We start from the raw sequence: 53,459 nt of genomic DNA on the forward strand, positions 1-53,459 counted from the left end.
TGCTTTTTCTGCTTTTTCTGTTTGGTATTCGTGCATTGCTAGCTGTTCAATAGCTACAGCTATCCAGCCACTGATCAGCATGTCATACCATTGTTGTACGCCACTGCAGGCAACAACCACGTTTCCGTAAACAAACGAACCATAAAACAGTAAGTCTTCGTCACGTAATGAAGATGGGTGTTGGGAATGAAGTGTTAGATTGCTTGTTGATTCTCGCCATGCTTGCTGAGCTTTCTTACGAGCAAGGTGATCAAACTTGATAGTCCAGTTAACAGGGGTTCCTAAAGACTCTTCATAAAGAATGGCGTCTTCAAAAGAGGCTTCCCAAGGCTTGAGGTGTGGATTCATAACGACAATATGCAGTTCTTTTCTATTGGTTCTTTCAAACAGTTTGTCGATAGAGGGTTTAACGATATCGATAGCGTCTTGAGTGATATCTTTCATTGAGCGCATGCCACATGTCCTTATGTCTGGTTAGATATATAGAATATTGTATGACAATAATTCTTCAATTAACGAAAGCTTGGAAGCGGGGAACGATCACAAGTGAAAGTCTTCTAACAAGACGTCGGTCTTGTTTTGACCATGTTATGTCGGAAATAGTGTGATTCTGGTCTTTTATTGAGCTGGATATACATGCACTCAGATCCAGTTATTTTGGCGTGATAACAGAGCACCCTATAAAACAATGGGATACATACGAATATGCTAGCGAGCTAATCGGTTTGTTTTTAGGAAGTGTGTTGCACTGTTTTGGTTCAATCATTTTCCCATATTTCTTAAGCTATTCGGGTTGCTCACTACCCCTAATCTTTGCACGTTCTCTTTATCACTAACAGAAACAGCATCTTAAATCTCCTCTCTTAACTCATCGGAAATGGTCAAAAGAATCATTCGATTTAGGCGGTTTTTCATCCATTTGTATTTAGATCTAAAGATAAGAGCACTACACAAATTTGAATTGAATTCTAACTAGAACAACTTATCAATCTGTCAAAAAACACTGGTTTATTGTGTGATAAATGAGGGTGGTTCAGATCTGATTTGGCTTTTATTATTTTTGAGAATTTTATATTTATATGTGTTTGGTTGTATTTGTTAATAAGTGTGCAAAGTCTCACTTTTTTGTAAGTCTTTGATTTTAATGGGTGTGATGTTCTTTGGTCTTGGTTTTTTGAGTTTCCACCTCAAACACCAATAATTTCCTTAATGGATTGGCCATATTCCATCCTATGTCATATATATAATTAACTTAATCAATCAAAATAAGATCGCCATCACTTATTTGGATTATTGTACTACAAATAAAGTTTGAGATTTCCTATAGTCCTCGTAACAAAATACAACGGACAAAGGATACACGATGGAACTCAACACGATTATTGTCGGCATTTATTTCCTATTCTTGATTGCGATAGGTTGGATGTTTAGAACATTTACAAGTACCACCAGTGACTACTTCCGCGGGGGCGGTAACATGTTGTGGTGGATGGTTGGTGCAACCGCCTTTATGACCCAGTTTAGTGCATGGACATTCACCGGTGCGGCAGGTAAAGCGTATAATGATGGTTTTGCAGTAGCGGTCATCTTCGTAGCCAACGCATTTGGTTACTTCATGAACTTCGCATATTTTGCTCCAAAGTTCCGTCAACTACGTGTAGTAACGGTAATCGAAGCAATTCGTATGCGTTTCGGTGCGACTAACGAACAAGTATTCACTTGGTCTTCAATGCCAAACAGTGTTGTTTCTGCCGGTGTATGGTTAAACGCACTAGCAATCATCGCTTCTGGTATCTTCGGTTTCGACATGACAGCAACTATCTGGATTACCGGTTTGGTTGTATTGGCAATGTCTGTAACAGGTGGCTCATGGGCGGTAATCGCATCTGACTTTATGCAGATGGTTATCATCATGGCAGTAACCGTGACATGTGCTGTTGTTGCTGTTGTTCAAGGTGGCGGTGTTGGTGAAATCGTGAATAACTTCCCAGTAGCGGAAGGCGGTTCTTTCCTTTCTGGTAATAACATTAACTACTTAAGCATCTTCAGCATTTGGGCATTCTTCATCTTCGTGAAGCAGTTCTCTATTACTAACAACATGCTTAACTCTTACCGTTACCTAGCGGCTAAAGACTCAAAGAACGCGAAGAAAGCGGCGCTACTAGCGTGTGTGCTAATGCTTTGTGGTGTATTTATCTGGTTCATGCCTTCTTGGTACATTGCAGGTCAAGGTGTCGACCTAGCAGCAGCTTACCCAGATGCAGGTAAGAAAGCGGGTGACTTTGCCTACCTATACTTCGTACAAGAGTACATGCCAGCAGGTATGGTTGGCCTTCTAGTTGCGGCGATGTTTGCAGCGACAATGTCTTCAATGGATTCTGGTCTAAACCGTAACTCGGGTATCTTTGTTAAGAACTTCTATGAACCAATCGTTCGTAAAGGTGCGGCTAGCGAAAAAGAGCTAGTAACGGTTTCTAAGATTACTTCTGCCGTGTTTGGTATTGCTATCATCCTTATTGCACAGTTCATCAACTCGCTTAAAGGTTTGAGCCTGTTCGATACCATGATGTATGTAGGCGCACTTATCGGCTTCCCAATGACAATTCCTGCATTCCTTGGCTTCTTTATTAAGAAGACTCCGGACTGGGCTGGTTGGGGTACGCTAGTGGTTGGTGGTTTTGTTTCTTACTACGTAGGTTTCGTTGTTAACGCTGAAATGGTGTCTTCAATCTTCGGTCTAGAAGAGCTAACAAGCCGTGAATGGTCTGATGTTAAGGTTGCTATCGGTCTGATTGCTCACATTACGCTGACTGGTGGTTTCTTCATCCTATCAACTCTGTTCTACAAGCCATTAACTGAGAAGCGTCAAGCAGACGTTGATAAGTTCTTCGGCAACCTGTCTACTCCATTAGTTGCGGAGTCAGCAGAACAGAAAGTACTGGATAACAAACAGCGTGAAATGCTTGGTAAACTGATTGCGGTAGCGGGTGTCGGTATCATGCTAATGGCTCTACTTACTAACCCAATGTGGGGGCGCCTAGTCTTCATCCTTTGTGGTGTGATTGTTGGTGGTGTTGGTGTGCTTCTGGTTAAAGCGGTCGATGACGGCGGCAAGCAAGCGAAAGCAGTAACCGAAAGCTAATACATAGAAAACGATTGTAATAGAATGCGACGACTCGAAAGGGCGTCGCATTTTTTTTGCTCTGCGAAACGGAAAAACTGTCAGGTGGAAGATATCTGACCTAAATCACGAAAACTGTACAAAATGGTTCAATCGAACCGAAATAGATTCAATTGTCCTACAATAAGACGTATATTATTGCTAATTCCTTTCAATCAACTTGAAAAATAAGTGAGTTAGAATGAGCGACCAAAAATCTCTTGATGCAATCAGGAAGATGAAGCTGGAGAATGATACTTCAGCAGGTAATCTTGTAGACCTACTCCCTATCGAAGTACAGAAACGTGACTTCGACCTATCATTCCTAGACAACTTGAGCGAAGCACGTCCACGTCTTCTTGTTCAAGCAGATCAGTTAGAAGAATTCAAAGCGAAAGTGAAAGCTGATGAAGCTCACTGCATGTTTGATGATTTCTACAATAACTCGACAGTTAAGTTCCTTGAGACTGCTCCTTTCGAAGAGCCTCAAGCGTACCCAGCTGAGACGGTAGGCAAAGCTTCTCTATGGCGTCCTTACTGGCGTCAAATGTACGTTGATTGCCAAATGGCATTGAACGCGACACGTAACCTAGCAATTGCTGGTGTTGTGAAAGAAGACGAAGCGCTAATTGCTAAAGCAAAAGCTTGGACTCTAAAACTGTCTACGTACGATCCAGAAGGCGTGACTTCTCGTGGCTATAACGATGAAGCGGCTTTCCGTGTTATCGCGGCTATGGCTTGGGGTTACGACTGGCTACACGGCTACTTCACAGATGAAGAACGTCAGCAAGTTCAAGATGCTTTGATTGAGCGTCTAGACGAAATCATGCACCACCTGAAAGTGACGGTTGATCTATTGAACAACCCACTGAACAGCCACGGTGTTCGTTCTATCTCTTCTGCTATCATCCCAACGTGTATCGCGCTTTACCACGATCACCCGAAAGCAGGCGAGTACATTGCATACGCTCTAGAATACTACGCAGTACATTACCCACCATGGGGCGGTGTAGACGGCGGTTGGGCTGAAGGTCCTGACTACTGGAACACTCAAACTGCATTCCTAGGCGAAGCATTCGACCTATTGAAAGCATACTGTGGCGTAGACATGTTTAACAAAACATTCTACGAAAACACAGGTGATTTCCCGCTTTACTGCATGCCTGTTCACTCTAAGCGCGCGAGCTTCTGTGACCAGTCTTCAATCGGTGATTTCCCAGGTCTAAAACTGGCTTACAACATCAAGCATTACGCAGGTGTTAACCAGAAGCCTGAGTATGTTTGGTACTACAACCAACTGAAAGGCCGTGATACTGAAGCACACACCAAATTCTACAACTTCGGTTGGTGGGACTTCGGTTACGATGATCTTCGCTTTAACTTCCTTTGGGATGCACCTGAAGAGAAAGCACCATCGAATGATCCACTGTTGAAAGTATTCCCAATCACGGGTTGGGCTGCATTCCACAACAAGATGACTGAGCGTGATAACCATATTCACATGGTATTCAAATGTTCTCCGTTTGGCTCAATCAGCCACTCTCACGGTGACCAAAACGCATTCACCTTGCATGCATTCGGTGAAACGTTAGCGTCAATCACTGGCTACTACGGTGGTTTCGGTGTTGATATGCACACGAAATGGCGTCGTCAAACGTTCTCTAAGAACCTTCCACTATTTGGCGGTAAAGGTCAGTACGGCGAGAACAAGAACACAGGCTACGAAAACCACCAAGATCGCTTCTGTATCGAAGCGGGCGGCAACATCTCTGATTTCGACACTGAATCTGATGTGAAGATGGTTGAAGGTGATGCGACAGCGTCTTACAAGTACTTCGTTCCTGAAATTGAATCTTACAAGCGTAAGGTCTGGTTTGTTCAAGGTAAAGTCTTCGTAATGCAAGACAAGGCAACGCTTTCTGAAGAGAAAGACATGACTTGGCTAATGCACACAACTTTCGCAAACGAAGTGGCAGACAAGTCTTTCACTATCCGTGGCGAAGTTGCACACCTAGACGTAAACTTCATCAACGAATCAGCTGACAACATCACTTCAGTTAAGAATGTTGAAGGTTTTGGCGAAGTTGACCCATACGAGTTCAAAGATCTTGAAATCCACCGTCACGTTGAAGTGGAATTCAAGCCATCGAAAGAGCACAACATCCTGACGCTTCTTGTTCCTAATAAGAACGAAGGCGAGCAAGTTGAAGTGTCTCACAAGCTTGAAGGCAACACGCTAATGCTCAATGTTGACGGTGAAACGGTTTCAATCGAACTGTAATTCGCTGAAGTAACAGAAGCTAGATATTAAAAACTCCGAGTGAAAGCTCGGAGTTTTTTTGTTTGGCTAGCCAGTTAAATTGGATAAGTCAGTTAAGTTGTATTAGCTGGCAACGTCGGGAACCCCATCAAGTTGAAAGAAAACTAAATGGCCAAGAGACCAATCGCTTCTCGATGCCAAGTCAGTCGCTCGAGGGTTAAACCTGGAAGCTGATAAACACAAAGGCTGGGTATGTACTTAGCCACTATGCTCAATGAAATGTGCAGGAGTCGTATACGAGACCCGCATGTCTCGCTTTGTTAAAAGAATAGGGCACCAACCCCTTTTTCGTAAAAACTGATATGACTTACTTCTGCGTGAACGGTCTAATCACAGGCTGAGTAGGGGAGTCGTGAACTATACATAGGTAATGGCGTAGCTTGTGCTTACTAATCGTATGACATTTAACGTATGTTATTTCATCAATAGACGGTTTTTAAACTGGCAAATAGTTCCTGTAAGTACAAAGCGTGACCCATATTTTCTCGTAAAGTGAACCCCCGTCACAACTTACGTCTAACCATTAAATCAATGCTCTAAAACTATTGCGTAACGAGAAAGACGTAGTTATTATAATGAACATATAATCATACAATACTATATTTGGAGTTTGAACATGACTAAACCTGTAATCGGTTTCATTGGCCTAGGTCTTATGGGCGGCAACATGGTTGAAAACCTGCAAAAGCGCGGCTACCACGTAAACGTAATGGATCTAAGCGCTGAAGCTGTTGCTCGCGTTACAGATCGCGGCAACGCAACTGCATTCACTTCTGCTAAAGAACTAGCTGCTGCAAGTGACATCGTTCAGTTTTGTCTTACAACTTCTGCTGTTGTTGAAAAAATCGTTTACGGCGAAGATGGCGTTCTAGCGGGCATCAAAGAAGGCGCAGTACTAGTAGACTTCGGTACTTCTATCCCTGCTTCTACTAAGCAAATCGGCGCAGCTCTTGCTGAAAAAGGCGCGGGCATGATCGACGCACCTCTAGGTCGTACTCCTGCACACGCTAAAGATGGTCTTCTGAACATCATGGCTGCTGGCGACATGGAAACTTTCAACAAAGTTAAACCTGTTCTTGAAGAGCAAGGCGAAAACGTATTCCACCTAGGCGCTCTAGGTTCTGGTCACGTGACTAAGCTTGTAAACAACTTCATGGGTATGACGACTGTTGCGACTATGTCTCAAGCTTTCGCTGTTGCTCAACGCGCTGGTGTTGATGGCCAACAACTGTTTGACATCATGTCTGCAGGTCCATCTAACTCTCCGTTCATGCAATTCTGTAAGTTCTACGCAGTAGACGGCGAAGAGAAGCTAGGTTTCTCTGTTGCTAACGCAAACAAAGACCTTGGTTACTTCCTTGCTCTTTGTGAAGAGCTAGGTACTGAGTCTCTAATCGCTCAAGGTACTGCAACAAGCCTACAAGCTGCTGTTGATGCAGGCATGGGTAACAACGACGTACCAGTAATCTTCGACTACTTCGCTAAACTAGAGAAGTAATCGACGTACGACCTCGCTAGGGTATTGCCTGTCCTTTTAGGCGGCGATACCTCTGCGAGGTTCGTTTTTATCAGCCATACCCAACCCTTTGTTCCCTCGTTAAAATCTTCTACTTCTACTTCTACTTCCTTAGCTACACCTAATCAAAACGCTATTTAACTGCCCCAATTCCTATTTTTTCTATATCTATTTGTAAATTTAAAGCCTTCTAGCACCCACTCGTTCACTTACTTTTCCTCGCAGCTCAAATCCAACGTAAAACCAGCGCACTTACAGGATTGTTGGTGATGACTTAACACCGCTCGTGTAGCGGGCCTGAAAAGAAAGTAAAAAAAAGCCCACACAGCTGGTGACTGTATGGGCATGTTCGGACGAGCCGTCTGGAAAAACAAATGATCAATAGCAAGTGAAAAAACGAATAACGAGATCCCCCGACAGTTTCTACGTTAAACGCGTTCAATGACCTTAAAACGGCTGCTTCAATTATCACTTTGAATTGAACAAAAGTATCCAGAAAGAACTTAAGTTATGATTCAAATACATCATAACTTAAGGCTTATTGTATTACAAATAAATTTTAAGATTGAATGCCTTTAGTGAATGATTAGTTGGTGGAAGTGTGAGTTAAGACTCATTTTTTTACTCGACTGGACGAGGTGAAGAAGAAGAGTTTCCGAAAAGGTGTTATCGAAGAAATGATGAGCTAATTATCTAAAAATCGATCTATTTAAATGCGTTATGCGTCAATGTTTAACTTCGAACAAAATCCAAACTCATAAATGATACCTATGTCACAGGGCGATTTTAGCCAGTTTTAATATATCAAGATCGCTCACAGAATGGTTGGTTAATTAAACATACAATATTAATTAAATTGATGGTTGTGACGATGGATCGGCATGAACAGGTTTCGCTTCCCGTATCTTCGAAAATGCAAAAAATAACCATTTCATTCGGATAAAAATAATAGACATAGGTTGATGTGGATGATGAGTTTTATGAATTCAAAATTGTCTCTAGGGTTTAAAGGAAAATTGATTTTAATGGTAGCGATCGTCAGCTCTAGTGCTTTGGCATTTACGAACTGGTTTACGCTTAACTTGGCCACTGAACAGGTAAACCAAACGATTTATAACGAGATTGATCACTCGCTTACGATAGAAATCAATCAAATAGAAAATACCGTTCAACGCACCATTGATACCGTTAACTCTGTTGCACAAGAGTTCATGAAGTCCCCATACCAAGTGCCGAATGAAGCACTCATGCATTATGCTGCAAAGCTCGGTGGCATTGACAAGATTGTAGTGGGTTTTGACGACGGCCGTTCTTATACCTCTCGCCCTTCAGAGTCTTTCCCTAACGGTGTTGGAATAAAAGAAAAGTACAATCCAACCACTCGACCTTGGTATCAACAAGCCAAATTGAAATCAGGCTTATCTTTTAGTGATCTGTTTTTCACTAAGAGTACTCAAGTGCCTATGATTGGTGTGACGTACTCATACCAAGATCGTGTCATCATGGCCGACATACGTTTTGACGATTTGGAAACTCAGCTTGAACAGCTGGACAGCATCTACGAAGCCAAAGGCATTATCATCGACGAGAAGGGGATGGTGGTCGCTTCAACAATCGAAAACGTACTTCCGCAAACCAATATATCTTCTGCAGATACTCAAATGAAACTCAACAGTGCCATTGAACAGCCTGATCAATTCATTGAGGGGGTGATTGATGGTAACCAGAGAATCTTGATGGCCAAGAAAGTGGATATTGGCAGCCAGAAAGAGTGGTTCATGATCTCCAGTATTGACCCTGAACTAGCGCTCAATCATTTGAATGGCGTGATGTCGAGTGCGCGCATCCTTATCGTGGCTTGTGTACTTGGCTCGGTGATATTGATGATTTTACTTCTGAATCGTTTCTACCGCCCAATCGTGTCACTGCGCAAAATCGTCCACGATCTATCTCAAGGTAACGGAGACCTGACTCAAAGGCTTGCTGAGAAGGGGAATGATGACTTAGGACATATCGCCAAAGACATCAACTTGTTCATCATTGGCCTTCAAGAGATGGTTAAGGAAGTCAAATTTAAGAACTCGGATCTCGATACTAAGGTACTGAGTATTCGTGAAGGTTGTAAAGAAACCAGCGATGTACTGAAAGTTCACACTGATGAAACGGTTCAAGTGGTCTCTGCAATTAACGGCTTGTCTGAAGCATCAAACGAAGTCGAGAAGAGTTCTCAGTCGGCGGCAGAAGCAGCAAGAGAGGCGGCTGTATTCAGTGATGAGACGAAACAAATTAACACAGTGACGGAAACCTATATCAGTGATCTTGAGAAGCAAGTCTGCACCACCTCTGATGATATTCGCTCAATGGCCAATGAAACGCAGAGCATCCAGTCTATCGTGTCTGTGATTGGCGGCATTGCGGAACAAACTAATTTGTTGGCATTGAATGCGTCAATTGAAGCGGCGAGAGCGGGTGAGCATGGTCGAGGTTTCGCGGTGGTTGCTGATGAAGTCCGTGCGTTAGCCAACCGAACTCAAATCAGTACTTCTGAAATTGATGAAGCGCTGTCTGGCTTGCAGTCTAAATCAGATGGTTTGGTTAAATCGATTGAGTTGACCAAAAGCAACTGTGAAATGACGCGCGCTCAAGTGGTTCAAGCGGTAAATATGTTAGCGAAGCTAACGGAACAGATGGAAACGGTGAGTCGTTTTAACAATGACATTTCGGGTTCGTCTGTTGAGCAAAACGCTTTAATTCAAAGCATCGCTAAGAACATGCATAAGATTGAAAGCTTTGTTGAGGAGCTTAATAAGCTAAGCCAAGATCAGTTGACTGAATCAGCAGAAATCAAAACACTTAATGGCAGCGTTAGTGAGTTGATGGGCAGCTTTAAGGTTTAATTTTTCTAATATTTATATAAAAATCAACACACTAAGTTTAGTTGTTGATCTGAGAGCCACTCAATAACTTGCGAGTTTAGAGTGGCCTTTCTGCGTTGTCCTTGAGTCTAACTCTACGTAATATCCGTTCATTCCTCTTCATTTGCCGCATCTCACATTCTGATAAATAGATAATTGACATAAAATAGTACAAATATACATTATCACTCTACTCTTATGGATAAGTGAGATAAATGTGAATAAGCCAATCTTCGTCGTAGTACTCGCTTCGTTTACGTACGGCTGCGGTGGAAGCAGCTCCAGTGACTCAAGTGACAGTAGTGACCCTTCTGATAGCAATAACCCTGGAACGTCTTATGGTGTTGTTGCTCCCTATGATATTGCCAAATATCAAAACATTCTTTCCAGCTCAGATCTTCAGGTCTCTGATCCTAATGGAGAAGAGGGCAATAAAACCTCTGAAGTCAAAGATGGTAACTTCGATGGTTATGTCAGTGATTATTTTTATGCTGATGAAGAGACGGAAAATCTTATCTTCAAAATGGCAAACTACAAGATGCGATCTGAAGTTCGTGAGGGAGAAAACTTCGATATCAATGAAGCTGGCGTAAGACGCAGTCTACATGCGGAAATAAGCCTACCTGATATTGAGCATGCCATGGCGAGTTCTCCCGCTGATCATGATGAAGTGACCGTACTACAGATCCACAACAAAGGCACAGACGAGAGTGGTACGGGTTATATCCCTCATCCGCTATTGCGTGTGGTTTGGGAGCAAGAACGAGATGGCCTCACAGGTCACTACTGGGCAGTCATGAAAAATAATGCCATTGACTGTAGCAGTGCCGCTGACTCTTCAGATTGTTATGCCACTTCATATAATCGCTACGATTTGGGAGAGGCGGATCTCGATAGCTTCACCAAGTTTGATCTTTCTGTTTATGAAAACACCCTTTCGATCAAAGTGAACGATGAAGTTAAAGTCGACGAAGACATTACCTACTGGCAGCACCTACTGAGTTACTTTAAAGCGGGTATCTATAATCAATTTGAAAATGGTGAAGCCACGGCTCACTTTCAGGCACTGCGATACACCACCACACAGGCCAACGGCTCAAACGATTGGGATATTAGCGATTGGAAGTTGACTATTCCTGCGAGCAAAGACACTTGGTATGGAAGTGGCGGTGACAGTGCTGCTGAACTAGAACCTGAGCGATGCGAATCGAGCAAAGACCTTCTTGCCAATGACAGTGATGTCTACGACAGCGATATTGGTCTATCTTATTTCAATACCGATGAAGGAAGAATGCACTTTAGAGCTGATATGGGTTATGGCACTAGTACACAAAACTCTAACTATATTCGTTCTGAGTTAAGGGAATTGTATCAAAGCAGTACTCAACCGGACTGCAGCACCGGCGATGAAGATACAAGTTGGTATTTGAACGACACACGAACCAATAAAACTAACCATCAGCTCACCGCCACCTTGCGAGTTGAAGATTACCCGAACATCAACAATCAAGATCCAAAAGTGGTACTTGGACAAATCCATGGTTGGAAGATCAATCAAGCATTGGTGAAACTGTTATGGGAAGGCGAGAGTAAGCCAGTAAGAGTGATACTGAACTCTGATTTTGAGCGCAACAACCAAGACTGTAATCATTGTGACCCGTTCAGTGTCGAGTTAGGTACTTATTCGGCAAGCGAAGAGTGGCGATATACGATTCGTGCCAATCAAAACGGTATCTACTTGGCGACTCATGATTTAGATGGAACCAACACCGTTTCTCATTTAATCCCTTGGGGACAAGATTACACAGATAAAGATGGGGACACGGTTTCGTTAACATCAGATTGGACATCGACAGACATCGCTTTCTATTTCAAAGCGGGCATCTATCCACAGTTTAAGCCTGATAGCGACTATGCGGGTGAAGTGTTTGATGTGAGCTTTAGTTCTCTTAGAGCTGAACATTATTGAATTAGCTAACGTTTGAGTAACAACAATGACTGCTTTAAAGACCATATTGATTCCTAACAATGTGGTCTTTTTTTTAACTGCTGCGACACTTTTGAATGATGTGTTCTGAACGACAAATGCTCTGCTCGAGTGATGCAAATTCTCACCATTACCGCTCGGTTTTTTCGCCCTTGATAGCCCATTTCGCATTCTAAATTTTTATATATTGTCTTTTATCAATAGGAAGTGTGATCCAGTTAAAGTATGGAAAAAGCGGAAAGTGTTCCCAGTCTCATTTATTCAACGAAGTGTTTTATTTGTATTATAAGATTACGTAATATTTTTATGTTGTCGCAAATACTGAGAGAGGAATTGCCTTATAGCTCGTGTTTGCCAATTTTGTTTTCACTTACAAACGCTGCCTTTGTAATATAATAATGGATTAAATATGAAACAAATCACTCTAAAAACCTTACTCGCTTCTTCTATTCTACTTGCGGTTGGTTGTGCGAGCACGAGCACGCCTACTGCTGATTTTCCAAATAATAAAGAAACTGGTGAAGCGCTTCTAACGCCAGTTGCTGTTACCGCTAGTAGCCATGATGGCAACGGCCCTGATCGTCTCGTTGACCAAGACCTAACAACACGTTGGTCATCTGCGGGTGACGGTGAGTGGGCAACGCTAGACTATGGTTCAGTGCAAGAATTTGATGCCGTTCAAGCATCTTTCAGCAAAGGTAACGAGCGCCAATCTAAATTTGATATTCAAGTGAGTGTCGATGGCGAAAACTGGACAACCGTGCTTGAAAACCAACTGAGCTCAGGTAAAGCGATTGGACTAGAGCGTTTCCAATTCGAGCCAGCAGTGCAAGCGCGCTACGTAAGATACGTTGGTCACGGTAACACCAAAAACGGTTGGAACAGTGTAACGGGATTAGCTGCGGTTAACTGTAGCATTAATGCTTGTCCCGCTAGCCATATCATTACTTCAGATGTAGTAGCTGCAGAAGCGGCAATGATCGCTGAAATGAAAGCAGTGGAAAAAGCACGTAAAGATGCGCGCAAAGATCTTCGTTCTGGTAACTTTGGTGTAGCAGCGGTTTACCCTTGTGAGACCTCAGTTGAATGTGACACGCGCAGTGCATTACCAGTTCCGACAGGCCTGCCAGCGACACCAGTTGCAGGTAACGCGCCAAGCGAAAACTTTGACATGACGCATTGGTACTTATCTCAACCGTTCGACCATGACAAAAATGGTAAGCCTGATGACGTTTCTGAATGGAACCTTGCTAACGGTTACCAACACCCAGAGATCTTTTACACAGCTGACGATGGCGGTCTAGTCTTCAAGTCTTACGTGAAAGGTGTTCGTACCTCTAAAAACACTAAGTACGCACGTACAGAGCTTCGTGAAATGATGCGTCGTGGTGACCAATCTATTAGCACTAAAGGTGTTAACAAGAACAACTGGGTATTCTCAAGCGCACCTGAATCTGACTTAGAAGCAGCTGCTGGTATTGATGGCGTTTTAGAAGCAACGTTGAAAATCGATCACGCAACAACGACAGGTAATGCGAACGAAGTAGGCCGCTTTATCATTGGTCAGATTCACGATCAAAACGATGAACCAATTCGTTTGTACTACCGTAAACTGCCAAACCAAGCAACGGGTGCGGTTTACTTCGCACACGAAAGCCAAGATGCAACTAAAGAGGACTTCTACCCTCTAGTGGGCGACATGACTGCTGAAGTGGGTGACGATGGTATCGCACTTGGCGAAGTGTTCAGCTACCGTATTGACGTTAAAGGCAACACGATGACTGTAACGCTAATGCGTGAAGGCAAAGACGACGTTGTACAAGTGGTTGATATGAGCAACAGCGGTTACGACGTAGGCGGCAAGTACATGTACTTCAAAGCAGGTGTTTACAACCAAAACATCAGCGGCGACCTAGACGATTACTCACAAGCGACTTTCTACCAACTAGACGTATCGCACGATCAATACAAAAAGTAATCTGGTCGAATAACACTTAATATTAAAGCTATCGCAATAGCCTCCAGCTTCAGGGTTTGGAGGCTTTTTTGTGCTTGTTATTTGGATCTCTCAATCAGTTAACGGGACGAAAGATATAAGGAAAGGACAGATGGGTGAGTTTATTTGTGTTTCTAATATCTGGTTTGCAAATCTTAACCAAATGTAAGACGCAATAATGTATTAGGAGTTATTGTTGTCTCCAGTTACTTTCGTTACAGAGGCTACATAAATGTTTCTTAATTTATGAATAGTGTTGGCATCAAAAGTTACTACCTTAGCGATGTTCATCACTAAGAAAATATCTACTATTCTTAGCTTTGTGGACTTTGAGGAACCAAATGACAAATAGACTCTCAGTGACTTTAACTCTTGATTATAAGTGAATGGGGATTTGGGTTATCAAATGCTACTACGCTTTAACTGACTGTTAATGATTATTCAGCTTTGTGTGTGGTCAACTGAGAGTGTGTAGAATATACATCAGTTGACGCCTTGGGCTTGCTGCCTCTAGATAGTGGTATATTTTTATTGAAGAAAAAAAAGACCGGCAAGCCGGTCTTTTAAATTTTATTTCATAATGTTAGCTTAATTTGGGTTGAATAAACTAGAAGTAACATTATCGAAATAAGCCTTATTAGCGTTTCCGCTGTTATCCCCAGTATATAGATTCAATTGCGATGGTATTACCGTATTGTCTAAACCTGTACTAGATTGAGCTATATCTTCTGCGATAAGTAGGCCATTAATGTAAACGTTTACTAATGCGTCGTTGCCATCAACACCAGTAGCGCCTTCCCATTTAACCATTATGGTATGCCATGTATCGTTGGCATAACTTCCTAATGAAAAATCAGATGAACCGTTCTCATAATAGATCTTTCCGTTGGACTCACGGATCTCAAAAAAACGGTTCGCGTTATCTTTTCCATTACCAATTGAGATATAGGTTGATTTTGTGTTTGCATCAAATATATATGCGTCAACAGTTATAGAACCAGATTCTGCACCTGCAGTAAACTCTCTAATAGCAAATGGTTTGGAACCTGTATTTAAATCTTCTAGATATAAAGACTGCGAGTTAGCATCAGTTGGGTTTAAACTAACGATAGCCGAAGTGGTACCTTTCTCGTCATCTTTTATATTTGCAGTAGTCCATTGGCTTGATTCATCGCTAATAGTATTACTAACAGTATAACTTTCAAAATCATCAGTGACTTCGCCTGGATTTGGCTCAGGATCCGGGTCAGGTTCTGGCTCTGGCTCGGTACTACCTCCGTCAACAACAACAGTCGCTTCCGCAGTATTGTTGTTATACGGATTGCCTGACAAAAGTTGCCCATTCGGATAGTTATTAAAGTTATCTTCAAATACTAACTCGTCAGTAGTCGTGTCATTTGAATAAACTTTAAAGTTATCAGCGTTCAATTCGTAATGTGTTGTATTGGAAGTATCACCAAGCTTTAATGATACGATAGTCACGGCAGTTTTGTCGAAAGCTTCAAAGCCGTTGCCGCTATTGTCGTATACGGTGTCATTGACCTTGAATGTGTAGTAGCCGCTGGCCCAACTGACTTCAACCGCGAGATCCTCGCCTAACGTGTAAGTGCCTACAGGTTCCTCAGCAATTTGAGGCTTACCACTACTATCGGTAACTGTAGAACGGTAGAAAATTTCTCCAGCGTTAAAAATAACCTCGCCGTGTAGGTTCGTATTAGATGTACCTGAAGCGTAGAGGCTAATATAAGCGTTGTTACCTGAGCCGTTTTCTGGTTGTACCGTGTCTTCATCGACTTGATAGATCAAATCAACGGTCACTTTTCCTGATTCAATACTGTCTACGGTTGCACCAGTGCTGCTGTCGGACAGCTTTAAACGCAACTCACCGACATCATCTTTTACACCGCCATTGTTTGTATCTAAAATCTGAACATATCCGTTGATACCACTCGCTTCATTGGCCTGACTGATCGCATCTTGTACGCTGTCGGTAGAGGCTTGATCAGAACCTGAGTAATTGATACCGGTAGATTCATCAGAAATACTCAGTACACCTGAGTCATCAAATGAAAAAACACCATCTAATATTTCAAGAGTCGATGATCCTGTTTCATAATAAGTAAAAGAAACAGTGCCAGCTTCTTCATCATAATTATTGGTAGAAGCACTTGCATCTTTAATGGTGTATGTACCTAAGTCGTCGTCGTCGTCATAGTACTTATGATTACCGTCTTCTTGGAAAACATACACATTTGGAAGATCTGCGTTTGATGACGCGGATATTGAAGCGGAGTTACCATCACTGATTTGCCAGTAACCCGTAGTTAATGCTGAAGGTTGGCTACCTGGATCAGTAGAACCATCGGTCGGAATAGGTAAACCATCACTGTTACAACCGAATAATAAACCTGTTGAAAGAGCGACAGCTGTGGCGACTTTAGAAATCTGCATAAAATATTCTCTTTATGATATTAAATCCATATGTAAATCACATAAGAAATAGATAATAAATAGTCGTTAAATATTTATTAGGATGAAGCTAATTCTGATTAGAACATCCTATTATTTAAAATAAAGTAATTAAAATATGCCCAAATAAATTACAAGAGGAGAGGGCTATTTTATATTCTGACTATTTTATTATTAGAATGAGTAAGCAATACCAACACGGTATTTAGCTTCACGATCTTTTGAAGATGAACTGATATCAGAAGACCAGATTTCAGCAAAAGGTTTCCAAGAACCGAACTTGTAGTTTACTTTTAAGCCAGCATCCCATTCCCAGTCATCACTATTATAAAGAAGTACGTTATCCAAAGATTTTACATAGTTTGCTTCGTAAGAAAGGCCAAGCTTAGGTAGAGATTCAATTTTGTAAGAACCCGTCAGTGTAACTTTAGACTTTTGAGCTGATTCTAAACGTTCGCCAGTTTCAGAATCTTTGTCACCAAATTGTGTGTGGTTACGGAAGTCAGCATATTCATGACGGTAACGAATAGCAGTTGTTAAACCCATGTCTGCTTTATAGCCAACGCGAAACTGAGGTTTAAACGTAACCTTTTTCATCTTCCAGTCGCCATCGTTAGCATTAGGCTCATCCCAATCCCAAGCAATAGGCATACCCATTTGTAGATACCAATTATTGTCTATTTTGTATGTCGCAGTGTTATCGATCTCCATACCATAGATGTACCAATTGCCATCGTAAAAACTCTGGCTGTTTGCTGATTTAACAGAACCTGAATCTTCATCATAGTAAGAGTCATCACCGTGGAACTTAAGTTCTAGACCAGTAGAGTGCTTCCACTTGTCTGACAGCTTAAAGCTTTCACCTAGCTTAACTCGGTGTTGATGGCGAGCGTCTACGTGAGCCGTATCACCATTAGTCTTTGTATAATCCGTCGCAGCACGATACTCGTAACGATAATCAAGAGATGCACCAGCAGCTGTGCCCGCTAAAAGAGTACATGCAACAGCTGCAGCAATTTTTGTAACAGAATTCATACCTTTGTCTCACTATTATTTTTTTATTTTGGATACATCCAATGTACCCCTGACTCACAAACCAATACCTTACATGGTATTAAATTAATGTATGACAAATATGGTATTTATTCCTAGGGTAGATTTCTGTGAGATCTATCAAAAGTTCCGACTAATGGCCTATTTATATAGCTAAATGTTATGAATATCTCAATTTAAGGCTTACCAATCAAATCAATCATGACTCAGTTCTCATATTAACAAACCTTGTAAGCTCAGTTGGTTGTATGTGTTAAAATAATACAAATATAAGAATATTCCCACGCTTTCATATCGATGTTCTAGTTGTTGTGGTTTAAACATAACGGGGCATGTTGAGGGATATAGATATAAACCACCGTCAAATGTTTAGTAAACGTTAAAAGATGGCGAAATGTAAATTCTATTTATTGGTTGGTTTATTTAAGTCGAAGAGAAAATATTTAGTACTAATTCGTGTTCAAAAGTAGTTTCTGTGCTGAGAGTGTACTCAGTATCTGTTAACAATAAAGGATGAGTCATGTTTAAGAAAAACATATTAGCAGTGGCGTTATTAGCGACTGTGCCAATGGTTACTTTCGCAAATAACGGTGTTTCTTACCCCGTACCTGCCGATAAATTCGATATGCATAATTGGAAAATAACCATACCTTCAGATATTAATGAAGATGGTCGCGTTGATGAAATCGAAGGGGTCGCTATGATGAGCTACTCACATAGTGATTTCTTCCATCTTGATAAAGACGGCAACCTTGTATTTGAAGTGCAGAACCAAGCGATTACGACGAAAAACTCGAAAAACGCGCGTTCTGAGTTACGCCAGATGCCACGTGGTGCTGACTTCTCTATCGATACTGCTGACAAAGGTAATCAATGGGCATTGTCGAGTCACCCAGCGGCTAGTGAATACAGTGCTGTTGGCGGAACATTAGAAGCGACATTAAAAGTTAATCACGTCTCAGTTAACGCTAAGTTCCCAGAAAAATACCCAGCTCATTCTGTTGTTGTTGGTCAGATTCACGCTAAAAAACATAATGAGCTAATCAAAGCTGGAACTGGTTACGGGCATGGTAATGAACCACTAAAGATCTTCTATAAGAAGTTTCCTGACCAAGAAATGGGTTCAGTATTTTGGAACTATGAGCGTAACCTAGAGAAAAAAGATCCTAACCGTGCCGACATCGCTTACCCTGTTTGGGGTAACACTTGGGAAAACGCAGCGGAACCGGGTGAAGCAGGCATTGCTCTTGGTGAAGAGTTTAGCTACAAAGTGGAAGTGAAAGGCACCATGATGTACCTAACGTTTGAAACAGAACGTCACGATACGGTTAAGTATGAAATCGATCTGAGCAAGGGTATTGATGAGCTTGATTCACCAACGGGTTATGCTGAAGATGATTTCTATTACAAAGCGGGCGCATACGGCCAATGTAGTGTGAGCGATTCTCACCCTGTATGGGGGCCAGGTTGTGGCGGTACTGGCGATTTCGCTGTCGATAAAAAGAATGGCGACTACAACAGTGTGACTTTCTCGGCACTTAAGTTGAACGGCAAATAGTATATAGCTAGTAGTCTAGCTAGACACAGTCCTTAAGGAATGTTTTCGAAGACCACTTAACCGAATGTTGAGTGGTCTTTTTGTTTTCTATGAGATTTAAGATGAGCCGGGTATCAGCGAGAGTACAATGAAGCTTACCAATGAACGGTACAGCTGAAACATTACAACCTTGTCAAAAGACAAGGTTGTAATCAGAAAGCGTAGAAAGATTTTAGGACGGCAACTCGATATCGAGTTTAGTCATACATCAACTCTTTAGCTTTGTCGGCATCAAACTCCTTTAGAGACTTTCGAGCTAAGTGACGGAATGGGAAAGCTTTAACGACTTCTTCGAATGGTTGGATAGCAAAGGCCCAAAAGATAGAGCCATCGAAACCAAAGATGATCAATGCACACAATGGAATTGAAATTACCCATTGACCAGTAAAGTTGATTTTGAAGACTGCGGTCGTTTTTCCTAGTGCTCTTAGTACATTCCCATGAACCGTGTTGTAGCCACGAACAATTGGCAAGAAAATGTAGAGTGGGGCGATAACGGCCAATGCTTGATAGGTAGACTCATCCAAGTTCGGGTAAATGTCACCAATGACCAGACTTAATCCTGCGAACAAGAGTGCACAAACGAAAGAAATGACGACTGCAATATCGATACTGGTATCGACGTTTTTGACTAGGTCATCCATCTTTTTGGAGCCAATCGCTTGGCTGATAGTAATCGCGGAAGAGTGAGCCCAAGCGGTAATAAATTGAGAGACAGCCCTGATCCAAGGCATCACCAAAGTAATCGCTACGTAAGCGTTGATGTTAAGTTGCGAATACAACAATTGATATATCGTTGCGCCAATCAAAAGCATGGTCACGTTCGCTGCTACGGGGAATATTTCGATAAAGTGACGGCGAACGTTAGTAAAGAATTCAGATCGCTGAGCATCTAATTTGAGTGAAATCGCTGAGCTTAAATACACGCACAAAACCAGATACAACAAGCGGATCGTTATTGCAATGATGCTGCCTAATGCAGCGCCTTGTACACCAATGCCTTCAAAATTCGAGAAGCCATGAATCAGCACATACGAGAGTACAGCATTGATAGGCAGTTCAATTAAGTAACCTTTGAATGGGACTTTAGTTCTGCCTAGTGCATTAAATAAAGCAATGATCACTTGCGTCAGTGCTGTGAAAATGACGATGTATTTCGAGATATCTAGATAGCGGCTGATTTCTAAGTGAAGGGAAGCGTCGTCTGTTAATGCTTGAATCAAGGGTTGTTCGAAAAAAGTAAGTAGAAGCCAAAACAGTGTTGCTACGCCAAGGTTGATAAATAACCCTGCCCAAAATGCTTTAGATAATGACGCGGCGATGCCAGAGCCCACTGCGCGGCTTAATACTAACTGAGTACCGTTTGCCAACGCCATTTGAATTCCCAGTACAAAGGCAACGATAGTCGTCGCAATCCCCATTGCAGCTAAAGGGATTTCACCAAGAGGAGATACAAGCAGTGTGTCGATCATCAACATCGACTGCATTAAGATACCGTTTAAGGCGAGGGGCCAGGCGAGAGAGAAATTTTTCCTTACGTACGATTGTGAAGACACAAACAACACCTTATGTGTATAACCGTAAGCTTTCTCTGAGGTGACGGAGTAGAGCGTTTAAAGAAAACACTACGGTATTTGATGGTTAAAAAATGGGTGCTAAAACAAGACTGACTTGTGTCTTTGAAACACAAGTCAGTTTGGTTAATCTCAGTTATGCGATGGCTAATTCAACCCTAGAGAGTTTTTGGTTCTCATCGTCTAGCAGGACTTGAGAAGCAATTCGAGCTTGCTTGGCATCGCCTGACATTATCGAGTCGTAAATCGCTTTGTGTTCTTCTAAACAGAAGCGACCGCCTTCAGCGGAGTGGTCGATAAACTGCTTGAAGATAGTCGACAGAATATTGGCGAATGGAATGTAAAACTGATTACCTGTCGATAAGAAAATCGTTTGGTGAAACAGGTGATCGTTGGTCGTCCACTCTTCATAATCGAAGTTATTTGCCGCGATAGTCATCTTCTGGAAAAGAATCGAAAGCTCTTTGCGTTGCTCAACGGTTGCATTAGTTGCAGCGAGTGCACACGCTTCCGGGTCAATCGCTTTTCTTAAGCCTAAAAATTGAGACAAGAAGGGTTTGGTATCTTCTAAATCTTGGATCCAGTACAGCAATTGCGGGTCCAAGAAGTGCCACTGTGTTCTCGGCTTGATACGAGTGCCCACTTTTGGCTTCGACTCGATTAAACCTTTTGCCGAAAGTAGCTTGGTTGATTCTCGAAGGGCAGTTCTGCTCACTCCAAAGATATCGCACAGCTCCATTTCGCTGGGTAACTTTTGATTTTCTTCTAACTCGCCTGACAAGATCTTGCGAGCAATTTGTCTCGCCACTTGAACATGAATTCGGCGGCTTGAATCTTCCACCAATGTAAATATTGACATTTAAACCACCTGAAATTGAAACTTTGAAAACACTAAAAGCCAGACGAATCTGGCGTTTAGTGTCAGTGTATACGTCGAATTTAGTGTGAGGTTTTCCCTCATCTACTCGGGTCTGTTGACCTTATATAGTGTGGCGAACTTAAATCGCTGAGCGAGCTTATATAAATCAGCTAACTAGGGCGTTATTTGTCCGCCATTAACATCTAGGATTTGACCTGTGATGTAACCGCTGCAAGCGTGCGATGCAAAGAAAGCAAATGAAGGAGCAACTTCATCAATATTGCCAAAGCGTCCCATTGGAATGTTGTTAGCAATGGTCGCTTTCAAATTGTCGCTTTTACCATCGTGAAATGCGGTGTCGATAGTGCCCGGTGAAACAATGTTGAAACGGATATTGTCTTGCGCGAACTCTTTCACCCAATTACGGTGAATGTCGTGTAACCAAGCTTTAGATGCGGCATAGATGCCTGCACCAACACCGCCGCCTTCGCGAGCGGCAATAGATCCTGTGCTAATCACACAAGATGTTTGCCCGGACTCAGCAGCAGAGGCGCGTAAGTGCGGGATAGAGAACTTAGTTGTCATCAGCGCAGAGCGAACATTAAGGTTCATTACGCGCTCATAAAACTCATCATCGATATTTTCTAGATTGGCGCGACCACCAAGGCCACCGGCGTTGTTAATCAACACGTCCATGCCACCAAAATGATCAGTAAACTCTTTGACTAACCTTTCGCACTCTAATGTGTCCATTAGGTTTGCAGGGAAAAAAGCAACATCGCCACCCAATGCGGTAAGTTCAGATAGAACGTCATCGACTTTTGGGCTGAAAGCACGACTATTGATGCCGATTTTTGCGCCGTATTTTGCAAAGACACGTGCGGTAGCTAAACCCATACCGGTAGTAGAGCCAGTAATTAGAATGCGTTTGCCTTTTAAATCGTTAAACATCAGAGCCGCCTATATTGTAGATTATTTACACCAATAAATCATACAATAACACTTGCTATATTCAAGGGTGTTCATCTAAAAACGGGTTATTACCGACATAAATAGTGAGAGTAAGGGTGGTTTTGTGAGTTCACGCATACATTGAAATTGTAAATGAGAACTATTTGTATGAATTAATGGGTTGAATTGGTTTTATAAACCTAAAGATGAGCAGGTTTGTGAAATATTGCTCCAGCCTTTATTGGTAGTGACCTCACGTTATTCTGATGCTGTGTTGGTGAAGATATAAATCAGTGCTATAGTCCGGGTTAAATAATACATATCTAATAAGTAAGTAGACACATGGCTGGCTCTTTCAATTCTATTTCAGGCTCTAAGCGAAGCCTTCATGTGCAAGTTGCACGTGAAATCGCTCGTGGTATTTTGTCGGGCAATTTGCCTCAAGGTTCTATTATCCCTGGTGAAATGGCTCTGTGTGAGCAATTTGGTATCAGTAGAACAGCATTAAGAGAAGCGGTTAAGCTTCTGACTTCAAAAGGTCTATTAGAATCTCGTCCTAAGATTGGTACTCGCGTTGTTAACCGCGCGTTCTGGAACTTCTTAGATCCACAATTGATCGAATGGATGGACGGTTTGGCCGATACAGACCAATTCTGTCATCAGTTTTTGGGTTTACGCCGCGCGATTGAACCAGAAGCGTGTGCTTTAGCTGCTCAGTTCGCGAGTGCAGAACAACGCATTGAGCTGTCTGGTATTTTCCAACAAATGGTAGAAATCTCTAGCGAAGAAACGCTTGATCAAGAGCGTTGGCTAGATATTGATATGAAATTCCATAGCCTGATCTTCAATGCAACAGGTAACGACTTCTACCTACCGTTCGGTAATATTTTGACGACCATGTTTGTTAACTTTATTTCTCACTCTTCTGAAGAGGGAAGTACTTGTATTAACGAACACCGCCAGATTTATGAAGCAATCATGGCAGGTAATAGTGACAAAGCACGCCACGCGTCAGCAAGTCACCTGTTAGAAACAAACCATAGATTACCAGCCGCTAGTTAATTGTTTTCACTGTTATTTTAGCTTTGATCGTTTTGCATTATCGACGAGAGGTCATTCTCGTAAAACTAGGGTAGTCAAAGTTAAAATTACGGTTGTTCAAAAGCTAATTTCAGCAGTGACCTCTAAAAAGCACGTTTGATACGTGCTTTTTTTGCATCCAAATTTGATGAAAACCTGACTGGTGTCCAATATTTAATCTATTATTTGCTGTTTCGTTAAAAGCACTAGTAACCAGTATTTTAAGTTATATAATAATACTAATTAAATTATTGTGAGTGTGATTATGCCCCAGTCTCTACTGCCAAATATTCTTCAATTCATAGGTCAAATCGACCCATTCGATAAGATCCCTAAAGAAGCACTTCGCGAACTTGCCTCTAACGTTCAAATTACTTATCTCGGTAAGGGAGATGTGGTCGATTTGTGTGAGTCGGGGAAGGAAAAATCGCTCTATATCATTCGAACGGGCTCTATGGAGCAACGAAAATCGGATGGTGTGCTTCGTGCCCGTCTAGGCAGTGAAGATTTGTTTGGCTTTACGTTCTTAGATTCTGAAGTCAACGACGAAAAAGGCTATAGAGCTGTCGCAATCGAAAACACCTTACTTTATGTGATTCCACACTCGGCACTTCAAACGCTTTTCAAAGCCTTTCCAAGTTGCGCAGAACACTTTGCTTCACAGGCGCAGGTTCGCTTGAAGTCAGCACTGGATGTGGTCTGGTCGAATAAAGAGAAAGGCCTGTTTATTCGTAAAGTCGAAGAAGTGGCAAGCGGGCAGGTGGCGATTGTTAAGTCTGAGCAAACCATCCAGTCGGTTGCGGTTGAAATGCTTCATCAACGCTCACCGTGTGCCGTGATCTATGAAGGTGAAACCATTGTTGGTTTGATCACCGACCGAGACATGACTAAGCGAGTGATCGCCCACGGCGTGAGTACTGATAGCCTGATCTCAGAGGTCATGACACACTCTCCACTTACGGTAAAATCGGATGATTTAGTGCTGCATGCGGCGTCAATCATGATGCAATTCAATATCCGTAACTTGCCCGTTGTGAAAGAGAATAAGGTTGTAGGTCTTCTTACTACATCTCATTTGGTTCAAAACCACCGTGTTCAAGCGATATTCTTGATCGAGAAAATCAAATACGCAGGCAGCGTGAAAACCATGTCTTCGTTCACCTCAGAGCGCCAAGCTATTTTTGAAGCGCTGGTGGAAGGTAAAGTAGCGCCTGAAACCGTCGGCAAGGTAATGACCATGATTATGGATGCCTACACCCGCCGATTGATTCAAATAGCGATTGATAAGTTAGGCCCACCACCGTGTGATTTCTCTTGGATCGTAGCCGGATCGCACGCGCGTAATGAAGTGCACATGCTATCAGACCAAGACAGTGCGATTGTACTAGCTGACGATGCAACAGACAGTGACCGTATTTACTTCAAACACTTAGCGATGATGGTGACCAATGGGCTAGCAAGCTGCCACTACCCATTATGTCCAGGTAAATTCATGGCCGCGACGCCAAAATGGTGTCAGCCACTCAGTGTTTGGAAGCACTACTACAAGAAGTGGGTGGCTAACCCAGAGTATGAACGCTTGCTTAACATCAGTGTGTTCCTAGAAATTCGTACTATCTACGGCAATAGTGAGTTCGAAGGCATTCTTCGCGATGAGCTGCATAGCAATATTCGCGGTAACCGTGAGTTTTTAAGCACGCTAGTGAAAGACGCGGTCAATACTAATCCACCACTTGGCATCTTTAATAGCTTAGTGCTAGAGAAGTCAGGTGAGAATAAGAAAACGTTGAACGTGAAGAAGTACGCGATCAACTTGATTATCGACTTAGCGCGTATTTATGGACTCGCTGTAGAGTGCGATTTGTCGGCGACTGACGAACGTTTCGCTGCTGCCAATGAAAAAGGCATGCTGAGCGACGACGCATTCAAGAACATTCTGGGCGCTTACCAGTTCATTCTCTCTTTCCGATTTGGTCATCAACTTGAAGCACTGAAGAACGGGGATGTGCCTGACAACAACATCAACCCAGATAGCTTTGGTAGCTTTGAGCGTAAACACTTGAAAGATGCCTTTAGGATCATTGCTGACCTTCAAGAAGCGGCGAAAATTCGTTTCGGAGCACGTTAATGAAGCTATGTTCAACAAATAAATGTTTAAAACGAATGCTAAACTATTTTCACCCGCTTGAGCGAATCAAACGTAAACGTAAGCAATATCTTGGAACGGTTAAGTTGCCAGAGGCGTTACATGATCTCGTAGAGCAGCCATGCCCTGAAATGACGGACTTGGCCAAAGACAGCGAATACATCATTTTAGATCTTGAAACCACAGGCTTAGACAGCGAGCAAGACCTTATCTTATCTATGGGGTGGGTCGATGTGGTTAAAGGGAGAATCGATTTAGCGTCAGCCAAGCATATTTATCTGAATAACGATTCGCAGATCAACGCTGAAACCGCTGTTATTAACCATATTACGCCGCAAATGTTGGAAGAGGGCGCGTCTATTCATGATGCGATGCTGACGTTTTTCGAAGCAGCGAAAGGCAAGATCATTGTCGCTCACGCTTGTGTGGTCGAAGAGAAGTTCATTAGCCAATACCTTCTTCGCTGCTACGGCTTAAGAACGATTCCTCTGCTTTGGCTTGATACCTTGTGTATCGAGAAAAACATGGAGAAAGCGATCAGCAATCATGAAGAAGTCGATTTAACTCTGGCAGGGACGCGAGCAAGGTACGGGCTTCCTGAGTACAACAGCCACAATGCATTAGCCGACGCCGTTTCGACAGCAGAATTGTTTTTGGCTCAGCAGAAGCGAGTCGTGCCTAACGATGATGTGACCGTTGCCTTTCTCTATCGGATCAGTCACTAGGAAAAAGAGCTGCAAGTACGCGGCTCTAATTTTACTGAACCGATTTGAAAGGAAAAAAAGCCAGCGATTAAGCTGGCTTTTGTTTAGGTCTTAGAAAATTAGGACAGTAATTATCTTAGATTATTCATATAGCTATCGATTAGAAGCTGTAAGTTAGACCAACACGGCTACGTAGCTCACGAGTCGCTTTAGTTGATGAAGTGCTCACATCACCAAACTCTACGTATGGTGCCCACTGACCCATGATATGGCGAATACTTGCGTTCAACTCGTAGTTGGTATCGTCGTTGTCGTAGATGTCATATCCATCCGCTTTGTAGTAGTTACCTTCTAGACCAAAGCGCCAGTTTTCCATTGAGTAGTTAACGTTTGCCGTTAGACGGTGACGACGTTGATTCGAAACGTTTTTATCAACCGTAATTGGTACACCGTCACTATCAACAATAACATCACCATTGTCATCGAATTGATACTCTGAGCTGCTAGTGTTCTGTCTCATATCGTAACGGTAACGAGCACTTAGGCTTAGACCATCAACGCTATCCACTTTGTATGTTGCACGAACTTGAGGCTTGTATGTAACGCCAGATTCACGACCTTCAATTGGCATACCGTAAGTCATTGTCCAGTTATCGTTAAGTACGTGACGGTAATTTAGACCAAGCTCCCAACCATTGTTCTTCAGATCTTCCATGAATTTACCGTCTTCTCCCTTGAATTTCGCTTCGATATCTACAAGGAAGTTGCCAATGCTATCGCCAAGTTTTACACGAGTAGCGTGTTGATCTGTATGACTCTTGTATTCGTGTCTCATATCGAAAGACGCAGCAGATACAGAGCCAGCAGCGAGTACAGATGCCACAGCAATCACGATTTTAGTTTTATTCATGGTATTAGTTCCATATTTATAGGTTGAGTATTGGCCATAATTACAAGCCAAATAGAGTAGTTCTTGTCTTCAATGCATTTTGTTTTTGAAATTATTTCTTGGTTATTTCAAATTTGTTTTGCATTTAAATAATACAAATATGCTAACGATTTGAAGGCGTATGATCTGTGAATTGGATCGTGTTGTAGGGATAAAACTACTATTTACAAAGGGTTACAAAGTCAATGTGTATCGTTAAGTTTATGATTTTTAGTGGTTTATTCGTCTTTTGATAATGATTTTTAAGGGTTTTGTTCGTCAATAAATGTGCGCTACAGCAAAAAATTGAACCTTTAGATATCATTTTTATTTGTAATACATTATTATTTACTAACTTTCTGTAGCAACACATAACTTTGCTGTGTTGATTGCATGAACTGACTGTGTAAAGCCGAATAAGTAAGAGTGGTTTTGAAGCTAAATGGATTAAATCCACCGCTTTAAGAACATGAGGCATTTACTTGAGGTGATTTAAAGCTCAATTAGAGAAGGTTTGAAATATAGTAGGCAAGGCTGTGACATAGCCTGCTATATAAGTACGAACTTGATAGGAATGAACAGGGTTCGAATAGTTACCCGTTGTTCTCATCGGTGACAAAGAAGAAATCGTTGAAGTGCTTGCGAAAGCATTTTGATTATTGCTCCCAACTATTCTAATTATAACTTCTGCTTTCGTTTAGAAAGGTAGGAGATGGTAGTCGAAGATCTGCCCTTGCGCTCATGTTGATACAGGCAACATGAGCGTTTTTTTATCTGAAATTTGAGTTTGAGGCTTAATAAGCGTGTAAACCGCGGTGTAAGAGCTAGGCTTTTAGGTTGATGACAGCACGCTCAAGTGAGTCTGTTTGCTCTACGACTGAAGTTGCAGAAGCTGCGTTTTTTGAAGCACTTTTCACATTGGTCATTGTTAGTTGTTTGATGGCATCAACGTTTTCGATGATCTCTGATGTGACCTCACTTTGCTCCTTCATGGCATTGGATACCTCTAAACTGTTATTTAGAATGGTTTCCATATCTGCGATAACCGATGTGATTCTAGAATGTGCCTTCTCACAAGAGTCGACACTGGTATTCCCTTTCTCACAACAATTTTGAATCGTGTTAACCACCATTTGGGTTTGGTCTTGAACCCCTTGAATAATGGTTGAGATCTCTTCGGTTGAAAGTTGTGTTCTGCCTGCCAAGGTTCTTACCTCATCCGCAACAACCGCAAAACCACGACCTTGTTCTCCAGCGCGCGCTGCTTCAATGGCGGCATTTAAAGCGAGTAGGTTGGTTTGTTCAGCAATGTCTTTAATCACCTCTAGCACGGTATTGATCTTCTCGGAATGAACAGAAAGACGATTCACTTCTTCACTCGCGCTCACGAGATCGGTTGAAAGGGTATTGATTGTGTCTCTGGTGAAGGCTACATCGTTCAGGCCATCATTCGCGGTGGCGAAACTGGTTTGTGCATTTGATGACGCGTTTTCACTATTGGTAGCCACATTTTGGATATTGCTGCCCATCTGGTTTATCGCGGTCGCAATATTCTCTGTTTGTTGTTGCTGCTTATTCAACGCGCCTTCCACTTCGATACCGTCGTGTTGCAACTGGTTGGAAATGTTGCCCAGCTCCTGAATCGACCCCTGCACTTGACCAACAAGTTGACGAATGTCTTCTAGTACGGTGTTAAACGACTTGGCAATCTCAGCAATTTCATCTGAGCCGCTGTCTTCCGCTGTGACGGTAAAGTCACGTTGTTGGGAGACGAGCAACATGGTTGCGTTCAATGAGGCTATCTTCTTTGCGACACGAGATGAGATCCCAAAGGATAAGGCCATTAGCAATACCGTGACGGCAATTACTGAGCTCACAATAAACGTAGTAATGGTTTGTTGAATCGATTCGACCTGTTGTTCTAAACGGACTTCAACGCCAGTGAATATAGAGATGATATCTTCAAACAGCATTTTCATTTCTGACTTCAGTTCACTGACCTTTTCTGGGTTGCGGTCTATCGCATCGACCATCAAGGAAAAATCTTTGTTGTATTGCTTCACTTCTCGATTGAGCTTATCTAGCTCAGGCACCGCTATGTTTGACTCTTCAAGTAAAACAGAGAAGCTATTCATCAACTGTTGGAAGTGTGAATACTCTTTGGCGAATTCAGGCTTGAGGGTTTTGTCGTGACTGATCAAAAACTCTAGTTCTGTTCGATTCAGTTGAAGCATAGAAACTTCAAGCGACTTCACCTTGATCAGGGTTTTCTCTAGTTTGATCAGCTTTAGATTGGCGATTTCAGTAAATGAAACGACAACCAATAAAGAGACAATGGATAAACAAGCAAGGCTAAAAAGGGAGGTTTTAATTTTCATAGGCGGGCACCAAAGCAAAACAATATGACTCAATAACGTATTTTGGAATCTCGTTTCCTTATTTGCGTGATAAGTCGCTTACGAGCGGATAACTGAGATCTGACTCGCAACGGAAACGTTTGCTTACAGTATTTTATGGATAGGTTATGCGCAAGTTAAATATTTATTATTTTCAATGACTATTGATGATTGTTTTATCACTAGATGGGGTGCTGTAAATAACAGTGAAAGGAGAAAGGTAAAGTTGGAAGAAAGTGATGGGGGAAGTGGTAGTGAAAAGAGCAAGTCAAAAAGCCACGAACATTCACGCTTAGTCGCATGAATGTTCGTTTCTCTTCTCTTGTCGCTTAGTTTCAGACGCATAGCTGCTGAGTTTAACAGCAGGCGTTTAGCTATATCAAAGAGCTCTATGAGAGCAGTTCTTGAGGCTTAGCTTTCTGTAGGCATCCACACCTGTTTAGAGGTGACTTTGTGGTCTATAAAGGTCAGTTCTTCAACCTTGTCACCGTTAGTATTCCAGCGAGTAAGTTTTCCGTTCGCGACTTCACCTTCATCAAACTTCGCTTGGCTGGCCTTGTTACCGTTCGGGTAGTAGTCCGTTACCAATCCATCTTTTTGTCCGTCGCTGTATTCAGCTGTCAGGCGTTGTTCCCCGTTGGGATACCAGCGAGAGGCGGTGCCTGATAGTTCATTGTCTTTATAATTGAGTTCTGCTTTTTTCTGTCCGTTTGGATACCAGGTTTCAGCTTTGCCTTGCAGTTCACCTTTTACGTAATTCACTTTAGAAGCGACTTGGCCATTCGGATACCAGTTAGTTTCTAGCCCAAGTTCTAAGCCATCGGCAAACTGAGCTTGGGTCGCGACTTGGCCGTTATCGAACTTCTCTTCAAATTGACCAGTGAAGGGTTTTGAATGGTTTACTTGGTAAGCCACGCCTTTACGCATCTGTAAGTAGTCAACAGCATCTTCACGTGGTGTTGCTGCATAGCTCATAGAAGATACCGTACTAAGAGCAATTAAGATTGGAACGTATTTCTTCATAATGACACCTTTTTATTGGACGGGGAAAGTGTAACGGGTGTGTTAAAAGCATTTCACTTCCGTGTATCCCTGTCAGTATCTAATAGTGGTTTTCAAGTTTTCATTATTGGCTGCCTAATATAGGGAACTTTTAAAATCAAATTCTCAATCTTATTTGTACTACAAATGTGTTGGTTTGATTCATTTTTATAAATTATATCTAACGATATTTTTGCTGATCTTCTTTAAGCTTTGATCGTCACGAATAATAGTTTTTAACGATGAATCTTCGATTTTTAGAGACTTTGTTCATGTTTTCGGGGTTTTGGTCGAAATTTAGTGCGGATAACTGCACTGACTTGAGGAATTGCGCTCCTAGGTGGTGCAACTTTGAACTCGATCACTTGTATGATTAATTGAGTGTCAGACTGTAAGATCACTGTCACGCATTTGGATTATTGTAGTACAAATACACTTGCCATCTATCTATAGTGACCTCAACAAAAAAACATAAATAAAAGGTCTAACGATGGAACTCAATACCCTGATAGTTGGCATCTACTTCCTATTCTTAATTGCGATAGGGTGGATGTTTCGAACGTTTACAAGTACGACAAGTGATTACTTCCGTGGGGGAGGTAATATGCTGTGGTGGATGGTAGGTGCAACCGCATTTATGACCCAGTTCAGTGCTTGGACATTTACTGGTGCAGCAGGTAAAGCCTTTACCGATGGCTTTGCCGTAGCGATTATCTTCATCGCGAACGCATTCGGTTACCTAATGAACTACCTTTACTTCGCTCCGAAGTTCCGCCAACTGCGCGTCGTGACGGTAATTGAAGCGATTCGTATGCGTTTTGGTAAGGTGAATGAGCAAGTATTTACTTGGTCTGGCATGCCAAACAGCGTTATCTCTGCTGGTATCTGGTTGAACGGCCTTGCGATCATCGCATCAGGTATCTTCGGCTTTGATATGACAACGACGATTGTCCTAACGGGTCTGGTTGTACTGGTGATGTCAGTAACGGGCGGCTCTTGGGCGGTAATCGCATCTGACTTTATGCAGATGGTTATCATCATGGCGGTAACGGTGACGTGTGCTGTAGTTGCGATTTACCACGGTGGCGGCGTTACGCAGATCGTTAACGACTTCCCAACAGATTCATTCATCACGGGTGACAACCTTAACTACATGAGCATCTTCAGCATCTGGGCTGTGTTCATCTTCTTAAAGCAGTTCAGCATTACCAACAACATGCTTAACTCTTACCGTTACCTTGCTGCAAAAGATTCAAACAACGCACGTAAAGCAGCACTGCTTGCTTGTGTACTAATGACGCTTGGTCCAATCATCTGGTTCATGCCTTCTTGGTTCATGGCTGGTCAAGGTGTTGATTTAGCAGCTGCTTACCCAGAAGCTGGCAGCAAAGCCGCTGACTTCGCTTACCTTTACTTCGTTCAAGAATACATGCCTGCAGGTATGGTTGGCCTTCTGATTGCCGCTATGTTCGCAGCAACAATGTCTTCAATGGACTCAGGTCTAAACCGTAACTCAGGTATCTTCGTTAAGAACTTCTATGAGCCGATTCTTCGTCCTAAAGCGACAGAGAAAGAGCTAATGGTTGTTTCTAAACTAACGTCTACTTTCTTCGGCATCGCGATCATCTTGGTTGCTCTGTTCATCAACTCTCTTAAAGGTCTGAGCCTTTTCGACACCATGATGTACGTGGGCGCATTGATCGGCTTCCCAATGACGATTCCAGCATTCTGTGGCTTCTTCATCCGTAAAACACCGGATTGGGCAGGTTGGGGCACGCTAGTTGTAGGTGGTGTGGTTTCTTACTTCGTTGGTTTCGTTATCACTGCGGACATGATTCAAAACTGGTTCGGTCTAAATGAACTAACAGGTCGTGAGTGGGCTGACCTGAAAGTGGCTATCGGCCTTATCGGTCACATCGTATTTACTGCTGGCTTCTTCGTACTTTCAACACTGTTCTACAAGCCTCTTGCTGAGCACCGTGAGAAAGACGTAGACAAGTTCTTCAACAACCTTGCGACACCACTAGTTGCTGAAAGTAATGAACAGAAGAAACTGGATAACAAGCAACGTCGTATGTTGGGTTCACTTATCGCGGTAGCGGGTGTGGGCGTAATGACTATGTTCGTACTGCCAAACCCAATGTGGGGACGCATGGTATTCGTTCTGTGTGGCTTGATTGTGTTCTCTGTTGGTCTGTTACTTGTTAAAGCAGTCGATGACAAAGTCGAGCAACAAGACGAAGTGACTCCAGCCGAAGGCTAATCTAATTCGCATCCTAAATAACATCACGGCCACCTGAACGGGTGGTCGTCATTTTTATAATCCAATATTTAACGTGAGATGTACGATGAACAAAAAACTATTATCGGTAAGCATTATTAGCGCGTTCACGCTCGCTTTTGCAACTGGCTGTACAACACAAGAAAAAACAGCACCTGTAGTCAGTATCGCTGAACAAGCTGCGCCAGCTATTAGCGAAATCGACCGTAGTTACCTATTGAGCAGTGACCGCTTAACTGAGGTAGATGGCGACACTTTAGCCGTTGCTTCAGAAGAACAAGTGGCTGCGCTTAAAGCACAATTTGAAAACCTAAAAGATGGCGACGAACTGGTGATCCCTGCCGGTAAATACGCGAACTTAGGTCAAGTGACTATTACGGCGAATGACATCACTATCAAAGCTGAGCAAGCAGGTTCTGCGTGGATCACTGATTTGATCCAGTTCGAATTGAAAGGTGATGACATCACGCTTGATGGCCTAGTGTTTACCGAAGGTGGCCCTAACGAGCGTTTTGGCGCAGTACGTATGATGGGTAATGGCAACACGCTTCAAAACTCAACATTCTACTACTTCAACCACGATTACACGTACGAGCCAGACGAGCGTCGTTCTGAGTATCCAAAGTACCTTTGGGTATCTCTATGGGGTAAAGATGGCAAAGTCATCAACAACCGTTTCGAAGGTAAGCAAAAACGCGGCACTTTGATTGGTGTACAAAAAGATGACACAGCTGACAACCACCTGATCGCAAATAACATCTTCATGGATCAAAAGCCTAACCAGTTCAACGAATTCGACATCAAAGAAGCGATTCGTTACAACGGCAACAGCTGGGAAGCGATCCGTATTGGTGATTCTAAATCTTCACAGTGGGATTCAAGTTCTAAGTTCGTGAACAACCTAATGATCGATATGGATGGCGAGCGTGAGCTTATCTCGATTAAGTCGGGCGACAACACGATCTCAGGCAATACGATTTTCCAAAGCACGGCGCTTATTTCACTGCGCCATGGTAAAGGCAACACGGTTGAGAACAACATGATTCTTGGTAATGGAAAGCGTCTAACGGGCGGCGTCCGTATCTACGATGAAGACCATGTGATCCGCAATAACTACATTGCAAACACTCGAGGCCGCGATGGCTTGATTGAAGGCAACGCTGACCTACGTGGCGGCATTGTTATCAACACAGGCATCATCGACGTAGCGAATGGTGAGCAGTTAGATCAATCGGTGAAAGGCAAAGAGCTGAACAAGCAGTGGACACCGAAAAACATCACCATCGAGAACAACTCTCTAGTCGATACTGAGTGGGGCATTGTTTACGGCAACCAAAGCCACCGTGTAAGTTTGTTTGACAACGCAGAAGTGGAAGGCATTTATGCGGGCGTTGATGTGGCGTTTAAACACAACGTGGTTGATAACTCGCAGTCACTTGAGTTTGTAAGTGTACGTGCAACGCAAGACTTCCCATTAGTTGGCGCAACCTACACAGACGAAACTTACGTAGGTCAAGTTACGGATTCTGAACTGATCGAAAGCTACTCGGTAGAACTACCAAAAGTCGTTGTAGAAAATGGCATGAACGCTTATCAAGGTGAAGGCGCAGACGTGTCTAAACTTGCGGTCGTGACGGCTGAAACTGCGGGTCCAGACTACGTACTTGAGAATACGACTAAGTAAGTTATTAGTTAATGGCTAATGGCTAATGGCTAAAGGCTTAATGGCTTGAGCTATCAAATCAATTCACGATAGCTGTCCTGACCATTTACACTTAAAAAGCCTCAACGGATAATGTCTGTTGAGGCTTTATCGATCTTAGGTCGTGACCATCTCAATCTTACGTCGTGACTATTGTGATTTATACTTATGCAGCAGATCCCAAGGGATATGGCATAAGTGGTGATCTTCAGGGAAGTGACTTAAGTGGTGCTGGTGGATGTCGTCGCTGGCAACATAATTGGTCAATGGCAACACCTCAACAGCGATACGGTCGGCATCATCTCTAGAAGAAATATAGTGCTTGGCTTCGGTTAAGTGTTCTGCGTTAGTGCTGTAAACGCCTGTGCGGTATTTCTCTCCGGCATCGACACCTTGTTTATTCACGCTGTAAGGGTCGATAATCTCAAACAAGTGTTCCATCAAAATCGTGACTGACGTGATGCTTGGATCAAATTCAATTTGTACGCACTCTGCGTAGCCATCGTAATCGCTTTGAGCCGTCTTGTTTTCTGTTGGCTGGGCGCTTCCATTGGCACGACCTGCTTCTGTGCTGATAACACCAGGAACGTACTTAATAAATTCTTGTACACCCCACAAGCAACCGCCAGCTAAATAAATTTGTTCCATACTTCTCTTTGAGATCTCTGTGTTTGTTGATGTTCGTTAGGTACGCGAATCAATATGATGATACCCGCACGTATAAAAAAGCGTCTATAAAAATGAGCGCGCAAATAAAAACAAGCGTTTAGGCATTGTAAACCTGTGCGACTGAACAAACATAAGTTTAATATGATTTGTGATTATATAAGTCAGTATTGCTTTGTCATCAACTCGAATCTCAACATCAAGTGAGCGTTACTCTAAACATGTTTGATCAAATAAAAGACTTCATTAATCCGAGCAAGAACCCAGACTTGACTCAGGCCCATGAATATCAGCGCAAGCATCTGCCGACCTTGTGGCTGTTGGGAAAAACGGGTGCGGGTAAGTCATCGTTTATTCAAGCGGTCACGGGCGATTCCTCTGTTGAGGTGGGTAACGGTTTTGCACCATGTACCATGACGGCAATGTCGTATGCGTTTCCTCAAGACAAACCGGTCATGCGATTTCTCGATACCCGAGGTTTGGGTGAGGCCGATTACGATCCGGCAGACGATCTTAAAGAGATCGGTCAAGCGGGCAATGCGCTCGTCGTGGTGATGAAAGCCGATGAGCCTGAACAATCCGCTGTGCTTGCCGCCCTGCAACAGATTAAGAAGCAAAAGAAGATTAAGCACTTACTGTTGGTTCATACCGCTGTGTTGTCTTCCAATGAAGGCGACCGTGCAAGGCAAATTCAATTCAACACCAATCAAATAGAAAAGGTGTGGGGAAAGGGATTTGAATCGGTCGCAGTGGATTTCGAAACGGATCACGAGAGCAACAACAGTGGCGCAATCTACAATTATGAAGCCTTGATTGAACAGCTGACCAATATGCTTCCTGTTATCGGAATGATGGTCGTCGACAAAGAGCATTCCACCCAAGAAGAAGCCAACTTTGACCAAGTAGAAAACGAAGTGCTTTGGTATGCAGGAAGTGCAGCGGCCAGTGATTTGATTCCAGGTGTTGGTTTGGTGTCTGTACCTGCAATTCAAGCGAAGATGCTCCACAGTTTGGCGAACCAATATGGGGTTGAATGGAACAAGAGAGTCTTTAGCGAGCTGATAGGCACTTTGGGAAGCAGCTTTGCAGTGCAATACGGAATGAAACTGGGCACTCGACAGTTGATAAAGCTGATTCCAGTTTATGGTCAAACGGTAGGCGCGGTGGCTGCAGCGGCAATGAGTTTCGGCACCTCTTATGGTTTAGGTCGCGCTGCGTGTTTTTACTTCTATCATAAGAACAAAGGTGAAGAAGTGTCTGAACAAGAGATGCAGAAGATCTACAAAGAATCCCTGAAAAAAGGAAAGGCGGCGTCGGGTTATGAAGAAAATTAGAAACCTATTTCGATTACTGGCGGTGCTATCGAGCGGCCGCTGGGGCATTGCCCTGATTTCGGCCATCTTCCCAAGCATTATCATGATGGGCTTTGGTGTGTTCTTGGCGGTGAAATACGGTTATCTACTCGAAATGTCGATTGCCATTGCCGTGAGTACCTTGGTGTTCACCATTCCCCTGTTTATTTCTAGTCGTTCTTCACGTGACTCTTCAAGCCGCTCTTCAAGTACGGAGCCCTTCTCAAACAAAGAGAGTAACGACCTTGGTGAGGATGTTTCTGAGTCTGAATCACAACATAACAAAGCTGACATCAACGATGCATTGGTTAAGGCTTCGGCTGATTGGTCTCAAAAAGAACTGTCGATTTGGAATGATTCAAAACACCATGTACGCCAACAATTAATGGTCGACATAGAGTGGGGTAACCTAGACCAAACCGGTTTAGACGTACTTGAATTCGTTGCGAAAAAGTTTGATAAGAAATCGCTCGATTTTTCGATTCCTGAAGGACTAAAGCTGTTCGAAGAGGTAAGCCGACGCTATAAACTGGTAGTGCGAGAGCATATACCCGGCATTGAGTATCTCAAGGTTTCTTACATCAAAGCGGGCTACGAAGCCTATGACAAATATGGCGAGCTAGGGCAGAAGATCGTTAAGGCCGCTATTTGGGGTAATCACCTTAAAAACCTCTATTTGAACCCACTTAAAGTGATTTCTGATTTGGGTCGAGAACAAGCGACCGCATCGATGACAAGAGGTGTGGTTGATGACATGCAATACGCCGCTAAACAAGCCTTGTTAGATGAAGTCGCTGCGGTGGCGATTGACCTCTATAGCGGACGTTTCAGCATTGAAGATGAAGCACTGAAAGCGTCTGATGTTTCTGAACTCGATGAACAACGCTTTGCTCCAGAGTTAGAGCCCGTGCGAATCGTGCTGGTGGGGCAAACCAGTTCTGGTAAATCTTCACTTATTAATGCACTCAAGCAAGAGTTGGTTGCAGAAGTGGATGTGCTGCCATCAACCGACACTTCAACGGTGTACAACGCGTTTGTCGACGACAATGATGTTCGCGTGGTTGATCTTCAAGGGCTTGATGGCAACCCAAAAACCGAAGCCTTAATGCTGAAAGAGATGACCCAAGCCGATGTGGTGCTATGGGTGCTTAAAGCCAATCAGTCTGCACGTGATTTGGATAAGCAATTGAAAGATAGATTTGATGCTTTTTATGACGATCCTAAGAACATCTCACGCAAGAAACCGATTGTGGTGTCGGTTGTGAATCAGGTAGACCGATTAAAGCCTGTAGACGATTGGCAGCCGCCGTATGACTTAGAGAATCCAACATCGACCAAAGCGAAGATCATTGCTCAAGCGCTCGAATACAATCATATATTGTTGCAAACCGATATCGTGTTACCGCTGGCGATTGCGCCAGAAAAGGTACAGTTTGGTTTAGATACTTTAAGGCAGACGTTGATTGAGCGTATCGCTGACGCAAATAACGTTCAGAGAAACCGCCAACGTTTAGAAGCCATGAAAAGAGGGACGTCGGTTAAAGGCCAACTGAATAAAGCAGTCAAAGTGGGTAAGAAGGTGGCACCCAGCGCATTGAAAGCGGCGACACCAAAACTGGCTGAAATAGCCATCAAGCAAGCCGTTAAGAAGAAGTAAGTCATTCACTGCGAATACGGTTCTGGTGAGGTTTAAGTCCCATCAGAACTTATCTTTTCTAGATCGGCGAGTTTTAGAGCTTGGCTTTATTAGATGATGGCTTTTTTAGAAAACAGCCATCTTCGTTCATTATTAGAGAGGTATTGAGTTTAAAAGAGATTCGATATTATTAAGGTTCTCGCTGAACTAGTTTAATAGTATATAAACAGCTGTGATTCACAGTTTATATAGCACGCTATCGTATTTAATTACCATTCTAAATATTGATCACATTTATACTTTTCGAAGCTTTATTTATAAAACAATTGCACTATATTTAAATTTCGGATCATCTTGATTTCAACGTAGGGATATATTGTGAACATGTATCTGAAATGGCAATCAACAACTTGGCTAACCTTGTTAGCTTGGTATACCTTAGATCACCAGCTCTCGTTCCACCTTTCTTCAGAGTAGTACCCTCTAGGCGTCACGCGCCAGCAAAGCAGCGTGCTTTGTTTACCTATCAGCAGCTTTGATAACCGTTGAACGCATGAATGTCGCACTTATTATTTCGTGCAAGGTGTTCGTTGTTTTGTCGTTCTCGCTAATTATCTTAGCCTCTGTTTAGGTTTGATTAATAAGTCATTATTTAATTTGTTTATTTTCACTGTTAATTTTTCGAGTGTCTTTATACGAAACTATTAATTTAATGGTGAGGATTCGTGACATCTAAAGAAAATACATTTCGACCTGATCGGAATGTATTGAAAGGTATTATTATGGAAAACTTCAAACATCTACCAGAACCGTTTCGTATTCGCGTTGTAGAGCCAGTAAAAAGAACCACTCGTGCCTATCGTGAACAAGCCATTGTCGAAGCGGGCATGAACCCATTTTTGCTCGATAGTGACGATGTGTTTATCGACTTACTGACAGACAGCGGAACAGGATCTATTACTCAGCGCATGCAAGCCGCGATGTTAATGGGTGATGAAGCTTACAGTGGCAGCCGCAGTTATTACGCATTGTCGAATGCTGTTCAGGATATCTTCGGTTACGAGTTGACGATTCCAACACACCAAGGACGCGGTGCCGAGCAGATCTACATTCCGGTTCTTATTAAGAAGCGTGAAATGGAGAAAGGGCTCGACCGAAGCAAAATGGTCGCTCTGTCGAACTACTTTTTCGATACAACACAAGGTCACACCCAAGTGAATTGCTGTGTGGCCAAAAACGTTTATACCAAAGAAGCGTTTGATACCTCAGTGAACGCGGATTTCAAAGGCAACTTCGATGTGGTGAAGCTGGAAGAAGCGATCTTAGAAGCGGGCGCAGCCAATGTTCCTTACATCGTAAGTACCATTACCTGTAACTCTGCTGGTGGGCAGCCAGTGTCTATTGCCAACCTTAAAGCCGTGTATGAAATCGCACAGAAGTACGATATTCCTGTGATCATGGACTCGGCACGCTACGCTGAAAATGCCTACTTCATTCAACAACGTGAAGCGGGTTATCAGGATTGGACAATCGAACAGATCACGCGTGAGTCTTACAAATACGCGGATGGTTTAGCCATGTCTGCCAAGAAAGACGCCATGGTACAAATGGGCGGCTTGTTGTGCTTTAAAGACGACGCTTTCATGGATGTGTACACAGAGTGTCGAACCTTGTGTGTTGTGCAAGAGGGCTTCCCAACCTATGGTGGCTTAGAAGGTGGCGCGATGGAGCGTCTTGCGGTTGGCCTTTATGACGGCATGCGCCAAGATTGGTTAGAGTATCGTATTGGTCAGGTTCAGTACTTAGTCGATGGCTTAGAAGCGATAGGTATCGTGTGCCAACAAGCGGGTGGTCATGCTGCGTTTGTCGATGCGGGTAAACTGCTTCCACACATTCCATCAGGTCAGTTCCCAGCACATGCTTTGGCGTGTGAACTGTACAAAGTCGCGGGTATTAGGGCTGTTGAAATTGGTTCCTTACTGCAAGGTCGCGATCCTGCCACGGGAGAGCAACATCCATGCCCTGCAGAGTTATTGCGCCTTACTATTCCTCGCGCTACCTACACACAAACACACATGGACTTCATCATCGAAGCATTTGAAAAAGTGAAAGAGAATGCAGGACAAGTGAAAGGGCTTGACTTTACCTACGAGCCACCGGTGTTGAGACACTTTACCGCGCGCTTGAAAGAGGTAGAGACCGTTGAAAAACAGACAGAAAAAAAGAATGAACAAACGCTCGAAGAAGCATTTTAAAATAAAAACATAAGCGAATAGTCACTAGAAACATAATCAAAGGCTCCTTCGGGAGCCTTTTCTTTTTTGGATGGTAGGGGAGTTAGGCAGTTAAGCCTTCAACCCGTTAAAAGCTGAACTACGCTTGTTTGTTTTTCAGGGTAGATTTCAACATTTGGAATAACCACTGATTCAAAGGTGCGTCTTTTTGCGAGCGGCGACAGCTCATCACATAGCTCACATCTATGGTCAATTGTTCTGGCAAGTCCATACTGCGACAGCCTTCTGGCACGCTGCCACTGAGAGTGATACCAAAATAGTCGGATTTGAATATAACATCGTGAATCATCGCAGGGTGGTCGACTTCCACTCTTGGGTTTACGTGAAAACCGATATTTCTAAGACGCTCAAGGACCGGATATTTATTGTCATTCCATCCTGGTGTTTTAAATAGAGCGATTGGATAGTTGGCCAGTGATTCAAAGTCTTGCGCTGGATGATCGTCTCTCACGAAGAAAACCACTTTTCCTTCCCCGAACGCCTTTTGAGATATCGACTGTGGCAAGGTTTCATCAAAGTAGTGAACTGCAATGGACTCCTCACCGTCGATGAGCCTGTTCCTCGCGTTGCTTCCCCATCTAAGAAATGAATAGCGAGCATGCGGTGCAGCTTTAGTCAGAGCAAATAAGAGCTTCGAACCAAAGCGTTCCCAGAACAGAGTATTCGCGTAGATTTTGATATTGCCTTGGTAAGTCTCTGGCGAAAATACTTGATGCTTTATCGCTTCGATACTGCTGAGTATCTGCTCAAAATTTTCGATGTTGGTTTCAACAAAAGTCGTGGGTTCAAAACCGTTTTTGGTTTGAATGAACAGTGGATCGTCGAGCTGCAACTTTAACTTCGAGAGGTTCTTGCTGATCGCCCCAGAGGTTTTTCCAAGCGACTCTGCAACCAGCCCAACATTGCGAAGTTCATACATACGCTTGATAACGAGGATATTTTGAATATCTAGATTGATGTCCACATTTTCTCCAAATGATTCCTTTTATAGGCAGCAATCTCTGTGCGGTTGGCGTACAGAAATTATGTGACTCTAATATCATAGTGGCAGTGCAAAACGGATAAGACAGCACAGCGTCAGAACTTCGCTAATCCCTTGATTTTCCATTTGGTAAATCTTGCTTTTCCTCGAATGGCTCATGTTCGATTGTTAAAGTTACTTCAACAAAAACACAGATACCAAACGAACAAAGAATTAGAAATACAACGAGGTGATGTATGAACAAGTTAATCGCACTTGGATTGATGGCTTTATCTATGAACACGGCTTTCGCGGCTGACGGTACTTATGCGAGTACTCTCGATATGACGAGAAGCGAAGGTAATCAAGTAAAGGCTGAGCGTGTTGAATCTGAGCCAGTACTTGAAGGAAGAAATGACGCCACTAATGGCGGAATAAAATTCCACAAGAGCGTTGATCAAGACCAAACGATCCAGCTTACAGGTCGTCGTGATTAACGTTAAAACGTGCTTACCATTGTCATAAGAAATGCTGCGCCCTTGGGTGCAGCATTTTTGTTTGGGGATTTGGGTTATTTTATAAACTCTGGTGTTCTAGCCTTGGCATGTTGTGTAACGTGTGGCATTTTGTTCTCCTCTAACTTAAGAACGCGACTCGGTGCTGGTTGAGCATGACAAACGAGCAGCGAACGATTCGAAAAGGACTAGGAATGACTCGAAAAGAAACGGGAATGATTCGTCATATTTTACTGATTAAGTTTAAAGAAAATGCAGAGGCTTCAGAGGTTCAAAAACTAAAGATGTTGTTTGAAGCGATGCCAAACAAGGTTGAAGGGGTAACTGCTGTCGAGTGGGGGTTAAATGACAGCCCTGAAAACAAGAATCAAGGTTATACCCACTCGGTGTTAATGACATTTGCTGATGAAGAAGGCCGTCAGAATTACCTTCCGCACCCTGAGCATGATGCGCTGAAAGATGTGTTTCGCCCGTTACTGGATGACATCATTGTGTTTGATTACTCCCTGTAATTAGGTTCTGAGTAAGTCTCTTGTGTTTTACTTAGCTTCGATAATGAAGAGTTAGGGCCTAGCGATTAAGCCCTAACTCAATAAGAAATGACTTACTCTGTTGGCGAAATCGTGACTGGTGCAAACGATGCGACAGCATTCCCACCTGCGCCCGGACGATCTACATAAGGTGTGTTTTGCATTAAGGTGTAGTACACATCCACGAAGTCATCATCATTCACTAATACGCCATCAGGAATCACATCGATAATCTTGCCTGTGATCTGAGGGATGATCGCGTACCCCTGAACTTCTGGATCAGGAATCATCTTCAGTATCTCTTCTGCGGCTTGAACCAAGAGTTTTGCTAGCGCTTTATAGTCAGTGCCATCATCGTGTTCCATTAAGATCATATCTGCAGCGCCCCAGCGGTAACGAGGCCAGAAGATGACGGTCTGATTTGGGTAGTAAGTCTGTTTGTCGTAATCCAGATAAGGCATCTCAACGAGGTCTATTTGTGGCTCTAAACGACTTGAATCGACACCCGTCACGATAGCGTAGATTTCCGCTTTGCCAGAGATCCAAGGTTCTTGATCAACAGCCAAACGGATTTTGGTTAATTGTGTGGTATTCAACGGCTCAGGTTCCGACAAGGTCATCGAACGATGTGCTTTGGCAGAAAATGTCTGTTTTTGAGCCTTGCTGCCTTTGATAGAGTCGATATCAGCATTGATCTGCGTTGTGGTGCCTAGCTTCTGCATCTCAGCCTGCATTGCCATTAAGCCGGCTTTGAGCTCTTCCGCACCGTTACTATCAACCACAAACACTGGGACGTCTGGCATTTGGTACACATCTAGTTCATGAACCTGTCCGTACACGTCATACGCTTCAATGTATTGCCAATTCGAATCATCACCTGATGGTTCAAATGCAAACAGCGGGTTTTCGCCATTCTTCCAAGCTTCGATCATCGCTTCATCAGCCATGCGAATCTCTAACACGGAGTCGCTGAAGTCGTTGATCCCTTTCATCTTGCGATAACCAAGATCCGCTTTCTGCATCCGACTTGAAAATGCAGAGTAGGGCTTGGCTGAGTTAAGCTTGTCTATCGGTGTAGACAGTTGCTTTTCTGTTATCTGGTCTTTTAAAGAAAGCTCAAGCTCGGAATAACGCTCGCTGATTTGCAACGCCAGAGATTGCTTTTGCGCTGCGCTACTTTCTGCAATACCTAATGAATCAGTTGTCTCAATATTTTGCGCAAAAGACTGGAAGCCAACCACTGTCGTTGCAAGCACCATACTGATAGAAATAGATGGTCTCATAAATAATCCTTATTTTAATTTTTATCATTAATAGAGCATTTGCCCTATAAGGATCAACCTATCAGTAACGTGAATGTGTTCAAAAGTTAGGCAGCCATTTTTACCTCGTTGTGCAGCACAGGATCTCAATTTAAACAATTTATAAAATATTAAAATAGTGCTGGCTTGATATATCTGAATTTATAAACCAATCAATAACTTAATGATGAAATTATTAACTGCTGAGTGGTGTTTGGTCTATTTGGGGATTTATTAGAGACTGCGAAGAGTGACTTCTGATGGTGCTTTTAGAGGGGGAGATCTATAGGAACACCTTATATCTACTATAGCCACTGCGTTATTTCGGACTTGATGGTTTCCGGTATAATTTGCCTCCCTTGATAAAAAGTAACGAATCAAAGCAACGCATAAACGATCCACAACGCTCACCAGATTGCTCTGAACATCAAACGCACTTTACACATCAACGTACTCTGTCCATCAACGTAGATTGCAATCGAACAACGTTAAGAAATGTTCCTTTACGTTGAATCGCTTCTAGCCCGATAGCTCACATGCAACACCTAGCATTATTGAGGGTTTTGGCTTAAACGCATTAGGAACAATGAATATGACGAATTTTAATGGCGCTTCACGTTTATCGAAGGTGTTGGTTTTTCTTTCACTTATTTCCAAATCGACTCTTGGTTTTGAAATACCCGACAACGCACTCGAATCCTATGTGGGTGACTTCTCTGCGTTGCGTGAAAAAGGCGTTGTGCGTGTTTTAGTGTCTGGTGATATGGGGTTCTATCATATTGAAAATGGTAAGCCGAAAGGGATTCTTGCCGAACAGATTTATTACTTTGATCAAGAGTTAAAGCTGCGTGACCCTTTACTGCGCGTTAAGGTGATTCCGGTTGAGCGGAGTGAATTACTCAATGCTTTGAATCAGGGGCAAGGTGATATTGCCGTCGCCAACCTAACAGTGACCAAACAGCGTGAGCAATTGGTCGATTTCAGCATTCCCATTCGTAGCGACATTGATGAATTACTAGTGACAAGCCGTTCGACACCTTTGATTAACGACATCACCCAGTTACAGGGTAAAGAGGTCTGGCTAAAGCAAAACTCCAGTTATATCAGTAGTGTTCACTCAGTGAATAAACAGCTAGAGAAGAACGGTTTAGCGCCCATCTATATCCATTTGTTAAGTGACAACCTCCAAGATCTCGAATTGCTCGATTTGATTAAACGCGGACAAATTACCGCAACCATCGTGGATAGTCACAAGCTTGAACTGTGGGGAAACTTAGAGCAAGACATCAGAATTCATCGCAATCTTGTCTTTAGGCACAATGCCGATATTGCTTGGGCGATTCGCAAAAATAGCCCGCAACTGAAAGCCAAAATCGACCAATATTTGCAAGATTCAAAGCAGGGCACATTGCTGGGTAATGTCATCGACAATCGTTATCTCGAAAGCACGTCATGGATGAATAGAGCCTCTAATCCAATGCAAAACGAGGAGCGGGATAAGCTAGAAAAGCTGTTCATGGTTTATGGGGAAAAGTTCGAGATCGATTGGTTTATTTTGTTAGCGATGGCTTTTCAAGAATCAGGCTTGGATAACTCAAAAATATCGCATCGTGGTGCGGTGGGGATTATGCAAGTGATGCCTAAAACCGCAAAAGATTGGTATGTCGATATTGATAATGTTTACGACTTAGAAAGCAATATTCATGCGGGCAGCAAGTATCTGCGTTTTATCTATGACCGATATTTTGATTTGCCGGAAATCTCGGATATCGACAAGATTCATTTTAGCTTAGCCGCTTATAATGCTGGGCCAGCTAAGATCAGACGAATGCGCGTACTTGCTGCCAAGCAAGGTTACAACCCAAATAAATGGTTTAACCATGTTGAAGTGGTCGCAAGACAAAATATTAGCCAAGAGCCTGTAAAATACGTCGCCAACATCAATCGATACTTCACTATTTACCAGCGATTGGATCAGTTTCAAGACATACGAGAGGAGCAGCTGAGTAATATGACTCGTCAGCTGAACGTGAAACGTTTCTCACCTTATTTCGCTTATTAGTAGCGGTTATTCGCCATAAGCCAAAACAAAAACGACAAACAAAAAAAGAGAGGTTAGCGACTAAGCTAACCTCTCTTTTTTATAGTTACTGACTAACTGAATTGATTGGGGGTGTATCAGTTAATTCTACGTTGCTTACGACTGCTCAGCCGATGCAATGTACATCTGCATCTCTTCCAAGCTTGTTTTTGCAATCACTTGGTTATCAATAGAGTAATGAACTTCATCGCCGAAACGTTGACCCGTTAGAGTCGCGCGAGTACCGTCGTTGTAGGTTAGCTCAATTGCGATTTCATCTTGGTTAAGTACTTTCATTTCACTGTGGTCAATCACATGCTTTGCCAATGGGTCGATAGGCGCTTCTGTTAGGCTGTCATCCAGTTGGTCATTAACATCAATGTAAGTATCAACCTTAGAATCGAAGATGTGTGGCTTCTTGTTGATTGGGTTCTTACCCGTCCAAAATTCCAGTGAGTTAAACACGATGTAATCGGCAGCAACGGTAATACCGTAAGCAGGGGCAAGTAACATGTTTAGGCCACCACGAGCGTAACGGTTATCAACGGCTTTCACGTTAAACTCCATTAGTTTACCTGTTACTGCGTTGCTACCTACGCAGCCAAATAAAGTCACTAGGCTTGCTGAGATTATTATCGGTTTTACAAATCGGTTCATCATTCTCTATTTCTATATGTGTATATTTAGGAACCGATAATTATGTCAAACTCAAGCGTCTTCTAATATAACGCCATGCCTATACTAGATATCAGGAAAACCTATATCTTTATAAAAACCAGACTGTTACCGATATTTGGATCTTGTTCCTTAAATACTACCGTACTAGTTCGTGTTATTTTGTTTTGGCGTTTTAACAATGTTCTGTCATAACCATAACTAAAATATGGGAATGGGGAGCGATAATTCACAGTCATTTAAACGATATTATTTTTATCGTTTATGTAATTACATGATTGCCTGAAGAGCTCGAATGAAACGATTTAACCTCAACCTCATATATTACTTTATCGCGATATATGAAGAAGGAAACCTGACGTACGCAGCAGAAAGGCTCAATATATCTCAACCCAGTCTCAGTGCTCACCTAAAGCAGCTTAGAGACGAATACCGAGATCTGCTCTTCGTTAGAAAATCATACACACTCGAGCCTACGCCGGTCGCGAACGACCTGTATCCAATCTTCAAGCAAGCACACAAGCTGGTTTCACACTCACTCCCTGAAACTCACGATTTCGACCCGAAAGAGTGTAATTACACCTTCAGAATTGCTGCGATGAGCATTTCAAGCAGCGTGATCTTGCCTCGTATCTTGGACAGGATTCAAAAAGAAGCCCCCAACTGCGTTATCGAAGTGGTGAACATCAAAGAAGACATGGCAACGGATATTCGAGAGAAGAAGATCGACCTTGTCGTCGACCTTACTAATGCCCACCCGACACTGCAGAGCCAAGAGATCTGGGGCGATGAACTGTGCGTGGTATGCAGCCAAAACCACTCGCAGATAGAAGAACAGATAACTTTAGAACGCTACTTAGCTGAAAAGCACGTGATGTTGACGCATGATAATTATCGAGTAAACCAGTTAACCGAGCTTCACAGCCCGATCTTTTCCGAAAGAAAGGTGGCGAGAAAGCTCAACTCCATCGCTGACTTTTCGGACACCATTTATAACAGTGATTGGATTGCAACATTCCCTAAAGGGGTCGCGGACGCGTATTTTGATAAAGACAAAATAAAGCTGTTAGAGGTGCCATTTGAATACCTTACACCATCATTGAGCGTGTATTGGCACAGCAACCGCAATGACGACATCGTAAACCGATGGCTAAGAGAATTGTTTACCAGTGAGATCTTAAAGTTGTCTGCGTGATACAAAAAAGCCTACTCATGAAAGAGTAGGCTGAATAAGCTCAATAGCGATCAAGTTTTAGAGTCGGGGAGCAACTACTTATTTTCAATCAACATAGTACCTGCGCCAGTATTTGAAATGGGTGCGTGATAGTCACTTTGTAGAACATTTAACTCACCATTCAAGGCACCACGCATCCCCATCCACATGATGAATTCAGGACCTTGAGCACCGCCATTGGCAATAAGATCGTGAATCGTCAGTTTAGATAGCTCGTCGGGGTCGCTGATTAGCTTATCCATGCAGTACAGATCAAACTCTTTGTTGATATAGCCCGCACGTTCACCATCTAGCTGGTGGGATAGGCCGCCAGTACCTAACACCACAACTTTTAGATCTTTATCGTAAGAGTCGATAGCTTCACCAATCGCTTTACCTAGGTTGTAACAGCGTTTAGGTGACGGCATAGGGTGTTGCTCTACGTTCAAACAAACAGGAATCACCTTCATGTGTGAGTAGCTGTTGTTTGGCCACATCAACTGCATTGGTACTGTTAGGCCGTGATCTACCTTCATCTCTTGGCAGATAGTGATGTCGAACTCACTCTCAACTAGATGATTACAAATGTGCCAAGAAAATTCAGGATCACCCGGAATCGCTGGAATTGTAGGGATTCCCCAACCTTCATCGGCGTTCATGTAGCTCGCAGCGGCACCAATAGCAAAGGTTGGTTTCTTGTCTAGGAAGAACTCAAGGCCATGGTCGTTGTAGAATACAACGGCAACATCCGGTTTCTCTTGTTCTAACCAAGCGTGAATTCCCGGGAAGTTTTTGAAAAACGGCTGCCAATATTCTGTTTCTTGAAGGTTGTTTTCAATCGCTTTCCCGATTGAAGGAATGTGTGAAGTACTGATACCACCAATAACTCTAGCCATGATTATTTCCCTGCCTCAACCAACATTTGTTTGAATTCTTCAACGCTCATGCCTGTTTGCATGGCGCCAATGTCTTGCATGTTTAAACCCAACATACCAACGAATTTCGCTAAGTAGTAGATACTGCCGCCTTCGTTTAGAAGTGCCAATACATCGCGTTTTTGGACTGCTTTTTTCTGAGCATCACTCAGTCCAAATTTGTCACAGTATGCCTGTTCGTCGGCTTTGAATTCATCACGACCAGCCTGACCATTTAGCGTGTAACACATCTTGTTTAAGCCATAGCCTTTTATGGCCATTGATCCATCGAACAAAACGGTGCCTGGGATATTTCCTTTATCTTTCAAATAAGTCATTGCGGTTACTCACTCTCTGGCCAGTATAATTTCATTGGGTTTGTCACAAGCAGTGCTTGTTGAAGGGCATCGGTTTCAGCAATCTGTGGAATCACATCAACCAAGTGTCCATCATCAGGTGTGTGTGATTTCATGTTTGGGTGTGGCCAATCTGTACCCCAAAGTACGCGGGTAGGGAATCGCTCGACCAAGGTTTTAGCATAAGGCACAACATCACTATAGTTTGGTGGTGTTAATGTTAGACGCTCTGGGCAGCTGACCTTTGTCCAAATGTTTGGGTTGTTTTCCATAAGGCGGATGAACTTAGCAAAGGCTTCACTATTAATACCTTGTGCGATGTCTGGTCGACCCATGTGGTCTACAACAACCGTCATATCAAGTTCGTCGAGGAAAGGGGCAATGTCGTCGATGTCTTGAGATTCAAAGTACACCACGATATGCCAACCTAAAGGTCGAACGCGATCCGCAATTTTCTTAAGGACGTCTTTTGGTGTGGTATCAACTAAGCGTTTTACAAAGTTAAAGCGGATACCGCGCACGCCTGCTGCGTCCATGGTTTGCAGTTCTTCATCAGTGACAGTTTCATCGACGAAAGCCACGCCGCGTGCCAGTTCACCAGCGCTGTCTAGGGCATCTAGCAATGCTGAGTTGTCGGTGCTATGGCAAGAGGCCTGCACAATCACGTTACGACTAAAGCCAAGGTGATCGCGTAAGGCGAACAGTTGTTCTTTTGAAGCATCACAAGGCGTGTATTTACGCTTAGGTGAATATGGGAATTGCGCCGCTGGGCCAAATACATGGCAGTGAGCGTCGACAGCACCGGCCGGAGCGATAAACTTAGGCTTACTTGGGTTTTGATGAAACGGTAGGTAATCAGCGTCCATTATTCTTCCTTGTTATTACTGGTGTCCAAACACTGTGCCATCAAACAGTTTTCGCGCAGTGCGAAGAATGGCAGCTGATTGAACTTGGTTGTTTTTGATATCTAAAACCACACTCATTTTTCCAATAGGATGTTCTACATCCAGAGCAACTTTCACGCTGGTTTCAGTTTGTGTAGCGAGTTGTTCTGCCTGGCTCGATGAGTTGATTTGAGCAAGTTGTTTTGCTGGAGCGTTATCGAGTATGCAAGCACTGGCAACACTAACCGCGCCTAGTACACCGATAGACGCATGGCAACGGTGAGGGATGAATGTGCGAGTAGAGATTGCGCCGCCATATTGAGGCTCGCTGACCAAAGACATCTTAGGGACAGAGAGCTCAGAAACATCACCAAGGTTCATTAATGGACCAGCTTGAAGCCGTATAGACTCCAAACGCTGTTTTAAAGCTTGGTTATTGTCGAGTTGTTCACGTGATTCGTCACCTGTGATGCCGAGATCTTTCGCACACATCACAACAACTGGCATTCCGTTATCAATTAAAGTGACATCGATACCGTCAATTGTATCAATAACATTTCCTGACGGAATTAACGCACCACATGTTGAGCCAGCAGTATCTTCAAAAGTTACCGCAATTGGCGCTGATGAAGAGGGCACGCCATCGATATGGCAGTCGCCTTGATAGGTCACTTGTTTGTTTGGGGTTTGAACTTCTACCGTAGCGATTTGCTGTGTGTTTTCCATGAAGATACGAACTGATGTAGTTCCTTCTTTGGCTTCAACTAACCCACGCTCGATAGCAAAAGGAGCGACCCCTGCAAGGATGTTTCCACAGTTTTGTTTGCTGCTAACCAATGCTTGGTCGACAAACACTTGTAGAAATAGGTAGTCGATGTCTACATGCTCTCGACTCGATGGTTCAACGATCGCGACCTTAGATGTTAGAGGGTCAGCCCCTCCTATACCATCGATCTGGCGTTCATCTGGCGAGCCCATCACCGACAGCAAAAATGCATCGCGTTCAGAAGAGTTGATAGGTAAATCATCTTTCAGAAAGTAGGCGCCTTTTGAGGTGCCAGCTCTCATCCACATGCATGGCGCTTGATTAGACATACTTCAGGCCTTTTTCTTCTAATCGACCACGCATGTCATAGATGTCTAGACCAAGCTCACCATTCGCTAGACGAACGCGTTTAGCTTCTTCGCGCTCCACACGCTCTAGTGACGCATGCAGTACTTGTTCAGCCTCTTCACGGCGAACCACAACCACTCCGTCTTCGTCTGCGACCATGATGTCACCAGGATTAATGATTTCTTCTGCACACGTCATCGGAACATTGACTGAACCTAGCGTTTCTTTGATGGTACCTTGGCTAAATACGGCTTTTGACCACACAGGAAAATTCATTTCGCGTAAGTCACGAGTATCACGAACACCGCCTTCAATAATTAAGCCAACCACACCACGTGCTTGTGCTGACGTTGCTAATAAATCACCGAAGAAGCCGTGGTTTGAAGGTGAAGTAGGGGCGAACACCAAAAAGTCCCCCGCTTTCGCTTGCTCGATGGCAACGTGCATCATCCAGTTGTCGCCAGCAGCTCCTGAGATTGTTAGCGCTGAACCTGCAACGGTGTCACCTTGAAAAATAGGGCGCATGTAATCGGCCAATAAACCACGGCGACCTTGTGATTCATGAATGGTTGCTACGCCACATTTGCGTAAGCCTTCAATGATCTCTTTGTCTGCACGTTTAATGTGTTGAACAACGATGTTCTGACTCATGATGAATTCCTTTTGCTCTTTGCTTATGCTTCTTTTTTTAGAGAAAGTTTGTTTGAAGTGCCCATTCTTAAAATGGGCAGAGTGGCATTAAGATGTTTTTAGTCGGCTGAATACGCGACGAGCGTTGCCCTCAAAAATCATCGATTTCTCTTCGGCCGTGACCTTGTCACTGGCATCAATGTAGCGTTTCGTGTCGTCATAGTAGTGGCCCGTCTCTGGGTCAACACCGCGCACTGCGCCAATCATTTCTGAAGCGAACAAGATGTTCTTCGCTGGCAAGATATCAAGCAGTAGGTCGATGCCTTTCTGGTGATAAACGCAAGTATCAAAGTAGATATTGTTCAACACGGTTTCTTCAAGCGGTGGCAATCCCATATCTTGCGCGATACCGCGGAAACGACCCCAGTGATAAGGTACTGCGCCACCACCGTGTGGGATGATGATTTTCAACTCAGGGAAGTCTTTGAACACGTCAGAGGTCATTAATTGTTGGAAAGCCGTCGTGTCTGCGCCCAAGTAATACGAAGTTGTGGTGTGCAGACATGAGTTACAAGAGCCGCTTACATGGATCATTGCGGGTACGTCTAGCTCTACCAGTTTTTCATACAGAGGGTAGAAAGCACGATCGCCCAAAGAGGCATCTTTCCAAAAGCCACCTGTTGTATCTGGGTTCAAGTTACAGCCGATGAAGTCCATCTCTTCAACACAGCGAACCAACTCAGAAACCGATTTTGAAGGGTCAATGCCTGGTGATTGCGGCAGTTGAGCAACCGGTGCAAAGTTTTGAGGGAAAAGGTCGCACACACGACGAATAAGATCATTTTGATGTTCTGTCCAAAAGCGGCTCGTGTGCTCATTGCCGATGTGATGTCCCATCCAGCTTGCTCGAGGAGAGAAAATCGTTAAATCCGTACCACGTTCTTTCTGTAAACGAAGTTGATTATTTACGATACTTTCGCGAATCTCATCGTCTGAAATGTGAATTGAACCTTTGCTACCAATGTGGTTTGGGTTTTCAGCTAGCGCCGCTTTTTGGCTTTCGCGGTAGTCGCCCACCTGAGGTGGTGTGGTTGTGTAGTGTCCATGGCAGTCGATAATCATCTCGGCAGTCCTTTGTTGTTTTTGTTGCTAACAACTATAACGACCAAGGCTTATTCTCGACTATTTCAATTTATTTCGAAGGTATAAGATTTTGAGATAGAGAGCTGCAATGACGGCAACGAAAAAGCGATATTCCATATGGGTTGGTGCCATAGAAAATAAAAAATGAATAGGTGTTGAATAAAAGTGATTAGCGTTGAATAACGTGATTCTGGTAGCTTTAAATAAAATCCCGAAGAAGGTGAAGTGAAATGATTAATTGTCGACTTATTGGTGCCAATATTGATAAATCCAAGTCACCCGAGTTCCATAACCTATTAGCGGAACAACTTAATATAGAGCTCGATTATCAATTAAGCCCATTAGAGAGTGGAGATATACTCGATTTTCGAGCGCATTCATCTCAAATGGAAGAAAGCAATATTCACGCGACTAATGTGACTTATCCCTATAAAGAGATGGCGGTTCAAGTGGCTGACTTTTTGGATATGTCAGCGAAAATAGTTGAAGCATCCAATACATGGTCATGACTCCAACCTGT

At 43.1% G+C, this 53,459-nt stretch carries 39 protein-coding genes; 20 read left to right on the forward strand and 19 right to left on the reverse strand.

Annotation, left to right across the window (positions count from 1 at the left end; all coding sequences use genetic code 11):
• Window positions 1-453: hypothetical protein (locus AB4484_RS14400; protein ID WP_372078820.1), on the reverse strand; the 453-nt coding region annotated here is incomplete at its 3' end.
• 910 nt (window positions 454-1,363) lie between these two features.
• On the opposite strand from AB4484_RS14400, the gene AB4484_RS14405 reads away from it, so the two are divergent.
• From AB4484_RS14405 to AB4484_RS14430, 6 genes are all read left to right on the forward strand, one after another.
• Window positions 1,364-3,142: a sodium:solute symporter family transporter gene (locus AB4484_RS14405; protein ID WP_048613949.1), complete on the forward strand. Its 1,779-nt coding sequence runs from the start codon at window positions 1,364-1,366 to the stop codon at window positions 3,140-3,142.
• A gap of 220 nt (window positions 3,143-3,362) precedes the next feature.
• Window positions 3,363-5,441, forward strand: coding sequence for a DUF4962 domain-containing protein (locus AB4484_RS14410; RefSeq protein ID WP_052878556.1), 2,079 nt, complete (start codon window positions 3,363-3,365; stop codon window positions 5,439-5,441).
• A 655-nt stretch (window positions 5,442-6,096) separates the two neighbouring features.
• The gene (locus tag AB4484_RS14415; protein WP_048607064.1) at window positions 6,097-6,978 is read left to right on the forward strand and encodes an NAD(P)-dependent oxidoreductase; all 882 of its coding nucleotides are present in this window, start codon (window positions 6,097-6,099) and stop codon (window positions 6,976-6,978) included.
• Window positions 6,979-8,021: 1,043 nt separating this feature from the next.
• The gene (locus AB4484_RS14420) at window positions 8,022-9,893 is read left to right on the forward strand and encodes a methyl-accepting chemotaxis protein (RefSeq protein WP_372078822.1); all 1,872 of its coding nucleotides are present in this window, start codon (window positions 8,022-8,024) and stop codon (window positions 9,891-9,893) included.
• Between the two features lie 235 nt (window positions 9,894-10,128).
• Window positions 10,129-11,880 (forward strand): polysaccharide lyase family 7 protein, encoded by a 1,752-nt coding sequence (locus tag AB4484_RS14425; protein ID WP_372078824.1) that lies wholly within the window; start codon window positions 10,129-10,131, stop codon window positions 11,878-11,880.
• Window positions 11,881-12,307: 427 nt separating this feature from the next.
• On the forward strand, window positions 12,308-13,876 hold the full coding sequence (locus AB4484_RS14430) for a polysaccharide lyase family 7 protein (RefSeq protein WP_372078826.1): 1,569 nt from the start codon (window positions 12,308-12,310) through the stop codon (window positions 13,874-13,876).
• A 606-nt stretch (window positions 13,877-14,482) separates the two neighbouring features.
• On the opposite strand, the gene AB4484_RS14435 is transcribed toward AB4484_RS14430, so the two are convergent.
• Both AB4484_RS14435 and AB4484_RS14440 read right to left on the reverse strand, forming a co-directional pair.
• Window positions 14,483-16,345: a hypothetical protein gene (locus tag AB4484_RS14435; protein WP_348983454.1), complete on the reverse strand. Its 1,863-nt coding sequence runs from the start codon at window positions 16,343-16,345 to the stop codon at window positions 14,483-14,485.
• Between the two features lie 192 nt (window positions 16,346-16,537).
• Window positions 16,538-17,398, reverse strand: a complete 861-nt coding sequence (locus AB4484_RS14440) for an oligogalacturonate-specific porin KdgM family protein (RefSeq protein WP_004733526.1) — start codon at window positions 17,396-17,398, stop codon at window positions 16,538-16,540.
• A gap of 538 nt (window positions 17,399-17,936) precedes the next feature.
• On the opposite strand from AB4484_RS14440, the gene AB4484_RS14445 reads away from it, so the two are divergent.
• Window positions 17,937-18,974 carry a polysaccharide lyase family 7 protein gene (locus AB4484_RS14445; RefSeq protein ID WP_372078828.1) on the forward strand — a complete coding sequence of 346 codons (1,038 nt, stop codon included), beginning with the start codon at window positions 17,937-17,939 and terminating at the stop codon, window positions 18,972-18,974.
• A gap of 236 nt (window positions 18,975-19,210) precedes the next feature.
• Here the strand turns inward: AB4484_RS14445 and AB4484_RS14450 are convergent, their stop codons facing one another.
• The 3 genes from AB4484_RS14450 to AB4484_RS14460 form a co-directional block, all read right to left on the reverse strand.
• Complete coding sequence (locus AB4484_RS14450) at window positions 19,211-20,578, reverse strand: MATE family efflux transporter (protein ID WP_372078829.1); 1,368 nt, start codon at window positions 20,576-20,578, stop codon at window positions 19,211-19,213.
• A 145-nt stretch (window positions 20,579-20,723) separates the two neighbouring features.
• Window positions 20,724-21,446, reverse strand: coding sequence for a FadR/GntR family transcriptional regulator (locus tag AB4484_RS14455; protein WP_048607048.1), 723 nt, complete (start codon window positions 21,444-21,446; stop codon window positions 20,724-20,726).
• A 174-nt stretch (window positions 21,447-21,620) separates the two neighbouring features.
• Window positions 21,621-22,397 carry an SDR family NAD(P)-dependent oxidoreductase gene (locus AB4484_RS14460; RefSeq protein WP_372078832.1) on the reverse strand — a complete coding sequence of 259 codons (777 nt, stop codon included), beginning with the start codon at window positions 22,395-22,397 and terminating at the stop codon, window positions 21,621-21,623.
• A 342-nt stretch (window positions 22,398-22,739) separates the two neighbouring features.
• On the opposite strand from AB4484_RS14460, the gene AB4484_RS14465 reads away from it, so the two are divergent.
• From AB4484_RS14465 to AB4484_RS14475, 3 genes are all read left to right on the forward strand, one after another.
• A complete protein-coding gene (locus AB4484_RS14465) occupies window positions 22,740-23,459 on the forward strand; it encodes a FadR/GntR family transcriptional regulator (RefSeq protein WP_048607044.1) in 720 nt (239 codons plus the stop codon).
• 283 nt (window positions 23,460-23,742) lie between these two features.
• Window positions 23,743-25,605, forward strand: coding sequence for a DUF294 nucleotidyltransferase-like domain-containing protein (locus tag AB4484_RS14470; RefSeq protein ID WP_372078834.1), 1,863 nt, complete (start codon window positions 23,743-23,745; stop codon window positions 25,603-25,605).
• On the forward strand, window positions 25,605-26,348 hold the full coding sequence (locus tag AB4484_RS14475; RefSeq protein ID WP_372078836.1) for a 3'-5' exonuclease: 744 nt from the start codon (window positions 25,605-25,607) through the stop codon (window positions 26,346-26,348). Before AB4484_RS14470 ends, AB4484_RS14475 begins: the two co-directional genes overlap by 1 nt.
• Window positions 26,349-26,487: 139 nt before the next feature.
• On the opposite strand, the gene AB4484_RS14480 is transcribed toward AB4484_RS14475, so the two are convergent.
• The 3 genes from AB4484_RS14480 to AB4484_RS14490 all read right to left on the reverse strand — a co-directional run bounded on the left by AB4484_RS14480 (window position 26,488) and on the right by AB4484_RS14490 (window position 30,674).
• Window positions 26,488-27,237, reverse strand: coding sequence for an oligogalacturonate-specific porin KdgM family protein (locus AB4484_RS14480; RefSeq protein WP_048616477.1), 750 nt, complete (start codon window positions 27,235-27,237; stop codon window positions 26,488-26,490).
• Between the two features lie 842 nt (window positions 27,238-28,079).
• Window positions 28,080-29,633 carry a methyl-accepting chemotaxis protein gene (locus AB4484_RS14485; RefSeq protein ID WP_372078838.1) on the reverse strand — a complete coding sequence of 518 codons (1,554 nt, stop codon included), beginning with the start codon at window positions 29,631-29,633 and terminating at the stop codon, window positions 28,080-28,082.
• A gap of 429 nt (window positions 29,634-30,062) precedes the next feature.
• Complete coding sequence (locus AB4484_RS14490) at window positions 30,063-30,674, reverse strand: toxin-antitoxin system YwqK family antitoxin (RefSeq protein WP_372078840.1); 612 nt, start codon at window positions 30,672-30,674, stop codon at window positions 30,063-30,065.
• Between the two features lie 508 nt (window positions 30,675-31,182).
• Between AB4484_RS14490 and AB4484_RS14495 the strand changes: the two genes are divergently transcribed.
• Both AB4484_RS14495 and AB4484_RS14500 read left to right on the forward strand, forming a co-directional pair.
• Window positions 31,183-32,955 (forward strand): sodium:solute symporter family transporter, encoded by a 1,773-nt coding sequence (locus AB4484_RS14495; protein WP_032555190.1) that lies wholly within the window; start codon window positions 31,183-31,185, stop codon window positions 32,953-32,955.
• A gap of 85 nt (window positions 32,956-33,040) precedes the next feature.
• Complete coding sequence (locus tag AB4484_RS14500; RefSeq protein ID WP_372078842.1) at window positions 33,041-34,657, forward strand: polysaccharide lyase 6 family protein; 1,617 nt, start codon at window positions 33,041-33,043, stop codon at window positions 34,655-34,657.
• Window positions 34,658-34,825: 168 nt separating this feature from the next.
• Here the strand turns inward: AB4484_RS14500 and AB4484_RS14505 are convergent, their stop codons facing one another.
• Entirely contained in the window at window positions 34,826-35,323 is a 498-nt protein-coding gene (locus AB4484_RS14505; RefSeq protein ID WP_372078844.1) for a peptide-methionine (S)-S-oxide reductase, read from the reverse strand.
• A gap of 239 nt (window positions 35,324-35,562) precedes the next feature.
• Here AB4484_RS14505 and AB4484_RS14510 point away from each other — a divergent pair, with 239 nt between their 5' ends.
• From AB4484_RS14510 to tnaA, 3 genes are all read left to right on the forward strand, one after another.
• A complete protein-coding gene (locus AB4484_RS14510) occupies window positions 35,563-36,675 on the forward strand; it encodes a YcjF family protein (RefSeq protein WP_372078846.1) in 1,113 nt (370 codons plus the stop codon).
• The gene (locus AB4484_RS14515) at window positions 36,662-38,350 is read left to right on the forward strand and encodes a GTPase family protein (RefSeq protein WP_372078848.1); all 1,689 of its coding nucleotides are present in this window, start codon (window positions 36,662-36,664) and stop codon (window positions 38,348-38,350) included. Before AB4484_RS14510 ends, AB4484_RS14515 begins: the two co-directional genes overlap by 14 nt.
• Before the next feature lie 761 nt (window positions 38,351-39,111).
• On the forward strand, window positions 39,112-40,584 hold the full coding sequence (gene tnaA, locus AB4484_RS14520; RefSeq protein ID WP_372078850.1) for a tryptophanase: 1,473 nt from the start codon (window positions 39,112-39,114) through the stop codon (window positions 40,582-40,584).
• A 118-nt stretch (window positions 40,585-40,702) separates the two neighbouring features.
• On the opposite strand, the gene AB4484_RS14525 is transcribed toward tnaA, so the two are convergent.
• Window positions 40,703-41,587 carry a LysR family transcriptional regulator gene (locus AB4484_RS14525; RefSeq protein ID WP_050650652.1) on the reverse strand — a complete coding sequence of 295 codons (885 nt, stop codon included), beginning with the start codon at window positions 41,585-41,587 and terminating at the stop codon, window positions 40,703-40,705.
• A gap of 254 nt (window positions 41,588-41,841) precedes the next feature.
• Here AB4484_RS14525 and AB4484_RS14530 point away from each other — a divergent pair, with 254 nt between their 5' ends.
• Both AB4484_RS14530 and AB4484_RS14535 read left to right on the forward strand, forming a co-directional pair.
• Complete coding sequence (locus tag AB4484_RS14530) at window positions 41,842-42,081, forward strand: hypothetical protein (protein ID WP_050621184.1); 240 nt, start codon at window positions 41,842-41,844, stop codon at window positions 42,079-42,081.
• 212 nt (window positions 42,082-42,293) lie between these two features.
• Complete coding sequence (locus AB4484_RS14535; RefSeq protein ID WP_372078852.1) at window positions 42,294-42,611, forward strand: Dabb family protein; 318 nt, start codon at window positions 42,294-42,296, stop codon at window positions 42,609-42,611.
• Between the two features lie 92 nt (window positions 42,612-42,703).
• Here the strand turns inward: AB4484_RS14535 and AB4484_RS14540 are convergent, their stop codons facing one another.
• Window positions 42,704-43,912 (reverse strand): DUF3103 domain-containing protein, encoded by a 1,209-nt coding sequence (locus tag AB4484_RS14540; protein ID WP_372078854.1) that lies wholly within the window; start codon window positions 43,910-43,912, stop codon window positions 42,704-42,706.
• A 610-nt stretch (window positions 43,913-44,522) separates the two neighbouring features.
• Between AB4484_RS14540 and AB4484_RS14545 the strand changes: the two genes are divergently transcribed.
• Window positions 44,523-45,992: a transglycosylase SLT domain-containing protein gene (locus AB4484_RS14545; RefSeq protein WP_372078856.1), complete on the forward strand. Its 1,470-nt coding sequence runs from the start codon at window positions 44,523-44,525 to the stop codon at window positions 45,990-45,992.
• A gap of 135 nt (window positions 45,993-46,127) precedes the next feature.
• Here the strand turns inward: AB4484_RS14545 and AB4484_RS14550 are convergent, their stop codons facing one another.
• Window positions 46,128-46,670, reverse strand: a complete 543-nt coding sequence (locus tag AB4484_RS14550; RefSeq protein WP_061017778.1) for a DUF3332 family protein — start codon at window positions 46,668-46,670, stop codon at window positions 46,128-46,130.
• A 310-nt stretch (window positions 46,671-46,980) separates the two neighbouring features.
• On the opposite strand from AB4484_RS14550, the gene AB4484_RS14555 reads away from it, so the two are divergent.
• A complete protein-coding gene (locus AB4484_RS14555; protein ID WP_372078858.1) occupies window positions 46,981-47,880 on the forward strand; it encodes a LysR family transcriptional regulator in 900 nt (299 codons plus the stop codon).
• Between the two features lie 74 nt (window positions 47,881-47,954).
• On the opposite strand, the gene AB4484_RS14560 is transcribed toward AB4484_RS14555, so the two are convergent.
• The 6 genes from AB4484_RS14560 to AB4484_RS14585 all read right to left on the reverse strand — a co-directional run bounded on the left by AB4484_RS14560 (window position 47,955) and on the right by AB4484_RS14585 (window position 52,918).
• Window positions 47,955-48,794: a class III extradiol dioxygenase family protein gene (locus AB4484_RS14560; protein WP_050644737.1), complete on the reverse strand. Its 840-nt coding sequence runs from the start codon at window positions 48,792-48,794 to the stop codon at window positions 47,955-47,957.
• Window positions 48,795-48,796: 2 nt separating this feature from the next.
• A complete protein-coding gene (locus AB4484_RS14565) occupies window positions 48,797-49,150 on the reverse strand; it encodes a protocatechuate 4,5-dioxygenase subunit alpha (protein WP_372078862.1) in 354 nt (117 codons plus the stop codon).
• A gap of 5 nt (window positions 49,151-49,155) precedes the next feature.
• Window positions 49,156-50,034: an amidohydrolase family protein gene (locus AB4484_RS14570; RefSeq protein WP_050653377.1), complete on the reverse strand. Its 879-nt coding sequence runs from the start codon at window positions 50,032-50,034 to the stop codon at window positions 49,156-49,158.
• 15 nt (window positions 50,035-50,049) lie between these two features.
• A complete protein-coding gene (locus AB4484_RS14575; RefSeq protein WP_050644736.1) occupies window positions 50,050-51,147 on the reverse strand; it encodes a 4-oxalomesaconate tautomerase in 1,098 nt (365 codons plus the stop codon).
• On the reverse strand, window positions 51,140-51,817 hold the full coding sequence (locus AB4484_RS14580) for a 4-carboxy-4-hydroxy-2-oxoadipate aldolase/oxaloacetate decarboxylase (protein ID WP_372078865.1): 678 nt from the start codon (window positions 51,815-51,817) through the stop codon (window positions 51,140-51,142). Before AB4484_RS14580 ends, AB4484_RS14575 begins: the two co-directional genes overlap by 8 nt.
• Window positions 51,818-51,904: 87 nt before the next feature.
• Window positions 51,905-52,918, reverse strand: a complete 1,014-nt coding sequence (locus AB4484_RS14585; protein ID WP_050621175.1) for an amidohydrolase family protein — start codon at window positions 52,916-52,918, stop codon at window positions 51,905-51,907.
• A 251-nt stretch (window positions 52,919-53,169) separates the two neighbouring features.
• On the opposite strand from AB4484_RS14585, the gene AB4484_RS14590 reads away from it, so the two are divergent.
• Window positions 53,170-53,448, forward strand: a complete 279-nt coding sequence (locus tag AB4484_RS14590) for a hypothetical protein (RefSeq protein WP_372078868.1) — start codon at window positions 53,170-53,172, stop codon at window positions 53,446-53,448.
• The last annotated feature ends 11 nt before the right edge of the window (window positions 53,449-53,459 follow it).

This window comes from Vibrio sp. 10N.261.46.A3 (genome assembly GCF_041472995.1).
GTDB lineage: Bacteria > Pseudomonadota > Gammaproteobacteria > Enterobacterales > Vibrionaceae > Vibrio > Vibrio coralliirubri.

Bases quoted from the DNA above. Each gene is read 5' to 3' on its own strand.
- AB4484_RS14410 (WP_052878556.1), top strand. From the start codon at position 3,363: ATGAGCGACCAAAAATCTCTTGATGCAATCAGGAAGATGAAGCTGGAG.
- AB4484_RS14535 (WP_372078852.1), top strand. From the start codon at position 42,294: ATGACTCGAAAAGAAACGGGAATGATTCGTCATATTTTACTGATTAAG.
- AB4484_RS14455 (WP_048607048.1), bottom strand. From the start codon at position 21,446: ATGTCAATATTTACATTGGTGGAAGATTCAAGCCGCCGAATTCATGTT.
- AB4484_RS14515 (WP_372078848.1), top strand. From the start codon at position 36,662: ATGAAGAAAATTAGAAACCTATTTCGATTACTGGCGGTGCTATCGAGC.
- tnaA (WP_372078850.1), top strand. From the start codon at position 39,112: ATGGAAAACTTCAAACATCTACCAGAACCGTTTCGTATTCGCGTTGTA.
- AB4484_RS14420 (WP_372078822.1), top strand. From the start codon at position 8,022: ATGGTAGCGATCGTCAGCTCTAGTGCTTTGGCATTTACGAACTGGTTT.
- AB4484_RS14405 (WP_048613949.1), top strand. From the start codon at position 1,364: ATGGAACTCAACACGATTATTGTCGGCATTTATTTCCTATTCTTGATT.
- AB4484_RS14480 (WP_048616477.1), bottom strand. From the start codon at position 27,237: ATGAATAAAACTAAAATCGTGATTGCTGTGGCATCTGTACTCGCTGCT.
- AB4484_RS14565 (WP_372078862.1), bottom strand. From the start codon at position 49,150: ATGACTTATTTGAAAGATAAAGGAAATATCCCAGGCACCGTTTTGTTC.
- AB4484_RS14495 (WP_032555190.1), top strand. From the start codon at position 31,183: ATGGAACTCAATACCCTGATAGTTGGCATCTACTTCCTATTCTTAATT.
- AB4484_RS14465 (WP_048607044.1), top strand. From the start codon at position 22,740: ATGGCTGGCTCTTTCAATTCTATTTCAGGCTCTAAGCGAAGCCTTCAT.
- AB4484_RS14470 (WP_372078834.1), top strand. From the start codon at position 23,743: ATGCCCCAGTCTCTACTGCCAAATATTCTTCAATTCATAGGTCAAATC.
- AB4484_RS14475 (WP_372078836.1), top strand. From the start codon at position 25,605: ATGAAGCTATGTTCAACAAATAAATGTTTAAAACGAATGCTAAACTAT.
- AB4484_RS14460 (WP_372078832.1), bottom strand. From the start codon at position 22,397: ATGTTTAACGATTTAAAAGGCAAACGCATTCTAATTACTGGCTCTACT.
- AB4484_RS14580 (WP_372078865.1), bottom strand. From the start codon at position 51,817: ATGAGTCAGAACATCGTTGTTCAACACATTAAACGTGCAGACAAAGAG.
- AB4484_RS14500 (WP_372078842.1), top strand. From the start codon at position 33,041: ATGAACAAAAAACTATTATCGGTAAGCATTATTAGCGCGTTCACGCTC.
- AB4484_RS14490 (WP_372078840.1), bottom strand. From the start codon at position 30,674: ATGAAGAAATACGTTCCAATCTTAATTGCTCTTAGTACGGTATCTTCT.
- AB4484_RS14550 (WP_061017778.1), bottom strand. From the start codon at position 46,670: ATGATGAACCGATTTGTAAAACCGATAATAATCTCAGCAAGCCTAGTG.
- AB4484_RS14545 (WP_372078856.1), top strand. From the start codon at position 44,523: ATGACGAATTTTAATGGCGCTTCACGTTTATCGAAGGTGTTGGTTTTT.
- AB4484_RS14575 (WP_050644736.1), bottom strand. From the start codon at position 51,147: ATGTCTAATCAAGCGCCATGCATGTGGATGAGAGCTGGCACCTCAAAA.
- AB4484_RS14530 (WP_050621184.1), top strand. From the start codon at position 41,842: ATGAACAAGTTAATCGCACTTGGATTGATGGCTTTATCTATGAACACG.
- AB4484_RS14435 (WP_348983454.1), bottom strand. From the start codon at position 16,345: ATGCAGATTTCTAAAGTCGCCACAGCTGTCGCTCTTTCAACAGGTTTA.
- AB4484_RS14540 (WP_372078854.1), bottom strand. From the start codon at position 43,912: ATGAGACCATCTATTTCTATCAGTATGGTGCTTGCAACGACAGTGGTT.
- AB4484_RS14445 (WP_372078828.1), top strand. From the start codon at position 17,937: ATGTTTAAGAAAAACATATTAGCAGTGGCGTTATTAGCGACTGTGCCA.
- AB4484_RS14555 (WP_372078858.1), top strand. From the start codon at position 46,981: ATGAAACGATTTAACCTCAACCTCATATATTACTTTATCGCGATATAT.
- AB4484_RS14570 (WP_050653377.1), bottom strand. From the start codon at position 50,034: ATGGACGCTGATTACCTACCGTTTCATCAAAACCCAAGTAAGCCTAAG.
- AB4484_RS14590 (WP_372078868.1), top strand. From the start codon at position 53,170: ATGATTAATTGTCGACTTATTGGTGCCAATATTGATAAATCCAAGTCA.
- AB4484_RS14430 (WP_372078826.1), top strand. From the start codon at position 12,308: ATGAAACAAATCACTCTAAAAACCTTACTCGCTTCTTCTATTCTACTT.
- AB4484_RS14440 (WP_004733526.1), bottom strand. From the start codon at position 17,398: ATGAATTCTGTTACAAAAATTGCTGCAGCTGTTGCATGTACTCTTTTA.
- AB4484_RS14505 (WP_372078844.1), bottom strand. From the start codon at position 35,323: ATGGAACAAATTTATTTAGCTGGCGGTTGCTTGTGGGGTGTACAAGAA.
- AB4484_RS14485 (WP_372078838.1), bottom strand. From the start codon at position 29,633: ATGAAAATTAAAACCTCCCTTTTTAGCCTTGCTTGTTTATCCATTGTC.
- AB4484_RS14415 (WP_048607064.1), top strand. From the start codon at position 6,097: ATGACTAAACCTGTAATCGGTTTCATTGGCCTAGGTCTTATGGGCGGC.
- AB4484_RS14585 (WP_050621175.1), bottom strand. From the start codon at position 52,918: ATGATTATCGACTGCCATGGACACTACACAACCACACCACCTCAGGTG.
- AB4484_RS14560 (WP_050644737.1), bottom strand. From the start codon at position 48,794: ATGGCTAGAGTTATTGGTGGTATCAGTACTTCACACATTCCTTCAATC.
- AB4484_RS14510 (WP_372078846.1), top strand. From the start codon at position 35,563: ATGTTTGATCAAATAAAAGACTTCATTAATCCGAGCAAGAACCCAGAC.